The sequence below is a fragment of the Paenarthrobacter aromaticivorans genome, assembly GCF_019038615.1.
GTDB classification, from domain to species: Bacteria; Actinomycetota; Actinomycetes; order Actinomycetales; family Micrococcaceae; genus Arthrobacter; species Arthrobacter aromaticivorans.
Window position 1 is genome coordinate 56,681 of sequence record NZ_JAHOPC010000007.1, and the last position, 54,827, is coordinate 111,507.

The 54,827-nt window shown below is 62.3% G+C and carries 58 protein-coding genes (1 of these 58 cut by a window edge); 21 read left to right on the top strand and 37 right to left on the bottom strand.

Going from position 1 to position 54,827, the window contains the following annotated elements; all coding sequences use genetic code 11:
• Nucleotides 1-6: 6 nt before the first annotated feature.
• The 3 genes from KSW38_RS12570 to KSW38_RS12580 all read right to left on the bottom strand — a co-directional run bounded on the left by KSW38_RS12570 (nucleotide 7) and on the right by KSW38_RS12580 (nucleotide 3,047).
• Nucleotides 7-1,698 (bottom strand): ribonuclease J, encoded by a 1,692-nt coding sequence (locus KSW38_RS12570; protein WP_216925264.1) that lies wholly within the window; start codon nucleotides 1,696-1,698, stop codon nucleotides 7-9.
• Between the two features lie 27 nt (nucleotides 1,699-1,725).
• Nucleotides 1,726-2,637, bottom strand: a complete 912-nt coding sequence (dapA, locus tag KSW38_RS12575; protein WP_216925265.1) for a 4-hydroxy-tetrahydrodipicolinate synthase — start codon at nucleotides 2,635-2,637, stop codon at nucleotides 1,726-1,728.
• Between the two features lie 74 nt (nucleotides 2,638-2,711).
• A complete protein-coding gene (locus KSW38_RS12580; protein ID WP_216925266.1) occupies nucleotides 2,712-3,047 on the bottom strand; it encodes a hypothetical protein in 336 nt (111 codons plus the stop codon).
• 75 nt (nucleotides 3,048-3,122) lie between these two features.
• Here KSW38_RS12580 and KSW38_RS12585 point away from each other — a divergent pair, with 75 nt between their 5' ends.
• Entirely contained in the window at nucleotides 3,123-3,671 is a 549-nt protein-coding gene (locus KSW38_RS12585; protein ID WP_216925267.1) for a TOPRIM nucleotidyl transferase/hydrolase domain-containing protein, read from the top strand.
• A 71-nt stretch (nucleotides 3,672-3,742) separates the two neighbouring features.
• A complete protein-coding gene (locus KSW38_RS12590; RefSeq protein ID WP_216925268.1) occupies nucleotides 3,743-4,978 on the top strand; it encodes a heparan-alpha-glucosaminide N-acetyltransferase domain-containing protein in 1,236 nt (411 codons plus the stop codon).
• Here the strand turns inward: KSW38_RS12590 and KSW38_RS12595 are convergent.
• From KSW38_RS12595 to KSW38_RS12635, 9 genes are all read right to left on the bottom strand, one after another.
• Complete coding sequence (locus KSW38_RS12595; RefSeq protein WP_216925269.1) at nucleotides 4,954-5,442, bottom strand: hypothetical protein; 489 nt, start codon at nucleotides 5,440-5,442, stop codon at nucleotides 4,954-4,956. The genes KSW38_RS12590 and KSW38_RS12595 overlap by 25 nt on opposite strands.
• A 4-nt stretch (nucleotides 5,443-5,446) precedes the next feature.
• Complete coding sequence (gene dapB, locus KSW38_RS12600) at nucleotides 5,447-6,205, bottom strand: 4-hydroxy-tetrahydrodipicolinate reductase (protein WP_216925270.1); 759 nt, start codon at nucleotides 6,203-6,205, stop codon at nucleotides 5,447-5,449.
• Nucleotides 6,206-6,280: 75 nt separating this feature from the next.
• Nucleotides 6,281-6,736, bottom strand: a complete 456-nt coding sequence (locus KSW38_RS12605) for a molybdenum cofactor biosynthesis protein MoaE (RefSeq protein WP_216925271.1) — start codon at nucleotides 6,734-6,736, stop codon at nucleotides 6,281-6,283.
• Complete coding sequence (locus KSW38_RS12610; RefSeq protein ID WP_216925272.1) at nucleotides 6,726-7,229, bottom strand: MogA/MoaB family molybdenum cofactor biosynthesis protein; 504 nt, start codon at nucleotides 7,227-7,229, stop codon at nucleotides 6,726-6,728. Before KSW38_RS12610 ends, KSW38_RS12605 begins: the two co-directional genes overlap by 11 nt.
• Complete coding sequence (gene moaC / locus KSW38_RS12615; RefSeq protein WP_216925273.1) at nucleotides 7,226-7,780, bottom strand: cyclic pyranopterin monophosphate synthase MoaC; 555 nt, start codon at nucleotides 7,778-7,780, stop codon at nucleotides 7,226-7,228. The genes KSW38_RS12610 and moaC overlap by 4 nt, the downstream gene beginning before the upstream one ends.
• Nucleotides 7,768-9,000, bottom strand: a complete 1,233-nt coding sequence (locus tag KSW38_RS12620; protein ID WP_216925274.1) for a molybdopterin molybdotransferase MoeA — start codon at nucleotides 8,998-9,000, stop codon at nucleotides 7,768-7,770. The genes moaC and KSW38_RS12620 overlap by 13 nt, the downstream gene beginning before the upstream one ends.
• Nucleotides 9,001-9,057: 57 nt before the next feature.
• The gene (locus tag KSW38_RS12625) at nucleotides 9,058-10,635 is read right to left on the bottom strand and encodes a molybdopterin-dependent oxidoreductase (RefSeq protein WP_216925275.1); all 1,578 of its coding nucleotides are present in this window, start codon (nucleotides 10,633-10,635) and stop codon (nucleotides 9,058-9,060) included.
• Nucleotides 10,632-11,831, bottom strand: a complete 1,200-nt coding sequence (locus KSW38_RS12630) for a sensor histidine kinase (protein ID WP_216925276.1) — start codon at nucleotides 11,829-11,831, stop codon at nucleotides 10,632-10,634. The genes KSW38_RS12625 and KSW38_RS12630 overlap by 4 nt, the downstream gene beginning before the upstream one ends.
• Complete coding sequence (locus KSW38_RS12635) at nucleotides 11,818-12,549, bottom strand: response regulator transcription factor (RefSeq protein ID WP_223949265.1); 732 nt, start codon at nucleotides 12,547-12,549, stop codon at nucleotides 11,818-11,820. The genes KSW38_RS12630 and KSW38_RS12635 overlap by 14 nt, the downstream gene beginning before the upstream one ends.
• A 204-nt stretch (nucleotides 12,550-12,753) precedes the next feature.
• Between KSW38_RS12635 and moaA the strand changes: the two genes are divergently transcribed.
• Nucleotides 12,754-13,878 carry a GTP 3',8-cyclase MoaA gene (gene moaA / locus KSW38_RS12640; RefSeq protein WP_216925278.1) on the top strand — a complete coding sequence of 375 codons (1,125 nt, stop codon included), beginning with the start codon at nucleotides 12,754-12,756 and terminating at the stop codon, nucleotides 13,876-13,878.
• Nucleotides 13,879-13,882: 4 nt separating this feature from the next.
• Nucleotides 13,883-14,149 (top strand): MoaD/ThiS family protein, encoded by a 267-nt coding sequence (locus KSW38_RS12645; protein ID WP_216925279.1) that lies wholly within the window; start codon nucleotides 13,883-13,885, stop codon nucleotides 14,147-14,149.
• A gap of 44 nt (nucleotides 14,150-14,193) precedes the next feature.
• Here KSW38_RS12645 and KSW38_RS12650 read toward each other — a convergent pair whose 3' ends face one another.
• From KSW38_RS12650 to KSW38_RS12660, 3 genes are all read right to left on the bottom strand, one after another.
• The gene (locus tag KSW38_RS12650; RefSeq protein ID WP_216925280.1) at nucleotides 14,194-14,655 is read right to left on the bottom strand and encodes a DUF1579 family protein; all 462 of its coding nucleotides are present in this window, start codon (nucleotides 14,653-14,655) and stop codon (nucleotides 14,194-14,196) included.
• 101 nt (nucleotides 14,656-14,756) lie between these two features.
• On the bottom strand, nucleotides 14,757-16,100 hold the full coding sequence (locus KSW38_RS12655; RefSeq protein WP_216925281.1) for a M16 family metallopeptidase: 1,344 nt from the start codon (nucleotides 16,098-16,100) through the stop codon (nucleotides 14,757-14,759).
• 75 nt (nucleotides 16,101-16,175) lie between these two features.
• Nucleotides 16,176-18,425, bottom strand: a complete 2,250-nt coding sequence (locus KSW38_RS12660; protein ID WP_216925282.1) for a polyribonucleotide nucleotidyltransferase — start codon at nucleotides 18,423-18,425, stop codon at nucleotides 16,176-16,178.
• Here KSW38_RS12660 and KSW38_RS12665 point away from each other — a divergent pair.
• Nucleotides 18,424-18,693 carry a hypothetical protein gene (locus tag KSW38_RS12665; RefSeq protein WP_216925283.1) on the top strand — a complete coding sequence of 90 codons (270 nt, stop codon included), beginning with the start codon at nucleotides 18,424-18,426 and terminating at the stop codon, nucleotides 18,691-18,693. The genes KSW38_RS12660 and KSW38_RS12665 overlap by 2 nt on opposite strands.
• On the opposite strand, the gene rpsO is transcribed toward KSW38_RS12665, so the two are convergent.
• From rpsO to truB, 5 genes are all read right to left on the bottom strand, one after another.
• Entirely contained in the window at nucleotides 18,665-18,934 is a 270-nt protein-coding gene (rpsO, locus tag KSW38_RS12670; protein WP_144652206.1) for a 30S ribosomal protein S15, read from the bottom strand. The two genes, KSW38_RS12665 and rpsO, sit on opposite strands and share 29 nt — an antisense overlap.
• A 158-nt stretch (nucleotides 18,935-19,092) precedes the next feature.
• Nucleotides 19,093-20,076, bottom strand: a complete 984-nt coding sequence (locus KSW38_RS12675) for a bifunctional riboflavin kinase/FAD synthetase (protein ID WP_216925284.1) — start codon at nucleotides 20,074-20,076, stop codon at nucleotides 19,093-19,095.
• Between the two features lie 67 nt (nucleotides 20,077-20,143).
• On the bottom strand, nucleotides 20,144-20,599 hold the full coding sequence (locus KSW38_RS12680; protein WP_223948546.1) for a hypothetical protein: 456 nt from the start codon (nucleotides 20,597-20,599) through the stop codon (nucleotides 20,144-20,146).
• Between the two features lie 20 nt (nucleotides 20,600-20,619).
• Complete coding sequence (locus tag KSW38_RS12685; RefSeq protein WP_216925286.1) at nucleotides 20,620-20,973, bottom strand: hypothetical protein; 354 nt, start codon at nucleotides 20,971-20,973, stop codon at nucleotides 20,620-20,622.
• A gap of 2 nt (nucleotides 20,974-20,975) precedes the next feature.
• On the bottom strand, nucleotides 20,976-21,908 hold the full coding sequence (truB, locus tag KSW38_RS12690) for a tRNA pseudouridine(55) synthase TruB (protein ID WP_216925287.1): 933 nt from the start codon (nucleotides 21,906-21,908) through the stop codon (nucleotides 20,976-20,978).
• 34 nt (nucleotides 21,909-21,942) lie between these two features.
• Here truB and KSW38_RS12695 point away from each other — a divergent pair, with 34 nt between their 5' ends.
• The gene (locus KSW38_RS12695) at nucleotides 21,943-23,097 is read left to right on the top strand and encodes a pyridoxal phosphate-dependent aminotransferase (protein ID WP_216925288.1); all 1,155 of its coding nucleotides are present in this window, start codon (nucleotides 21,943-21,945) and stop codon (nucleotides 23,095-23,097) included.
• Nucleotides 23,098-23,103: 6 nt separating this feature from the next.
• On the opposite strand, the gene KSW38_RS12700 is transcribed toward KSW38_RS12695, so the two are convergent.
• From KSW38_RS12700 to KSW38_RS12715, 4 genes are all read right to left on the bottom strand, one after another.
• On the bottom strand, nucleotides 23,104-23,604 hold the full coding sequence (locus tag KSW38_RS12700) for a nucleoside deaminase (protein WP_216925289.1): 501 nt from the start codon (nucleotides 23,602-23,604) through the stop codon (nucleotides 23,104-23,106).
• A 75-nt stretch (nucleotides 23,605-23,679) separates the two neighbouring features.
• Complete coding sequence (gene rbfA, locus KSW38_RS12705; protein WP_216925290.1) at nucleotides 23,680-24,183, bottom strand: 30S ribosome-binding factor RbfA; 504 nt, start codon at nucleotides 24,181-24,183, stop codon at nucleotides 23,680-23,682.
• Nucleotides 24,184-24,260: 77 nt separating this feature from the next.
• On the bottom strand, nucleotides 24,261-27,137 hold the full coding sequence (gene infB / locus KSW38_RS12710; RefSeq protein ID WP_216925291.1) for a translation initiation factor IF-2: 2,877 nt from the start codon (nucleotides 27,135-27,137) through the stop codon (nucleotides 24,261-24,263).
• Between the two features lie 152 nt (nucleotides 27,138-27,289).
• Complete coding sequence (locus KSW38_RS12715) at nucleotides 27,290-27,544, bottom strand: YlxR family protein (protein ID WP_308169369.1); 255 nt, start codon at nucleotides 27,542-27,544, stop codon at nucleotides 27,290-27,292.
• Between KSW38_RS12715 and KSW38_RS23715 the strand changes: the two genes are divergently transcribed.
• Nucleotides 27,464-27,667: a hypothetical protein gene (locus KSW38_RS23715; protein ID WP_308169371.1), complete on the top strand. Its 204-nt coding sequence runs from the start codon at nucleotides 27,464-27,466 to the stop codon at nucleotides 27,665-27,667. The two genes, KSW38_RS12715 and KSW38_RS23715, sit on opposite strands and share 81 nt — an antisense overlap.
• A gap of 157 nt (nucleotides 27,668-27,824) precedes the next feature.
• Here the strand turns inward: KSW38_RS23715 and nusA are convergent, their stop codons facing one another.
• On the bottom strand, nucleotides 27,825-28,805 hold the full coding sequence (gene nusA / locus KSW38_RS12720; protein WP_216925293.1) for a transcription termination factor NusA: 981 nt from the start codon (nucleotides 28,803-28,805) through the stop codon (nucleotides 27,825-27,827).
• Nucleotides 28,805-29,416 carry a ribosome maturation factor RimP gene (locus KSW38_RS12725; protein WP_216925294.1) on the bottom strand — a complete coding sequence of 204 codons (612 nt, stop codon included), beginning with the start codon at nucleotides 29,414-29,416 and terminating at the stop codon, nucleotides 28,805-28,807. Before KSW38_RS12725 ends, nusA begins: the two co-directional genes overlap by 1 nt.
• Before the next feature lie 115 nt (nucleotides 29,417-29,531).
• On the opposite strand from KSW38_RS12725, the gene KSW38_RS12730 reads away from it, so the two are divergent.
• From KSW38_RS12730 to KSW38_RS12740, 3 genes are all read left to right on the top strand, one after another.
• Nucleotides 29,532-30,623: a DUF4439 domain-containing protein gene (locus KSW38_RS12730; protein WP_308169362.1), complete on the top strand. Its 1,092-nt coding sequence runs from the start codon at nucleotides 29,532-29,534 to the stop codon at nucleotides 30,621-30,623.
• 70 nt (nucleotides 30,624-30,693) lie between these two features.
• A complete protein-coding gene (locus KSW38_RS12735; RefSeq protein ID WP_216925295.1) occupies nucleotides 30,694-31,422 on the top strand; it encodes a VIT1/CCC1 transporter family protein in 729 nt (242 codons plus the stop codon).
• Between the two features lie 49 nt (nucleotides 31,423-31,471).
• Nucleotides 31,472-32,470 carry an aminoglycoside phosphotransferase family protein gene (locus KSW38_RS12740; protein WP_216925422.1) on the top strand — a complete coding sequence of 333 codons (999 nt, stop codon included), beginning with the start codon at nucleotides 31,472-31,474 and terminating at the stop codon, nucleotides 32,468-32,470.
• On the opposite strand, the gene KSW38_RS12745 is transcribed toward KSW38_RS12740, so the two are convergent.
• Both KSW38_RS12745 and KSW38_RS12750 read right to left on the bottom strand, forming a co-directional pair.
• Nucleotides 32,463-33,257 (bottom strand): sulfite exporter TauE/SafE family protein, encoded by a 795-nt coding sequence (locus KSW38_RS12745; RefSeq protein WP_216925296.1) that lies wholly within the window; start codon nucleotides 33,255-33,257, stop codon nucleotides 32,463-32,465. The genes KSW38_RS12740 and KSW38_RS12745 overlap by 8 nt on opposite strands.
• On the bottom strand, nucleotides 33,254-35,065 hold the full coding sequence (locus KSW38_RS12750; RefSeq protein WP_216925297.1) for a proline--tRNA ligase: 1,812 nt from the start codon (nucleotides 35,063-35,065) through the stop codon (nucleotides 33,254-33,256). The genes KSW38_RS12745 and KSW38_RS12750 overlap by 4 nt, the downstream gene beginning before the upstream one ends.
• 473 nt (nucleotides 35,066-35,538) lie before the next feature.
• Between KSW38_RS12750 and KSW38_RS12755 the strand changes: the two genes are divergently transcribed.
• Genes KSW38_RS12755 through KSW38_RS12765 form a run of 3 tightly spaced genes read left to right on the top strand, consistent with a single transcriptional unit; the run spans nucleotide 35,539 to nucleotide 37,672 of the window.
• Nucleotides 35,539-36,300, top strand: coding sequence for an ABC transporter ATP-binding protein (locus tag KSW38_RS12755; RefSeq protein WP_216925298.1), 762 nt, complete (start codon nucleotides 35,539-35,541; stop codon nucleotides 36,298-36,300).
• 8 nt (nucleotides 36,301-36,308) lie between these two features.
• On the top strand, nucleotides 36,309-37,052 hold the full coding sequence (locus KSW38_RS12760) for an ABC transporter permease (protein WP_216925423.1): 744 nt from the start codon (nucleotides 36,309-36,311) through the stop codon (nucleotides 37,050-37,052).
• A complete protein-coding gene (locus tag KSW38_RS12765; RefSeq protein WP_216925299.1) occupies nucleotides 37,049-37,672 on the top strand; it encodes a TetR/AcrR family transcriptional regulator in 624 nt (207 codons plus the stop codon). The genes KSW38_RS12760 and KSW38_RS12765 overlap by 4 nt, the downstream gene beginning before the upstream one ends.
• On the opposite strand, the gene KSW38_RS12770 is transcribed toward KSW38_RS12765, so the two are convergent.
• The 5 genes from KSW38_RS12770 to dxr all read right to left on the bottom strand — a co-directional run bounded on the left by KSW38_RS12770 (nucleotide 37,669) and on the right by dxr (nucleotide 42,678).
• A complete protein-coding gene (locus tag KSW38_RS12770) occupies nucleotides 37,669-38,547 on the bottom strand; it encodes a GNAT family N-acetyltransferase (RefSeq protein WP_216925424.1) in 879 nt (292 codons plus the stop codon). The two genes, KSW38_RS12765 and KSW38_RS12770, sit on opposite strands and share 4 nt — an antisense overlap.
• The gene (gene ispG, locus KSW38_RS12775) at nucleotides 38,510-39,676 is read right to left on the bottom strand and encodes a flavodoxin-dependent (E)-4-hydroxy-3-methylbut-2-enyl-diphosphate synthase (RefSeq protein ID WP_216925300.1); all 1,167 of its coding nucleotides are present in this window, start codon (nucleotides 39,674-39,676) and stop codon (nucleotides 38,510-38,512) included. Before ispG ends, KSW38_RS12770 begins: the two co-directional genes overlap by 38 nt.
• Before the next feature lie 51 nt (nucleotides 39,677-39,727).
• Nucleotides 39,728-40,021: a YciI family protein gene (locus tag KSW38_RS12780; protein WP_216925301.1), complete on the bottom strand. Its 294-nt coding sequence runs from the start codon at nucleotides 40,019-40,021 to the stop codon at nucleotides 39,728-39,730.
• A 94-nt stretch (nucleotides 40,022-40,115) separates the two neighbouring features.
• A complete protein-coding gene (locus KSW38_RS12785) occupies nucleotides 40,116-41,447 on the bottom strand; it encodes a M50 family metallopeptidase (RefSeq protein ID WP_216925302.1) in 1,332 nt (443 codons plus the stop codon).
• A 46-nt stretch (nucleotides 41,448-41,493) separates the two neighbouring features.
• Complete coding sequence (gene dxr / locus KSW38_RS12790) at nucleotides 41,494-42,678, bottom strand: 1-deoxy-D-xylulose-5-phosphate reductoisomerase (protein WP_216925303.1); 1,185 nt, start codon at nucleotides 42,676-42,678, stop codon at nucleotides 41,494-41,496.
• Nucleotides 42,679-42,778: 100 nt separating this feature from the next.
• Here dxr and KSW38_RS12795 point away from each other — a divergent pair, with 100 nt between their 5' ends.
• Nucleotides 42,779-44,257 (top strand): lipase maturation factor family protein, encoded by a 1,479-nt coding sequence (locus KSW38_RS12795; RefSeq protein WP_428982384.1) that lies wholly within the window; start codon nucleotides 42,779-42,781, stop codon nucleotides 44,255-44,257.
• On the opposite strand, the gene KSW38_RS12800 is transcribed toward KSW38_RS12795, so the two are convergent.
• Complete coding sequence (locus KSW38_RS12800; RefSeq protein WP_216925304.1) at nucleotides 44,229-45,326, bottom strand: LacI family DNA-binding transcriptional regulator; 1,098 nt, start codon at nucleotides 45,324-45,326, stop codon at nucleotides 44,229-44,231. The genes KSW38_RS12795 and KSW38_RS12800 overlap by 29 nt on opposite strands.
• 251 nt (nucleotides 45,327-45,577) lie before the next feature.
• On the opposite strand from KSW38_RS12800, the gene KSW38_RS12805 reads away from it, so the two are divergent.
• The 7 genes from KSW38_RS12805 to KSW38_RS12835 are packed head-to-tail and all read left to right on the top strand — an operon-like array spanning nucleotide 45,578 to nucleotide 52,865.
• On the top strand, nucleotides 45,578-46,903 hold the full coding sequence (locus tag KSW38_RS12805) for an extracellular solute-binding protein (RefSeq protein ID WP_216925305.1): 1,326 nt from the start codon (nucleotides 45,578-45,580) through the stop codon (nucleotides 46,901-46,903).
• A complete protein-coding gene (locus tag KSW38_RS12810) occupies nucleotides 46,900-47,829 on the top strand; it encodes a carbohydrate ABC transporter permease (protein WP_216925306.1) in 930 nt (309 codons plus the stop codon). Before KSW38_RS12805 ends, KSW38_RS12810 begins: the two co-directional genes overlap by 4 nt.
• 1 nt (nucleotide 47,830) lies before the next feature.
• Entirely contained in the window at nucleotides 47,831-48,736 is a 906-nt protein-coding gene (locus KSW38_RS12815) for a carbohydrate ABC transporter permease (protein WP_216925307.1), read from the top strand.
• 45 nt (nucleotides 48,737-48,781) lie between these two features.
• The gene (locus KSW38_RS12820) at nucleotides 48,782-50,002 is read left to right on the top strand and encodes a Gfo/Idh/MocA family protein (protein WP_216925308.1); all 1,221 of its coding nucleotides are present in this window, start codon (nucleotides 48,782-48,784) and stop codon (nucleotides 50,000-50,002) included.
• A gap of 11 nt (nucleotides 50,003-50,013) precedes the next feature.
• Nucleotides 50,014-51,018, top strand: coding sequence for a sugar phosphate isomerase/epimerase family protein (locus tag KSW38_RS12825; RefSeq protein WP_216925309.1), 1,005 nt, complete (start codon nucleotides 50,014-50,016; stop codon nucleotides 51,016-51,018).
• A gap of 57 nt (nucleotides 51,019-51,075) precedes the next feature.
• Nucleotides 51,076-51,777 (top strand): ThuA domain-containing protein, encoded by a 702-nt coding sequence (locus tag KSW38_RS12830; RefSeq protein ID WP_216925310.1) that lies wholly within the window; start codon nucleotides 51,076-51,078, stop codon nucleotides 51,775-51,777.
• A complete protein-coding gene (locus KSW38_RS12835) occupies nucleotides 51,762-52,865 on the top strand; it encodes a Gfo/Idh/MocA family protein (RefSeq protein WP_216925311.1) in 1,104 nt (367 codons plus the stop codon). Before KSW38_RS12830 ends, KSW38_RS12835 begins: the two co-directional genes overlap by 16 nt.
• Before the next feature lie 104 nt (nucleotides 52,866-52,969).
• On the opposite strand, the gene KSW38_RS12840 is transcribed toward KSW38_RS12835, so the two are convergent.
• The 3 genes in view from KSW38_RS12840 to KSW38_RS12850 are tightly spaced (at most 45 nt apart) and all read right to left on the bottom strand, a layout consistent with a single transcriptional unit that may run on beyond the window.
• Nucleotides 52,970-53,839, bottom strand: a complete 870-nt coding sequence (locus KSW38_RS12840) for an HpcH/HpaI aldolase/citrate lyase family protein (protein ID WP_216925312.1) — start codon at nucleotides 53,837-53,839, stop codon at nucleotides 52,970-52,972.
• 45 nt (nucleotides 53,840-53,884) lie between these two features.
• A complete protein-coding gene (locus KSW38_RS12845; RefSeq protein WP_216925313.1) occupies nucleotides 53,885-54,370 on the bottom strand; it encodes a MaoC family dehydratase in 486 nt (161 codons plus the stop codon).
• Nucleotides 54,367-54,827, bottom strand: the 3' portion of a protein-coding gene (locus KSW38_RS12850) for a CoA transferase subunit B (protein WP_216925314.1). 292 nt of this gene lie beyond the right edge of the window; only the last 461 of its 753 coding nucleotides appear in the window; its start codon lies off the right edge, out of view; its stop codon occupies nucleotides 54,367-54,369. Before KSW38_RS12850 ends, KSW38_RS12845 begins: the two co-directional genes overlap by 4 nt.

Below are 54,827 nucleotides of genomic sequence, written 5' to 3' on the forward strand. Positions count from 1 at the left end.
GGTGGACTACGCTTCCAGGACCACCGGAATGATCATGGGACGGCGACGAAGCTTCCGGTTCACCCACGTTCCGATGATCCTGCGCACAACCTGCTGCAGCTGGTGGTTGGTGTGGTCTGCGTGGTTGAGCACAGCTTCTTCCAACGCGGCGTTGATCTTGGGGATGATTTCGTCGAAGACGGCGTCGTCCTCCGCCACACCGCGTGCATGGATTTCCGGTCCGGAGACAATCTTGCCGGTGGTCCGGTTAATGACGGTGATGATGGAGATGAAGCCTTCGTCGCCCAGGATACGGCGGTCCTTCAAATCCGCATCGGTGATTTCACCCACGCTGGAACCGTCCACATAAACGAAGCCGACTTCTACCTGGCCAACGATGTTGGCCTTGTGGTCCTTCAGGTCGATGACAGTGCCGTTGTCGCTGAGGATGATGCCTTCGGAGGGCACTCCGGATTCTTCGGCAATGTTTCCGTTGGCAATCAGGTGACGGGTCTCACCGTGAACAGGCATCGCATTGAGGGGCTCAAGGATGTTGTAGCAGTACAGCAATTCGCCGGCGGCTGCGTGGCCGGACACGTGAACCTTGGCCGTCCCCTTGTGGATGACATCGGCACCAAGCTTCAACAATCCGTTGATGATGCGGAACACGGCATTCTCGTTGCCTGGAATAAGGCTGGAGGCCAGGATCACGGTGTCGCCCTGGCCAACAACCACGCGGTGGTCCCCGTTGGCCATGCGTGAGAGTGCCGCCATGGGCTCACCCTGGGAGCCGGTGGACATGAGGACCACGCGGTTATCCGGGAGGTTGTCAATGTTCTTGATGTCCACCAGGATCCCGTTGGGCACATCAAGGTACCCCAGCTTGGCCGCGATGGCCATGTTCCGAACCATGGACCGGCCGACGAACGCAACGTTGCGGCCGTGCTTGGCTGCGGCGTCCAGAACCTGCTGGACGCGGTGAACGTGGGAAGAGAAGGAAGCCACGATGATGCGCTTCTTCGCCTGCCCGAACAACCGGTCAAGGGTGGGGCCGATTTCCTTCTCGGCGGTGGTGAACCCGGGAACGTCGGCATTCGTGGAGTCTGCCATGAAGAGGTCCACTCCTTCTTCGCCGAGGCGGGCGAAGTGACGGAGGTCCGTGATGCGGCCGTCCAAGGGCAGTTGGTCCATCTTGAAGTCGCCCGTGTGCAGGACGGTGCCGCCCTCGGTGCGGATGAAGACGGCCAAGGCGTCCGGGATCGAGTGGTTCACTGCGATGAATTCGCATTCGAACGGGCCGAACTGCTCCACCTGGCCCTCGGTAACGGTCAGCGTGTACGGCTTGATCCGATGCTCCTGCAGCTTCGCCTCTACCAGGGCCAGCGTCAACTGGGATCCGATCAGCGGGATGTCGGCCTTGAGGCGCAGCAGATAGGGAACAGCACCGATGTGGTCTTCGTGGCCATGCGTAAGCACCACACCAACAACATCCTGCAGCCGGTCCTCGATGTAAGAGAAGTCGGGAAGGATCAAATCAACGCCGGGCTGAGTTTCCTCGGGAAAAAGTACGCCGCAGTCAACGATCAGCAACTTGCCGTCGATTTCGAAGACCGCCATGTTGCGGCCTATCTCCCCCAGTCCACCTAGCGGAACAATCCGCAGTGTGCCTTGCGGCAGTTTCGGCGGAGTAACCAGTCCAGGAAGGGCTGTTTGGGTCATATTGTGCTTCTTTCCGGCGGAACCGGCCTAGACGTTGAAGTCCATTCCGGCTTCCGCCAAATCCCCGCGGATGGTTTGGATCTCGGCCTCGTCCGGCTCCACGAGGGGCAAACGGACAACCGAGTTGGGCAGGACTCCCTGCCACTTGAGAATCTGCTTGGCGGCTACAGCGCCTTGGACCCGCGTCATGGTTGCACGCACCACGGGTTCCAGTTCAAAGTTGATGGCCCGCGCCTTGGCAAGGTCATTGGCATTGACAGCGTCAATGAGTTCGCGGAATCTCCGGGTGGCCACGTGCGTGGTAACGCCCACGAGGCCTACTGCCCCCATGGCCATCCACTGCAGGGTGAGGCCGTCGTCGCCGGAGTAAAAGACCAAATCAGTCTCGGCCATGACGCGGGTGGCTGCGGCGAAGTCCGCCTTGGCGTCCTTGACGGCCACGATGTTTGGGTGCTTCGCAAGCCCGATCATGGTCTCCGGCGCGATGGCAATGGACGAGCGGCCCGGGATGTCATAGAGCATGACCGGCAGGTCCGTAGAGGACGCAATCGTCTCAAAGTGTGCCCGAACACCAGCCTGACTGGGCTTGTTGTAGTAAGGAGTGACGATCAGAAGGCCGTCGATGCCAATCTGGGCCGCGCGCTGGGACAGGTGCACCGAGTGCGCGGTGTCGTTGGTGCCGGTTCCGGCAATGATGGCAGCTTTGCCCCCCACGGCTTCCTTGACCGCACGGAACATGCCGAGGTTTTCTTCGTCAGTAAGGGTTGAGGTCTCTCCAGTGGTACCGGTGACCACGAGTCCGTCGCAACCGTCCTGGACCAGCTTCTCCGCCAATGCCGCAGCTTGGTCGTAGTCGACCTTGCCATCCTCGGTGAACGGGGTGACCATGGCGGTCAGCAGGGTACCAAGTGCGGGAATTTGGGCGCGGGAGTCAGACATAAGAAAAACGTTACCCTGTCACGGCCATGTTCCGGGAATAGGTTCCGCGTGATGGTCGTCATCGGCGCTGCTGACTATGCGGGCTTGGGCGTCCTCGCCGTGCCATCCGAGCAGTATTGCGCCACCGCTTTTTCCTTCAACTGTTCCGCCCAGGCAATCAAACGCTGGGAAGCGCGGACGTAGTCGAAGAGTTCCCTCGGGGTGAGGGCCTCAAGGTCTGTTTCAGCCAGGCGACGTGCAAGCTCAGCACCTGGCGCCTGCTCGGCCAGGACTGTTCCCTCGCGGCGCCATTGGACATCTTCCGGTGGTTCGCCTGCCACGAGTTGCCTGAAAAGGAAGTCGACAACGCCTGGACTCATCGCCCTCATGGGTCCGTGGAGGCCTTCCGGAGGCTTTGGAGCATCATTCATGAAGCCATGTTATTCGAACATATATTCGAAGACAAGGCCGTTGAGCCAGCCTCACACGTCCTACATACTGGTTCCATGCGGGAGACGACTGTGCTGGTCGAGGGCGAAAGTGACCGGCTCGCGGTGGAGACACTGGCTGTTCGCCTTGGCCATGACCTGATGGCTGAGGGCGTGTCTGTGGTGCCGATGGGAGGCGCGACCAACATCGTCCGTTTCCTTGACCGCTACGGCCCGAGTGGCACTGACCACCGCATACTCGGACTATGCGATGCAGGCGAAGCGCAAGGCATCGCCCGCGCGCTCAGCCGCGCAGGCCTAAATTCCGGCTCCTTGTCCGAGAACGGCTTCGAAGTTTGCCACGCGGATCTGGAGGACGAACTCATTCGCTGCCTTGGGGTTGATGCCGTGCTCAACGTCATTGCGGCCCAAGGAGAGCTCGCCTCATTCCGTCTGCTCCAACGCCAGCCCTCACAGCGCGGCAGACCGGCATCGGCGCAGCTGCGCAGGTTCTTCGGGGGACGCAGCGGCAACAAAATCCGATACGCGTCCCTGCTGGTCGACGCACTGCCGGCAGGACAGGCACCCCCACCACTCGCCCGCCTCGTGGGATCACTTCCGCAATGAGCCAGCTGCCGGGAAAATGCTTCCGGCCCTCTTCACAGCACGGCCACAGTCCCTTATGAGACGATCGCAGCATGACTTCGCAAGAGACGGCGCCAGCCCGGAAGGTGCCCAGGGGACGCAAAGTCTCCACCCGCCTTACGGGCATAGATGCCGCCCGCGGCCTGGCCTTGCTCGGAATGATGGCCACCCATCTGATGCCGACTTTCGGTCCCTCCCCCCAGTGGGAACCCACTTGGGTGGGACTGGTTTTCTCGGGCAGGTCCGCTGCCCTGTTCGCAGTCCTCGCCGGGATCGGGTTGGCACTCACCACCGGAAAGCAGGAGCCGCGCCAAGGCCTGGACCTCTGGGCGGCGAGAAGCGGTGTCGCGATGCGCGCGTTGGTGATTGCCGTCGTCGGGCTGACACTTGGGGGCCTGGACGTCAATATCGCAGTGATCCTGGTGCACTATGCCGTCCTGTTCCTGTGCATCCTGCCGTTTCTGGGATTGCGGCTGAAAGCCCTCTTGTTGTGGGCGCTCGGCTGGGTACTGGTGTCACCGGTGATCGCCTACCTCGTCCGGCCCTGGCTGCTCGACGCAAACCCTCCCTTGCAGTTGGGGCACAACCCAAACAGCGAGGACCTTGAGACGCCGGCACGCTTGGTCGCCGACTTGTTCTTCACGGGCTACTACCCCGTGTTCCAGTGGATCGCCTATTTGCTGATCGGACTGGCGATCGGCCGTTTGGCGCTCACGACGGCGAACGTCCAGTTGCTGCTGTTCACCTGCGGAATCGCCGTGGCCGCCTTGGCCAAAATCGTAGGAACCCTGGCGATGGAGGTATGGGGCGGCCGCGCCGCACTGGAAGCACTGCCCGGAACGCGGGGATACCCGCTGGAGAGCATGCTCCAAGTGAACCTGACCGGCTTGCAACAGGTGGATTCGTGGTGGTGGCTGGCAAGCGCGGCACCACATGCAGGCACCACCCTGGACCTGCTTCATACCGGTGGGGTAGCTGCCGCCGTCGTCGGGCTCTTCCTGATGCTTGGCACCCTTGCCGAACGCATCAAGGTCAACTTCCTCATACTCCTCAGCGGTCCGGGCGCCATGACCCTTACGCTGTATTCACTCCATGTGTGGGTGGTCTCAGGTTTCCACAACAAGCCACTGCCAGCGGGGTGGACTGCCGAAGGAATGTATTGGACGCAGGCGCTGGCCGCGGTAGGCATCGGCGTGTGCTTTGCCCTCTTCCGACGCCGCGGACCACTGGAGTGGCTGGCCCACCAGGCGTCGCGCCTGGGCAGTTACCGCCCGGCCGCAGTGGGCTGAGAGCGGAACAACTTTACGGCGTCGCGCATTGAAGCGCGGGCACGTTTGCGATCACCGGAAGCGTCGTAGGCGCAGCTCAGCCGGAACCAGGAACGCCAATCCCCGGGTGCTGACTCCGCCTCCGCACGGTACTTTTCGAACTCCGCGTCAGCGGCAGCACGCACAATCCGGCCACCGGGCGTGCGCGGCAGGGTGTCCACAGGCAGGCCACCCTCGGCCTCCAAGACCTTGGCCATCTGTTCGGTCCGCGCCCCGAACAACAGCTCCCGAATGAGCGCCCAAGCGCCAATCATAGGCAATACGAGGTAGGCAGCGCCGATGCCCTTTGCCACCAGATTGGGATCACCAAGCAACAGGATGGAACGCTGGAGGGACACCACCAGGTACAGCACCAACAGCAAGGTGATGGCACCAACCCAGATTTTGGTGCGGTTTTTCTTCACAGACTCCCAGAGAGTTCCCATGATCTTAAAGCCCCAGGTCCAAGTAGCCATCCAGGCCCACGGTCAGGCCCGGGTGGTCCGCAACTTTGCGCAGCCCGAGCAGGACACCGGGCATGAACGAGGCACGCTCGAAGGAGTCATGGCGCAGCGTCAGCTGTTCGCCAGGCCCCCCGAAGAGCACCTCCTGGTGCGCCACCAGCCCGCGGAGCCGCACGCTGTGGACACGGACACCCTCCACGTCGCATCCCCGGGCACCGTCCAAGGACGTTTCCGTGGCGTCAGGACTTGCCGGCACACCCGCTTCTTGCCTCGCCTGGGCAATCAGCTGTGCGGTACGCACGGCCGTACCTGAAGGAGCGTCTACCTTGTTGGGGTGATGCAGTTCAATGATCTCCACGGACTCGAAGTACTGCGAAGCTTTCGCCGCAAACGCCGAAGCCAGTACTGAACCCAAAGCAAAATTCGGGGCGATCAGGACGCCTGTTTCCGGTTTCTGTTCCAAGAGCGTCCGTAACGATCCAAGGCGCTGCCCATCCCAACCCGTGGTCCCAACCACTGCATGAATGCCGTGTTCGACCGCGAAACGCACATTTGCCTCGGTGGTGTCCGGAACAGTCAGGTCCACAACATACTTTGCACCTGCATCGAGCAGTGTCTGCAGGGAATCGCCGCGACCGAGAGCCGCTACCAGCTTCATATCGTCGGCTGCTTCAACAGCCTTCACGGCTTCAATTCCCATGCGCCCATGGGCGCCCAGCACTGCAACAGCAAGTTGTTCGGTCATGCCTTTAACCCTACCGCCGGGCCGGGGTGGGGCAGGAACCGTGACTCCCCGCTTACTCCCCCGAGCCGTCCCCGCTCACTCCCCGGCCCCGACCCATTCCACGGTGCCGTCGCTGAAGAACTGTTCCTTCCAAATGGGCACCTGTAATTTGACCCGGTCCACAAGTTCCGAACAAACGGCAAACGCCTGGCCTCGATGGGCGGCCGCCACGGCACACACCAGCGCGGGATCACCTATCTCCAGCATCCCGATCCTGTGTGCGGCCCAAATCCTGACGGGTTGCTCTGCTTCGCCGGAGTGCTCGGCCACCAACTGCGCGACCACGTCGGCCATGATCCTGTGCGCCGTGGGATGCGCGCTGTAGCTCAGGCGGTCCACAGGCTTACCGGAATCGTGGTTCCGCACGACGCCGCTGAAGCTGACTACTGCCCCGGCCGTTTCAGACTCCACCGCGGCAATTGCCTGGTCCACGGAGATGGGCTCGGCGCTCAGGACCGCGCTAACAACTTCAAAGTCTGTTTCAGTGCCCATGGCTTCCTTCCAATTGATCGCAGAGGTGCCCGATTACCGGATCCAGGACAGTCAAGCCGTCCATGACACCCTTCGGGGAACCGGGCAAGTTGATGATGAATGTCTTTCCTGCTGCTCCTGCGTGCCCACGGCTCAGCATTGCCATGGGCGTCTTTGCAGCGCCCGCCCGCCGGATACCTTCCATAATGCCCGGGATCTCACGATCCAGCAGCGGCAACGTTACTTCCGGCGTCCGGTCGTCCGGGCTCAGGCCCGTTCCGCCACTGGTGATGACGACAGCGGGCTTCTGCGTCAGAAGCGCTCTCAAAGCCGCGCCGACAGGCTCGCCGTCGGGCACCACCATGGTGGGGAAGGCATCAAAGCCATGCTCCTTGAGCCAGTCCAGGATGACGGGGCCGGTTTCGTCGGCGTAGATTCCCGCTGCCGCACGCGTGGACGCTATCACGACGCCGGCCTTCCGCGGCCCGTGGGCGTTTGGTTCGCACGCACTCATGCTTGGGCTCCTCCCGGGCCTGAGGTGCCCCGGCTCCAGTCACCGTGCTTCCAATCCCCACTTTTGCCACCACTTTTTGCCAGCACCTGAATGTCTGTCAGGACTGCGTGCTTATCCACGGCCTTGATCATGTCGTAGACGCTCAGGGCGGCCACGGAGGCAGCGGTGAGGGCTTCCATTTCGACGCCGGTGACACCGCGCGTCTTCACGGTAGCCAGTACATCGATCGAGTCAGCTCCCAACTCAAAATCGACGGTGACTTTGGAAATCGGCAACGGGTGGCACAGCGGGATCAGTTCGGGTGTCTTCTTAGCGGCCATAATCCCTGCCACGCGCGCCACTGCGAGCGCGTCGCCCTTGGGAAGTTCGCCAGCGCCGAGAAGGGCCAGTACTTCGCTGGTGCTGCGCACCGTGGCCGTGGCTGTGGCCTCACGGGTGGTGACTGCTTTCTCTGAGACATCCACCATCTGGGCAGTACCGTCTTGACGTAGATGGGTCAGGCCGCCGGTGTTGCCGGACGTGTTCGTGGGAGTTTCATTCACAGCATCCATACTTCCACTTCGCTTCCCTCCGCGAGTTCCGTGACGTCGCTGGGGATGTGCACCAAGGCGTTCGAGCGCGCCAAGGCGTGCACCAGGTGGCTTCCTGCGCCACCCTCCATTCGGACGGAGCCGTCAGGCAGCACCGTTCCGCGGCGGACTTGATGCTTGCCCTCGGGTGAATGCAGCGGTTCCACCAAGCGCGCCCGCTGTACCGGTCGCGGTGCGGGGACGCCGTGGATCTGCGAAAGGGCAGGGCGCAGGAACATTTCGTAGGAAACGAGGCAGCTGACAGGATTGCCGGGAAAACCGAGGAACGGAACCCCTTCAAAGCGGCCGATTCCTTGCGGGCCTCCTGGCTGCATGGCCACCGGAAGGAAGTCCACATGCTGGCCCGCCATGGCTTGCCGCACTACCTCATAGGCGCCTTTGCTCACCCCGCCGGTGGTTACGATGAGGTCTACCCGGTGCTGGCCGTCTTCGCTGGCCACATGACGATTAAGGACTGCGCGCAACCGTGCGGGGTCGTCGTCGGAGATACCGGTCCGTACCACGTCAAGCCCCGATTGACGCATGGATGCTTCCAGGAGCGTTCCGTTGGAGTCGTAGATCTTGCCAGGAGTCAAGCTCTGGCCCGGTTCGAGAACCTCATCGCCTGTGGTGACCAGCAGAACACGCATGGGCTTGCGGACTTCCGCGGAGGTTAGCCCGAGCGCGGCCAACAGGCCAAGCTGCGCTGGTCCTAAGAAGGTCCCCGCGGGTAGGGCCAGGTCTCCTTCGCCGATGTCACTGCCGATGTGTCGGACATAGGTGCCCGGAGTCGTCGCAGGCAGCAAAACGTCAACGTCCTCCGCCTCTGGGTTCGGGAACGTGCTGGGAAGTGCCCGCTCAATGGGAACCACGGCGTCGGCACCCTCCGGAATCATGGCACCGGTCATGATGGGCGCGGCAAAGCCTGGCTTCAACGGCTCAGGAGCCGCCCCCGCCGGAACAGGTGCCGCTACCCGCAGCTTCGCGCCGTCGTCGGGAATGTCGGCAGAGTTGACGGCAAAGCCGTCCATTTGAGAGTTGGCGAAGGGCGGCAGGGAAAGTGGCGCGTGGAGGTCCACGGCCAGCACCTTGCCCAGCGCCTCGAGCAACGGAAACTGTTCAGTTGCCGTGTTCGCGGCCGGACCGCTCAGTAGTTCCACCACGGCGTCGCGATGGGCAGCAACGGATCTGGGCAAGGACATCCTCCTGTGTGTCACGCTCGCGCCCGGAGATTATCCGGACGTACCCAGAGTAGGGCCTTAAGTGACCTTGACGTTGATGGTGTGGTAGCCGGTGGCACCGTCGGGAGCCACAGGGGTCCGGCCTTCGCTCTGCGGTTTGCCGGTAGAGTCAGTGGCTCGCACCTGGACTTCATAGGTGCCGGGTGTGAGATCAATGCCCAGCTGCCACTGGTACCAGGTATCGGTGGATATCCCTGGTGCGAGCGCCGCCTGCCGCCAAGGGCCGCGGTTCACGCGGAGTTCCACGTGGTCCACGCCGCGATGCTGGGCCCAGGCAACGCCGCCAAACTGCACTTTTCCGGCTTTGACCGTGCGACCACTACGGGGTACGTCAATGCGGGACTGCGTCTTGATGGGGCCGTGATCACTCCAGCCTCGGGGAGTCCAGTAAGCGATATCGTCAGCAAAACGGGTGACCTTGAGTTCGGTGAGCCATTTGGTTGCCGAGACGAAGCCATAGAGTCCCGGCACGATCATCCGCACTGGGAATCCATGTTCCAGGGGCAGTGGCTCACCATTCATGCCAACAGCAAGGAGGGCGTCGCGGTCGTCCGTGAGCGCTTCCAGGGGCGTACTTGCTGTCCAGCCATCGTTGCTGGTGGAAAGCACCATGTCTGCCCCTGGTTTGGGACCCGCCATGGCCAGGAGTTCCCGTACAGGCCAGCCAAGCCACAGGGCATTACCGATGAGGTCGCCGCCCACTTCATTGGACACGCACGCGATAGTGATGTGCCGCTCCGTCATGGGCTTGGTGAGGAGCGTCGCGAAGTCGAGTTCGACCTCGCGATCCACCATTCCGGTCACCTTCAATTTCCACTGTGGAGGGTCGATGGCCGGAACCGTCAATGCGGTGTCGATACGGTAGAAGTCAGGGTTCGGTGTCACCAACGGACTGATCCCTTCCAGCGGCAGCGATGCCCCTGCAGGGATAGCCTGCGGCGTCGTCGATGGAGCTGGCAGCGTCAAAGAGCCCCTGAAACCGGAAGCTACGGTTGTGGCCCGCGTAAGGATGCTGGTGACCACTCCCCCGACAGACGCCGCAAGAGATGTGGCCCCCAGGGCGTTCAGGAAGCTCCGCCGTGCCAGAGGCGCAGGTTGCGGGTGAGGTGAGGCACCGGCTGGAGCTGATGTCACCACGCCGGATGACGCTTCACGCGCCGGCGCCCAGGTGCCTAGCCGTCGAATCAGCGTGCGGAGCAGCAGCATGGTGACGACGGCGGCCACGATGGGAGCGAAAGCGGCCTGCGGTGTTGTTTGGGCCCGGGTCAGGACGGCGCTTAGGCCCGCCACGCCTGCCAAGGCCGCCAGAACTAGTCCGAGTCCGGTTCGACGCCGCTCCAGAATTCCGGCCAGGGCAGCCAGAACCACAGCCACGATCAGGATGGAAGCTACCAGCACGATCTTGTCCGCCGTGCCGAAGAGCTGTACGGCGAGATCCTTCACTCCGGGAGGAACGGAATCGATGACGGCACCGCCCAGTGCCGTCACTGGCGAAACGAGGGGGCTGAGGAACCCGGCGCTCAGTTCGCCTGCTGCAATGCCTGCTGCCCCGGCCGCCACCCCGGCAACCGCAGCCCAGAATCCAGGCTTTCTCATGCTGCGCCTCCTTGGCGATCCACGACAGATGCTGCCGGAAGGGAGCCCGCCGGAAGCGAGAGCGCAAACCGACAACCGCCGTCGACGTTTTCCACCTTCACAGCTCCCCCATGCGCCTTGACGATGCCGGCCACCATGCTCAATCCGATTCCTGCTCCGCTGTAGCTTCCCTGCGGTCCCGCCGGGCTCCCCCGTGAAGGGTCCTTCTGCCAGCCGGTTTCGAACAGGTGGGGAAGGTCCTCCTCAGGGATGCCCCCGCAGTGGTCCTGCACTGCGACCACGGCGTTTCCGTTGTCCCGCCCGACGCTGGTGTGTACGTCCGTGTCCGGCCTGCTGTAAATGATCGCGTTGAGCAGCACGTTCCGGATCGCCCTGGCCATGCTGGGTCCATCGGCTACGGCCATACACTCGCGGTCTCCCCCGCCGGTGAGCGTAATGCCACGTTGGGCGGCCAGCGGCGCGAGATCGGATAGAGCATCACTGACAAGGTCATAGAGGTCCAGTGACTCGGCGCGCAAGCGAAGGCTTCCAGCCTGGATCTTGGACAACTCCAGAAGATCGTTGACCATGGCAGTCATTTGTTCCGTCTGCCCGATGATCTTCCGGTAGTACTCCGGGATATCGGCCACCATGCCGTCCTCAAGGGCTTCGGTCATGGCGCGCATGCTGGCAAGTGGAGTACGGAGGTCATGTGAAATCCACGAGACGAGTTCGCGCCGCGCGGTTTCAATGGCGGCTTCCCGGGCACGCGATTCCGCAAGGTTACGGCTGCTGGCCTCCAGTTCCTGGGCCAGTTCAGCGAGTTCCGAGGTCATGGCAGGTTCGGCCCGCTTTCCGTTTTTACTGCTGTGGTCCAGGGTTTCGCCCCGGCCGAGTTTCCTGGCTGCCGCCACAAGGCGCGCCGCGTTCCGGGATACCCCGGCTCCCAGCACGAGCGATAAGGCCACCGCTACCGCCGAAGCCATGGCCAGGATGTACCACATGACCTCAAGGTCCCTGGCAGAAATGAACATGGCGTTGAATGCACTGACCATGCCTGCCACGAGGACAGCCACGGTGGCCACCACTACGAGGCAGATCTGGGCCAACACAGAGGCGCGGCGAAGGACGCGCAGCAGCACGAGCGTGATGGCACCGATGACCACTGCCCATAGGAGTACCCAGGCAAGGATGGTGGCAAGCTCAGTGCCCTCCATGGCCATCCCCCTTGGCGTCGAACCTGTAGCCAACGCCCCAAACGGTCTTTAGGAGCTCAGGTTTGGTGGGGTTGACTTCGATCTTCTCGCGGAGGCGCCGTACGTGGACGGTCACGGTGGAAAGATCGCCGAAGTCCCAGCCCCAGACTGCTTTGATGAGTTCTTCCCGGCTGAAGACCTGGTTGGGCCTGCGCAGCATGAAGGCCAGAAGATCGAATTCACGCACTGTCAACGTCAGCGGCGTTCCAAAATGAGTGACTGTCCGGGACGCGGGATCCAATTCAAAGCCTGCCAATTCGACAGGGGGTTCGGGGGAGAACTCCTTGACGCTGCGGCGAAGCACGGACTTGACGCGAAGGACAAGCTCCCGCGGCGAGAACGGCTTGGTGACGTAATCGTCCGCGCCCATCTCCAAGCCAAGGATGCGGTCATCTTCGGTTCCCAGGGCCGTAACCATGATGACCGGTACGCTCATGCTCTGACGGAGTCGACGACACACTTCCACACCGTCCAGTCCTGGCAACATGCGGTCCAGAATCACAAGGTCCGGCTGTCGGGTTGCAGCGAGCCTAAGCGCCGAGAACCCATCCCCGGCTACGTCAACCTGGAATCCGGCTTGCAGGAGATAGTCGCGGACGACATCAGCAATGGTCTGCTCGTCTTCGACGAGAAGGATGCGGCGATTACCAGGCTCTGCCGCCGATGATGCCGATTGCATGGTCACGCTTTCAGCATAGGTACGCCGGAGCTGCCCGGCACCGGATACGGGTCACTTCCGGGGGAATGTCCGCATTCCGTAAGAACTGGCTACGGCACGGGACATGACCGCTACCTTCCCAGGAACATCCGGACCACCGTCCGCTGAGTGAAACGAAATGTAGCCGGTATCACTGTTCAGGCCAGGGTGGCGTAGCCTGAATTCATGAGTGTTCAGCTAGGCATGCCTGTGCCTCCTTCGGGCAGCGCTGCAGGCGGCCCGGTTCCGCCGTCGCGTCCGGCTGGCACGCCCACCGGTTTGTGGGACCGCTACGGACGCCGGGCGACTGATATGCGCCTATCCCTGACAGACAAGTGCAATCTCCGCTGTACGTACTGCATGCCTGCTGAAGGGCTGGAATGGCTCTCCAAGCAGGCGGTGATGACCAAAGACGAGATCATTCGGATTGTGCGTGTAGGCGTTAACGCCCTGGGCGTGCGGGAACTGCGGCTTACCGGCGGTGAGCCCTTGGTCCGTGCGGATCTGGTTGACGTCATAGCAGGCATCCGGAACGAACACCCCGAACTTCCCATTTCGATGACCACCAATGGCGTGGGCCTGGACAAGAAAGCGGCCGCCCTCAAGGCTGCAGGACTCACCCGGATCAACGTCTCCCTGGATTCGCTCCACGAGGAAACCTTCACCAAGCTCACGCGCAGGCCTTTCCTGGACCGTGTCCTCGCTGGCGTGGACGCCGCGTGGGCCGCCGGTCTCGGCCCAGTCAAGTTGAATGCCGTGCTGATGCGGGGCATCAACGATGCCGAGTCACCGGACCTCCTCGCTTGGGCCTTGGGCCGTGGCTACGAACTTCGCTTCATCGAACAGATGCCGCTGGACGCGGACCATGGTTGGACCCGGCGCAACATGATCACTGCAGCTGAAATCCGCGAATTGATGTCAAAGGACTTTGTTCTCAGCCCGGATCCACGCGAACGGGACGGCGCCCCTGCCGAACGTTTTGAAGTACGACGCCGGGAGCAGGCAACGGGTGAAGCTACAGGGGCGGTCCTCGGTACAGTCGGGATCATCGCCTCGGTGACCGAACCGTTCTGTTCAGACTGCCGCCGCACCCGCATCACTGCTGAAGGCAAGATCATGAGCTGCCTGTTCTCCCGTGAGGAGTTCGATCTCCTCGGACTGCTTCGGGAGGGTGCGACGGATGACGAGCTTGCCCAACGTTGGCAGGACGCCATGTGGGTCAAACCCAAAGCCCACGGCATGGACCACACCGGTCTCGGCGCACCGGACTTCGTGCAGCCGGACCGCAGCATGAGCGCAATCGGAGGCTAAACCCTTGCTTGTACGTTACTTCGCTGCCGCACGCGCCGCTGCGGGTGTCGAGGAAGAGATCCATCCGCTGCCGGAAGGATCCAGCCTCGAGGCTCTGCTCGAAGCTGCCCTCGCCGTCGAACGTCCGATGCCTCCGGAGGGGACACCAACGCTTGCCCGCATCGTGGCCCGTAGCAGCTTCCTCAGGAACGAAGTAGCGGTTCGAGACGCTTCTGCTCCTCTAGGCGCCGAGGACGTTATCGACGTCCTTCCTCCATTCGCAGGCGGCTAAACAGCACAGTCAACAAACCCCGCGCGTCCTGCAGCGCTTGGCCGTCAGGTTTTCCGGAACACGCTCTTGAGCAAGGGACTGAACTCGGCCGTGCCCTCGAGCCGTAGTTCCGCGGTGTGCACCAAGACGCCATCTTCAACACGGAACGCGTGCCGGGCTACGCCCTCCGGCGTTCGCCGTTCCACTGTCAGCGTCCCCGCATGCCATGTACCTCGCACAGGGGCAGTTGGCGGCCGGCCCATGCTGTCCACGTAATACCAGAGCGTTTCCCCATGGGCAGGATCCACCGTGAACATCCCGTGCCCTTCGAAGTGCGTTCCATCCGGCTCACGGTGTCGGTAGCTCTGCACAACGGCGTAGCCCCCGGCCGCTTGCGTGAAAACGGCTTCGGCCTCCGCAGTCCGCGCCGCACCCCAAGGAGACTGTGCTATCTCCGTGATGCCCCGCCAATGTCCGATGAAGTCTTGCAGCAGTTCTGCGGCATGTCCCTTTGGCGGCAGATCCATCACGACTCCAATGTGAGCAGGGCAGCATGATCCTGTGATCATGCTGCCCTGTTTACAGTGCGGGAGTCCAGAGATGGTGGACCAGCTGAACGCGCTGCCTCCTAAAGACCGAAGGTCTCACTTTCTTCAAACGGCCCGACGACGGTGATGGTGCGGGGAGCTGCGGCCAGTTCCCGGGCGAGTTCCTGGACTTCGTCCACAGTGACTGCCTTGATCCGGGCCAATGTCTCGTCAATATCCTGGAACTCCCCGGATACGAGTTCCGCGCGGCCGAGTCTGGACATGCGCGAGCCCGTGTCCTCGAGGGCGAGGACGATGCCGCCGCTGAGTTGTCCCACGGCCTTCCGGAGCTCCTCCTCTGTGATGCCCTCCTTGGCGAGCTTGTCCAACTCAACACCAAGAAGATCAAGCACCTGGCGCACTTTTGACGGCGTGCAGCCTGCATACATGCCGAAATAGCCGGCATCGGCGTACGCGGCGGTGAAGGAATACGTGGAGTAGACCAGGCCGCGCTTCTCGCGGATCTCCTGGAAAAGCCTGGAGGACATTCCGCCTCCCAGCACGGCGTTGAGCACGCTCATGACGAATCGGCGATCGTCCGTTGCCACGATAGTGGGGCAACCCATGATGATGTTTGCCTGCTCCACGGGACGCTTGACCACCTGAAGGCCGGATGTGCCCGTGATCACGGCACGGTTGGTGGCCCTACGATCTACGGGAGCTGCATCCGGATCCAGCTGCCAGCCGGCTGCTTCCAACGCCTTCTGCACGAGATCGCAGACGACGTCATGGTCCAAACCGCCAGCCGCGGTAATAACCAGTTCTTCCGGACGGTAGTAGCGCTGGTAGTGCTCCCAGACCGAGTCCCTGGCTACTGCCTTGATAGCGTCCGGCGTTCCGCCAATAGGACGCGCGAGTGGGTGGCTGCCGAGTACGGCTGCAACAAATTTTTCGTGGGCTACGTCTGTTGGGTCATCGCTGTCCATGGCGATTTCTTCAAGAATGACGTCCCGTTCCTGTTCCAGCTCCGCCGGATCCAGGACAGCACCGGTGATCATGTCCGCTATGACGTCTATGGCCATCGGCAGATCCGAATCGAGCACGCGGGCGAAGTAACAGGTACTTTCTTTGGCAGTCGCAGCGTTGGACTCGCCACCCACCTCATCAAAGGCTGAAGCAATTTCCAAGGCGGTACGACGCTTGGTGCCCTTGAACAGGAGATGTTCCAGGAAGTGCGTAGAACCGTGCTGACCATCGGCCTCATCGCGGGAACCGACTGCCACCCAGAATCCGATGGTGGCCGAACGCTGTCCGGGCATTGCCTCGGTGAGGACGCGGACGCCGCCGGGCAGGACCGAACGCCGTACGACGGAACCGCCCTCGGCACCATGGATCAGGTCGCCGCCGGGAAGTGTCTGCTCCAAAGGCAAGGGTACGACAGTCATTAAGACCTTTCGGGTAAAGCCAGAGGGGCCCGTGGACCTTTCAGCCCACCGGCCCCTCCGGGTACTGCTTACAGACTACTCTGCGGAAACTTCGGCTTCTTCCGCAGCTTCCTCGGAGGCTGCGCCTTCTTCCTCGGCAACAACCGGGGAGAGGGAAAGCTTTCCGCGGTCGTCGATCTTGGTGATCTCGACCTGGACCTTCTGGCCAACCGAGACGACGTCATCAACGTTGTCCACGCGCTTGCCGTTGGCAAGCTTGCGGAGCTCGGAGATGTGCAGCAGGCCGTCCTTGCCCGGGGTAAGGGAAACGAAAGCGCCGAAGGTGGTGGTCTTGACGACCGTGCCCAGGTAGCGCTCACCGATTTCCGGTACCTGCGGGTTGGCGATGGCGTTGATGGCGGAACGTGCTGCGTCAGCAGACGGACCGTTGGTGGCGCCAATGTAGACCGTGCCGTCATCTTCGATGGAGATGTCCGCGCCAGTGTCTTCCTGGATCTGGTTGATCATCTTGCCCTTGGGGCCGATGACCTCGCCGATCTTGTCTACGGGGATCTTGACGGCGATGACGCGGGGGGCGAACTCGGAGAGCTCGTCCGGGGTGTCGATCGCTGCGTTGATGACCTCGAGGATGTGGAGGCGGGCTTCGCGGGCCTGCTTCAGCGCTGCGGCCAGCACGGAAGCGGGGATGCCGTCGAGCTTGGTGTCCAGCTGGATGGCCGTGACGAACTCGGACGTACCGGCAACCTTGAAGTCCATGTCGCCGAATGCGTCCTCGGCGCCGAGGATGTCGGTCAGGGCTGCGTAGCGGGTCTGGCCGTCAACCTGGTCGGAAACCAGGCCCATCGCGATACCGGCAACAGCTGCCTTCAGCGGGACACCTGCGTTGAGCATGGAGAGCGTCGAAGCACATACCGAACCCATGGACGTCGAACCGTTGGAACCGAGGGCTTCGGATACCTGGCGGATGGCGTACGGGAATTCCTCGCGGGAAGGCAGAACCGGCACGAGGGCGCGCTCTGCGAGGGCGCCGTGACCGATTTCGCGGCGCTTCGGGGAACCGACGCGGCCGGTCTCACCGGTGGAGTACGGGGGGAAGTTGTAGTTGTGCATGTAGCGCTTGCGCGTTACCGGCGACAACGAGTCGATCTGCTGTTCCATCTTGAGCATGTTCAGCGTGGTGACACCCATGATCTGGGTTTCGCCACGTTCGAAGATGGCAGAACCGTGAACGCGGGGCAGAACCTCTACCTCGGCGGTCAGCTGGCGGATGTCCGTGAGTCCACGGCCGTCGATGCGGACCTGGTCCTTGAGGATGCGCTGGCGGACAACGTGCTTGGTGACCGAGCGGAAAGCTGCGGACAGCTCCTTTTCACGGCCTTCGAAGTTGCCGGCGAGTGCACCGAGAACTTCGTCCTTGAGCTCGTCGGAAGCGTTGTCGCGCTCCTGCTTGTCGGCGATCTGGAAGACTGCAGCCAGCTTGTCGGCAGCAGCGGCTTCCACAGCTGCGTAGACGTCATCCTGGTAGTCCAGGAAGACGGGGAACTCGACGGTCGGCTTTGCTGCGCGGGCCGCAAGATCGGCCTGGGCTTCGCAGAGAGCCTTGATGAACGGCTTTGCGGCTTCGAGGCCCTCGGAAACAACTTCTTCGGTGGGAGCAGTTGCGCCCTGTTCCTTGATGAGGTTCCAGGAGTTGTCCGTTGCTTCGGCTTCAACCATCATGATGGCGACGTCGTCCCCGGCAATGCGGCCGGCAACAACCATGTTGAACACGGCGTTCTCAAGCTGCGAGTGCTTGGGGAAGGCAACCCACTGCGAACCCTGTTCGTCGGCGATGAGGGCAACGCGGACGCCACCGATCGGGCCGGAGAACGGGAGGCCGGAGAGCTGCGTGGACATGGAAGACGCGTTGATGGCTACGACGTCGTAGAGCTCGTCCGGGTTGATCGCCAGGACGGTGACGACGATCTGGACCTCGTTGCGCAGGCCCTTCACGAAGGCCGGGCGCAGCGGGCGGTCCATGAGGCGGCAAGCCAGGATGGCTTCCGTGGACGGGCGGCCTTCACGGCGGAAGAACGAACCCGGGATACGTCCGGCAGCGTACATGCGCTCTTCGACGTCAACCGTCAACGGGAAGAAGTCGAAGCCTTCGCGCGGCTGCTTGCCTGCGGTAGTTGCCGAGAGAAGTGCGGTGTCTTCGTCGATGTAGACCATCGAAGCGCCGGCAGCCTGCTTGGCAAGGCGGCCGGTTTCAAAGCGGATGACACGTTTGCCAAAACGGCCGTTGTCAATAATCGCTTCGGAGAACTGGATTTCGGGACCCTCCATGAGAGTCACCTCCGTTTCTGATTTAGCGGAAGTCCGCCGCATCAACCCAGGCCTCTTCTTTATTCCTGGCCTGTACGACACCCGGTCATCGATCGAGATCCACGGGCAAATCGTCGCCGATTTCTTCCCGGGAATCACTACCGAGGACCGCGAATGCGCGATGCGGTTGATTCCTTTTTTAGTTGTTTTTGAAGAAGGCGGCCCGTTCCGCGAGGGACCGGGCCGCCCCCAAAGGCAGACTAGCGGCGCAGGCCGAGGCGCTCGATAAGCGAACGGTAGCGGGCGATGTCAGTGTTCTTCAGGTAGGAAAGCATGCGCTTGCGACGACCAACCATGGCCAGCAGACCGCGCTGGGTGTGGAAGTCGTGCTTGTGCTCCTTCATGTGCTCAGTCAGATCCTTGATCCGCTGGGTCAGGACTGCAACCTGGACCTCGGGCGAACCGGTGTCGCCTTCAGAGGTTGCGTATTCCTTGATGATGGACTGCTTTACAGCGGCGTCAAGTGCCACGTGAACTCCTAGAGTTGTGCCGTGCCTCCCGATGCAGCGCCTCGCTGACGGGTTGCTTCCGATGCGTCTCCGCACACAAAAACAGGTCCAGCCGCCACGGACTGCAGCCGGATCCAGTAATAGTTTACCGGCAGGTCAGCATTGTTGTCGAAATACCGCTAGCCCTGGGTCAGCAGCTCGTGTGCCTGGGCTACATCCAGGCACATCTGCTCCACCAGGGCCTCGGGCCCGCGATATGCCACCATGCCGCGGAGGCGCTGGGTAAATTCGACCGCAACAGACTGGCCGTAGAGGTCAAAGTCCTCCACATTCTCCTCGGGACGGTCAATAACGTGGGCCTCCACTTGACGGCTCACACCGTCAAACGTGGGGTTGGAGCCGACGGAAATTGCAGCGGGCCACCGTGTTCCGGACTGGTCTATCAACCAGCCTGCATAGATACCGTCCGCTGGTACGTACCCTGTGGAATCATGCGAAAGGTTCGCGGTGGGGAAACCGAGGTTCCTCCCGCGGGCAGCTCCATGAACAACCTCGCCGCGCATGCGGTGGGGGCGTCCCAGAACGGCGGCAGCCGTTACGACGTCGCCTTCGGACAAGGCTTCCCGCACCCAGGTGGAGGAGCAACGGCGGTCGGAATCGCCGTCGTCGTGGACCGGGAAGCCACCTGCGCCATACTCATTGACGACCTGGACGCCAAAGCCCAACTGCTCGCCGAGTTCCTGCATGGTGACGACGTCACCCACATTCCCTGCGCCGAAACGGAGGTCATGGCCCACCACAACGTGCTCGGCATGAAGGGCATCGAGGAGGATTTGGCGGACAAACTCGATGGGTGTCATGGAGGCAAGGTCCAGCGTGTACTTCATGACCAGGACAGCGTCCACGCCCGTTTCGCCGAGGGCATCCAGCTTGTCCTGGAGGCCCATGATCAGCTCCGGCGCCGATTCCGGGCGGTGGACCTGGGCCGGGTGGGGATCAAAGGTCACGGCCACTGAAGGGATATGGTGCCGTTTGGCGGTGTTTGTCAGTTGCGCAAGAACATGCTGGTGGCCACGATGGACGCCGTCAAAGTTCCCGATGGTAACGACTGTTGGTCCGAAGTCCCCGGGGACTTCGGTGGGATCGTTCCAGATGTGGACCATCAACCTCGCCTTTTACTGCAGATATTCGTTCCGCCCGGCAACCTCCCGGCGCCGGAACATTCTAAGGTTACCCGCTGTGGCTGTTCGCCTTGGACGGCCGCCTCTTGTTCAACCACAGGAGTCCAAGGATGGGCAGCACAAGCGGGACGAAACCATAACCGCGCCCAAACAGCGACCACACAGTGTCATGCGGGAAGGCCACCGGATCGAACAGGCTTATGGCTCCGACTACCAGCACGCCGAGGAGTTCCACGAGAACCGCGGCCAACGACACTTTGAACCACGTGCGGCCCGGTTTTGCCAGTGAGATGGTCGCCACGACATAGACGACGGCGGCGAACGCGGAGAGGATATGCGCCAGCGGAGCTTCGGCAAACTTGGTGGCAATCTGATAGCCGGCGCGGGCAGTGGCCGAGAGTGCGAAGACCGCATAAACCGCGATCAGCAAGCGTCCCGGGCCGGTGTTCCGTGTGTCCTTTTGGGGTGTCCGGCCGGCATTGGCCTCAGTCTCGGTTCCAGTCATGTTTCGTTTTTCCTTCAAGGTCAGTACCAGATCTGATTCATGCGGGCGGCCATGACGAGCGCTGTGACGCCCACCGCCGCCAGGACGAAGTTGCTCCAACGGGTCCGTTCAAGGATGGCCCAGTACACGGCCCCCAGCGGAATCATCAACGCCGTGATCAGGTATCCCCAGAACTCCCAGGCTTCACCGGCCATCCGTTCACCCAGGGCAACCCTGACAATCGAGCCAACCAGGTAGACCAGCAGGGCCAGCTCTACGGCCAGCACGGAGAAGATTGTGACGTCGTTTGGGGCTTTCTTCATCAAACCTGCCACGACACACGCGATCGTGGAGACCAAACCAACAATAAGGATCGAGTAAAAATAGCCGTCCATGCCTACTTTTCCTCGCCTACTGTGGCGGTTCCCGTTCCGGGGGCAAAGACCAGTACAGGCTTCGCGAAACTCCCGGTATCGGCCAGCAGGGCCACCAGCTCCCCCGACGGCGCGAATGCTGCGGCAGGTTTCTCAGCGGTGGCAGCAGCGGACGTTCCGGCACCGGGGCCTGCGGCGATGCGCCTGCCAAAGGAGATCTCGGTGGTTTCTTCGTCGCTCAATTCCCGGTTGGGCATCAGGGAACGTGCGGCAACGGACATGTCGAGGACTTCGAGTTTCCCGGCGAGTTCTTCCAACGTCCGCGCTTGCTCGATCGTGTAAGGGCCCACCTGGGTTCGCCGCAAGGCAGTGAGATGTCCTCCGACGCCCAAAGCGATGCCAAGGTCACGGGCCAAGGCCCGGATGTAGGTGCCGGAAGAACACTCAACGGTGACCTCGACGTCGACTACCCGGCCGCCGTCGATCCTTGTGATGGAGTGGATATCGAAGCGGTGGATCGTGACAGGACGCGCCGCAAGCTTGACTTCTTCGCCGGAGCGAACACGGGCATAGGAGCGTTCACCGTTGACCTTGATAGCACTGACGCTGCTCGGTACCTGCTGAATGGGACCGGTGAGGGCTGCGACGCCCGCTGCAATGGCGTCCTCACTGACGTCCGCCGCGTTGCGCGCCTCCGTGACTTCGCCTTCGGCGTCATCGGTGATGGTGGTCTCGCCGAGCCTGATGGTAGCCGTGTACGTCTTGGACGTCCCCACAATGTAGGTCAGGAGCCGTGTGGCTTTGTTGATCCCCAGTACCAGCACGCCGGTAGCCATAGGATCGAGCGTGCCCGCATGCCCCACTTTCCGGGTGCCAGCCAGCCGCCGCATCCGGCCAACCACATCATGGCTGGTCCATCCCTGCGGTTTGTCAACGATTACCAGTCCAGAAAGCACGCTTACCAGTATATGGGTGGCTAGGATAGCTCCCATGCCTGAGCTAGCCGCACACGTCCGCGACGTCCCCGTGAACCAGATCCGTGAAATCACCGAGGCCGCCTGGACCACCCCAGGGGCGATCGTGCTCAGCATCGGCGAACCGGGCTTTGCACTCCCACGGCACGTCCTCGACGCCGGAATTGCATGCCTTGAACGGGACGAAACCAACTACACCCCGAACGCAGGAATCCCAGCGCTCCGCGAAGCCTTCGCCAAGAGGTTCCGTGAGCATCATCACGTGGATATCGGTGCCGAACGCGTCTACGTGGTGGACGGAGCCCAACAAGGCCTGCACTTCGCCATGAGCCTGTTGCTCTCCCCCGGCGATGAAATCCTCCTGCCCAACCCCGGCTACCCCACCTTCGCCATGACCAGCCGACTCCTGAACGCAGTCCCCGTTCCGTATCCCCTATACCCGCATAACGACTTCCAGCCGGACATCGAGGACATTGAATCCCTCATCACTCCGCAGACCCGGGTCCTCATGCTGAACTCGCCATCCAACCCCCTGGGCGCAGTGATCAGCGAGGACGCAACCCGGCAGCTTGTGGAACTCGCCGTCAGGCACGATCTCTGGATCCTCTCCGATGAGTGCTATGAGGCCTTCACCTTTGACGTCCCGCATGTCAGCCCTGCCCGGTTCGATAGCGACATCCCCGGTGAGGCGCGCGTCTTCACGTCCCTGACGCTGTCCAAGACTTACGGACTCACCGGCCTCCGGATCGGAGCCTTGATCTGCCCGCCGGGCTTGGAAAAGAAAATGAACAATGTCATGGAAGCGATCGTTTCCTGCGTTGCCTCACCATCGCAGTATGCCGCTTTGGCCGCGTTGACCGGCCCCCAGGACTACGTGAGCGAGGCGCGAAACCACTATAGGAACAACCGCGACGCCGCCTCCGCCGTCCTGGAAAGCAAGGGCATTCCGTTCCTTGGCGCGCAGGGGGCCTTCTACCTGTGGGCTGACGTTTCCCACGTCAGTGGCGGCGATGTCCGGGCCTGGGTCCATGCCTTTCTGGCCGATTCGGGAGTTGCCTTCGCGCCGGGCACTGCCTTTGGGTCGATCGGCGAGGATTGGATCCGGATTGCGCTGTGCGGCGATCAGCAGGGACTGCTCGACGGCGTCAGCCGGCTTCCTGCCCGGGCGTAAGAGCCGCTAGTAGTCGGTGCGTTCGGTGTTGTTGCGCCAGGCTTCAAAGGGCTCCTCGGAGGCGGCTACCGGCGCATGTTCTACGGGAAGCAACTCAGGCCGGGTCCCAGCGAAGTACTCGTAGAACACTGCATCATCGAAACCGGCCCTGGCGGCTCCGTGCCGGTCCGCGGCGAAATACACGCGGCCAATCCTGGCCCAGAGGGTTGCCGAGAGGCACAAGGGGCATGGCTCGCAACTGGCATAGAGCACCGAGCCGCTGAGGTCGAAGTTGCCCATGTCCGCTGCTGCCCGGCGAATTGCCACCACTTCGGCATGCGCCGTCGGATCGTTGTCCCGCGTTACCCGGTTCACGCCCTCATGGACGCTACCGTCCGGGGTGACGACAACAGCGCCAAACGGCCCACCGCCGTCGGAAACGTTCTGGACAGCAAGCCGGATGGCCCGGTTCAGGAATTCATCATGGTTCAGGAATTCATCATGCTGCGGTGCATTGTGCGCGGACATGCTCCGATACTAACGAGCATGGACGGCAGAAAGGCCGGTTCCTCAGGAGGAACCGGCCTTTCTGCAAGAAAACTTCTAGCGGTTGGCGTCTTCGTCGAGTTCGTCATCGTCCGTGAGGTCGATGTCTTCTTCGTCGAAGTCGTCTTCGTCGATTTCTTCGGAGCCCTCGCCCTTGTAGGGGTCAGCCTCGCCTGCGTGCTTTGCGCCGGCAGCCAAAGCGGCTACCTCGGCGTCGCGACGCTTTGCTTCACGGAGCAACTCCTCAAGGTTCGATGCGTTGACCGGAATCTGGTCGGCAACGAACTCAAGGGTGGGAGTCAGCCGGACGGTGATGTTGCGGCCAACTTCCTGTCGCAGCACACCCTTGGCCTTCTCCAATGCCCTGGCGGCGTCGGCGTGGGCTATCTCGTCACCAAAGACGGTGTAGTAGATGGTGGCGTGCTGAAGGTCGTTGGTGACGCGGGCGTCGGTGATCGTGATGGACTCGACGCGCGGGTCCTTGACCCTGCGGCCGAGGGCCTCGGCGACGACGACCTTTATCCGCTGCGCCAACTTGGCAGCGCGTGCCGGATCGGCCATGGCTTCCTCCTGGAAAGTAGAAACGGGTGCGGAACGGGTCCGCCGGGGCTACCCGACGGACCCGCTCCAAGCGGAACCTAGACGCGCGGCTTTTCGCGCATCTCGAAGGTCTCGATGATGTCGCCTTCGGAGATGTCGTTGAAGGAGCCAAGACCGATACCACACTCGAAGTCAGTACGGACTTCGGTTGCGTCATCCTTGAAGCGCTTGAGCGTCTCAACGGTGAGGTTGTCACCGATGACCTTGCCGTCGCGGCTAACGCGTGCCTTGGTGTTACGGCGGATGATGCCCGTGCGGACGATCGAACCGGCGATGTTTCCGAACTTGGAGGAACGGAAGACTTCGCGGACTTCGGCAGTACCGAGCTGGACTTCTTCGTACTCCGGCTTGAGCATGCCCTTGAGGGCCATCTCGATGTCATCGATTGCTGCGTAGATGACGGAGTAGAAGCGCATGTCCACGCCTTCACGGTCAGCCAGTTCAGCGACGCGCTCAGCGGGCTTGACGTTGAAGCCAATGATGATGGCGTTGTCCACCGTTGCCAGGTTGACGTCGTTCTGCGTGATGGCACCCACACCGCGGTGGATGACACGGAGCTGAACGTCGTCGTCTCCGACATCGATCTTGAGCAAGGCATCTTCGAGGGCTTCCACGGCACCGGAGACGTCACCCTTGAGGATGAGGTTGAGGGTGTCGATCTTGCCTTCAGCCACGGCTTGGTCGAAGTCTTCCAGGCTGATGCGCTTGCGACGCTTGGCCAGTGCGGCGTTGCGGTCTGCAGCTTCACGCTTCTCGGCGATCTGACGGGCCGTACGCTCGTCCGGGGTCACCAGGAAGGTGTCACCTGCACGCGGCACGTTGGACAGGCCGAGGACCTGGACCGGACGCGACGGCAGTGCGACATCGAGGGCCTCGCCGTTCTCGTCGAACATGGCACGGACGCGGCCGTGGGCCGTACCGGCCACGATCGTGTCACCCACGGCCAAGGTACCGGACTGCACCAGGACGGTGGCCACGGAACCGCGGCCCTTGTCCAGGTTCGCTTCGATGGCAATGCCTCGAGCGTCCTTGTCCGGGTTGGCGCGCAGATCCAGGGCGGCATCGGCCGTCAGCAGTACGGCGTCGATCAGTTCGTCGATGTTGAGGTTCTGGCGGGCAGAAACCTCAACGAACATGGTGTCGCCACCATATTCTTCGGGAACCAGGCCGTACTCGGTGAGCTGACCCTTGACCTTGTCAGGGTTGGCGCCTTCCTTGTCGATCTTGTTCACTGCGACGACGATCGGCACGTTGGCTGCCTGGGCGTGGTTGAGTGCTTCAACCGTCTGCGGCATAACGCCGTCGTCGGCTGCAACAACCAGGATCGCGATGTCGGTGACCTTGGCACCACGTGCACGCATGGCCGTGAAGGCCTCGTGACCGGGGGTGTCGATGAACGTGATGTCGCGGGCCGTGCCCTCGTGGATGTGGCTGATCTGGTAAGCACCGATGTGCTGGGTGATTCCACCGTGCTCGCCGGCCACAACATTGGAATTGCGGATGGCGTCAAGCAGGCGGGTCTTACCGTGGTCAACGTGTCCCATGACGGTGACAACCGGCGGGCGGGCCTCAAGGACATCGTCACCCTCGGCGTCAAGCTCGTCCTGGATGTTGATGTCGAACTGGTCAAGCAGCTCGCGCTCTTCGTCTTCCGGCGAAACAACCTGGAGCTTGTAGCCAAGTTCGGCACCAAGCAGTCCAAAGGTGTCTTCGTCGAGGGACTGCGTAGCCGTTGCCATCTCACCGAGGTGGAACAGAACGGTCACGAGCGACGCGGGGTTCGCATCGATCTTCTCTGCAAAGTCCGTGATGGAGGAACCACGGCGCAAACGGATGATGGTCTCGCCATCGCCGCGGGGTACGGACACGCCGCCCAGCGACGGAGCACTCATCTGCTCCAGTTCCTGGCGCTTTGCACGCTTCGACTTGCGCTGCTTGCCACGACCGGCGCCGCCCTTGCCGAAGGCACCCTGGGTACCACCGCGACCGCGGCCACCCTTGCCAAAGCCACCGCCGGCGGGAGCGCCGCCACCGGTACCTGCACCTGGTGCGCCACCGGGACGACCCGGTCCGCCACCCGGACGGCCTGCGCCACCGGGACGACCTGCGCCACCGGGAGCCGGACGCTCAGTGCGGTTGGGCATCATGCCCGGAGTAGGCCGGTTTCCACCGGGGCCACCAGCCGGACGCGGAGCACCACCGGGACGGGGTGCACCGGGACGCGGAGCACCCGGACGGGGACCACCGCTGCCTGCTGCGGGACGGGGACCACCGGCACCTGCTGCGGGACGGGGACCACCGGGGCGTTCGCCATCGTTGCGGCCACCTGCACGGGGCATGCCCTGCGAGGTCGCAAACGGGTTGTTGCCCGGACGCGGCGGACGTTCGCCGTCGCCACCACGGCCGCGGGGCATGCCCTGGGACGTGGCGAAGGGGTTGTTGCCCGGACGGGGACCGCCGGGACGCGGGGCCTGGCCACCTTGGCGGGACGGAGCCGGAGTCTCTGCCTTGGGAGCAGGCCGGGCACCGGGCTTTGCCGAGAACGGCGTGGATGCAGCTGGAGCCGAGGGCGCTGCCGGGGCAGGCGCCGCAGGAGCAGGTGCAGCGGGGGCAGGTGCCGCCGCGGCGGGTGCTGCCGGAGCCGGAGCCTTGGGTGCTGCGGGGCCCGGAGCCGGAGCGGCCGGACGGGATGTTGCGGGAGCAGCCGGAGCCTTGGGGGCGGCTGCAGGTGCGGGGGCAGCTGCCTTGGCAGCGCCTGCACCGGGGTAGGCGTCGCGAAGCTTCTTCACGACGGGGGCCTCAATGGTGGAAGAGGCGGAGCGAACGAATTCGCCCAATTCCTGCAGTTTTGTTACTGCATCTTTGGAAGTAATACCGAGCTCTTTGGCGAGCTCATGTACGCGGACCTTGGCCACATTTCTCCTGTCTCGGTCCGCACCGAGCCAGGCACGAACCGTCTACTTCTTACTGCGGGCCCCTGCCGCTAGCGCGACTGAAAGGCCCATTGCAGAGCGCAACAAAGTTGTCATCGTTACGCACTCATCGCTGGGAACTCATCGGGTTTCCATCAGTTTTCTGACCCGCTTTCAGGTTTGGACGGTTTTCCTGTGGCAGCCGGGGCCTCCACAAGTGGCGCGCCTGACATGAAGTAGCTTTCGACGGCGCCTGTTTCAGTAGCGCCCGCAAGGGCCCTTCCGAAAGCACGCCGCTTGATTGCCAATGCCAAGCACTTTTCGCTGGGATGCAGCCACGCACCCCTGCCGGCCATCCGGCGTCGAACATCGACAAGGACAGTGGACGAACCACCACCTTGGGCGACCAGCCGGACAAGCTCGGACCGGGAGCCTTGCCTCCGGCATCCGATGCACGTACGAACAGGGCCGTGGCCGGGTTCAAGCAGTTCAGCCACGACGTGTCCTTACCTGCCTCTGCAAACTTGCGCTGACGGCCGAGACTGCACATGCAGATAAGGCACGTCAAAGCGCGCGGATACCGGACGTAAGCCCGGTTCCATCTATTCTAGCCCCCCGGCCCCGGACAGCCGAAACCGGCCGCACCGCCAGCGCGGCGCGGCGCGGACGGCAAGGCCGCTGGAACGATCGCTAGTCGACCTTGGCCGGGGCGGCGTCGGACACGATATCAATCCGCCATCCGGTCAGCTTCGCAGCGAGGCGTGCGTTCTGGCCTTCCTTGCCAATGGCCAAGGAGAGCTGGTAGTCCGGCACTACTACCCGGGCCGAGCGCGTTGCCTCGTCCGTGATAGTGACCGAATTCACCCGGGACGGTGACAAGGAGTTGGCGATGAAGGTCGCAGGATCCTCGCTGAAGTCCACGATGTCGATCTTTTCGTCATTGAGCTCAGTCATGACTGCACGGACACGGGAGCCCATTTCGCCGATGCAGGCGCCCTTGGCGTTGACACCCGGGGTATTGGCTTTAACCGCAATCTTGGTGCGGTGGCCGGCTTCCCTGGCAAGTGCCACAATCTCGACTGAACGATCCGCGATTTCCGGAACTTCCATTTCGAACAACTTACGGACCAGGCCCGGGTGCGAACGCGACAACGTAATGGACGGGCCCTTCGCCCCACGGTGGACATCCACCACGAAGGCACGAAGCCTGCTGCCGTGGATGTACTTCTCGCCAGGGACCTGCTCCGGTGGCGGCAACAGGGCCTCCACCGATCCGAGGTTCACCTGGATCATGTGCGGGTTGTTGCCCTGCTGGATCATGCCGGCGACGAGTTCGCCCTCGCGACCCTTGAATTCGCCCAAGACGTTATCGTCCTCAACGTCACGAAGACGCTGCAGGATGATCTGGCGTGCCGTGCTCGCAGCGATGCGGCCGAAACCGGCCGGGGTGTCCTCGAACTCCCCGATGGCCTCGCCGTCGTCGTCGATCTCCGTTGCCCAGATGGTCACGTGGCCGCTCTTGCGGTCCAGTTCGGCGCGGGCCTTCTCGAAGGCACCGGGCGTCTTGTGGTAGGCCACCAGGAGCGCTTGCTCGATGGTGGGAATCAAGAGGTCCAGCGGGATTTCACGCTCACGCTCCAGGAGTCTCAGTGCGCTCATGTCAATATCCATTAGGCCTCCTCGGAAGGTCCATTGTGTTCGTCTGCCAGCCCGGCCTCGTGGAGGTGGCTGAATTCAATCTCGACTTTTCCGTGGCGGATCCTGTCGAAAGGAATAGTGATGGGGTCGCCCTGTTTGGGCTTCATGCCCTTCTTGACCTCGTGCTCCGGAATGAGCGTCACGCCGGCGTCATCTACTGACGCAATCCGGCCAAGGACGTCCTCACCCTGGATGACGTTGACCCTGACCATGCGGCCGCGGGCCCTGTGCCAGTGGCGTGGTTCCGTTAGCGGACGGCCTACTCCCGGCGAAGAAACTTCGAGGTCGTAGGGACGGCCGTCATCGTGGGGATCGTTGTCCAGAATATCGGACAACGCACGCGAGACATCTGCGATGGCGTCAAGGCTGACGCCTCCGGTCTCCTCCTGCGGAAGATCCACGACGACGTGGACCGTGCGGTGTGAACCGGCGACGTGGATGGAAACATCCTCGAGGTAGAGCCTGTTGGCAAGGACTGCCGGTTCGAGCAGCGCCTTTAGCCTGCGCTCTTCCGGGTTGTGGATGGTGGCCGTTGAATCCGACTCAGTACGGTCTGTTGAAGTCGTGGCTTCCGAGTCACTCACGTTGCCCGCCGCCTCCCGATAGATGTTGTTGTGACTACTAGCCTAACGATTTTCGGCAGCACATGGTGCACGGTCTTTCCCTTGTCTGCCCGTCCACATGACACCATGGTGTGTTGTGGACGAGCAGACAAGGGAAAAACGACAATCTCCAGCTTGGGGTCGGCTCCTTCTCATTTCCGTGGTTGCGCTGCTCGTTGCTGGCACGGGAATCGTACTTCTACCGCGGGATTCCGGGACTCCTCCTGAAGTTTCGTTCTCCGAATCTGCCCTCGCGGACGCTTTCGCCGATACCAAGAGCCTGCAGGAATCGGCTGCTGGATTGATGGCAGCCGCAGGATCCGGTTCCCAAACGGCCGCACTGGACAATGCTGTGACATTGCTGACAACACAGTCCAGGGCCCTCCTTCCACCTTCGGCCGCAGCCAGCGCCATGGTCGGTACTGCTGATCCGACTGGCTCCTCCGCAACCTCGACGGCAAGCGATAAAGATGGCACGGCCGCGAAAGCAACGCCTGCTTCGGTCGTGGCTGGCCTGACCGCCAGCGGCCGCCAACGACTGGACGACGCCCGCGAGGCCGACGGCGGGACCGCCCGGTTGCTCGCCGCCGTCGGATCCGCCCAACTTCTCCAGGGCGAAAAACTGGCTGCGGTGTGGCAGGTGCCGGTACCGTCGCCGACGTCGAGCGGTAACCCGGCCGCCACAACATCTGCTGTGCACCAGTGCCCTTCCGTCAGCCCCACCCCGGATGCAACCGCTGCCACTACTGATGCGGCTCTTGCGGCCACTGTCCGCTCCGAACAGGAAGCCGTCTACATCTATCAGGTTGCGCTGAAGCGCTTGGACGCTGGCGCAACTGCCCAAGCCGCCAAGGACCTTGCAGTGCACGAGCGTCTGCTTCAACAAGCCGAAGCCCTGACCCGCCGTAATTGTGGCGACGTCCCTACGCGGGAGGCCGGATACAGGCTGCCTGCGCAGTTCGCTGAAGACCCGGCTGCGGGCTTGGGGGCTCTGGAAACGGACTCTCTGGAGGGATTTGGCGACCTCATCGCGCTTTCGACAGGAGAGACCCGGGCCTGGGCCGCCAGTAGCCTGCTGGCCGCCGTCCGCAGGAGCTTGGATTGGGGTGCCACGCTTGCCGCCTTGCCGGGGTTGGAGCTCGACGTCGATGACTTGCCTCCCCTGCCGACGCCCACCCGCAGTGAGTAAAAAGGGGCGGATGGGATAGGCGAGCCTAGCCATGCTGGTCAAGGCGGCCCGCCAGTGCTTGGCTTGAAGCATGGCTTCCGCAGAAACTGCCACCACACACGAGAACGAACCGCACCGTGATGACCTTGCCCACCGGCTGAACTGGCTGCGCGCCGGAGTTCTGGGTGCGAACGACGGCATCGTCTCCGTCGCCGCAATCGTCGTCGGCGTGGCCGGTGCCACCACCAACACCGGCAGTATCCTTGCTGCCGGCACGGCTGGCCTGGTGGGCGGAGCCATTTCCATGGCGCTGGGCGAATATGTATCCGTCAGCAGCCAGAGCGACACGCAGAAGTCGCTCATCGAGAAGGAACGCCGGGAACTCGCCGAGCAGCCGAAGGAAGAACTCGAAGAGCTCGCCGCGATCTACCAGGCGAAGGGGCTCACCGCGCCTACCGCTCGGACAGTGGCGGAAGAACTGACGAAGCATGATGCCCTTGCCGCCCATCTGTCCGCCGAGCTCAATATCCACGAAGACGACATTGTCAGTCCTTGGAACGCCGCCCTTGCATCGGCAGTGGCGTTTACCCTGGGCGCCGTGCTTCCCATGCTGGCCATCCTGCTCCCTCCCCCCGCAATGCGCGTTCCAATGACGTTCGTTGCCGTCCTGCTGGCTCTCGCGATCACGGGAGCCGTGGGGGCTTGGATTGGCGGGGCGCCCAGGTTCCGCGCTGCAGCCCGGGTGGTGTTGGGCGGAGCCTTGGCGCTTGCAGCCACCTTCTCGATCGGAACCCTCTTGGGCGCCAGCGGCGTTTTCTGAGGGTAGTACCGCCGGGCAGAGCTAGGCTGATGGCGTGACCCTTCACGCCATGATTCCGATTCCGGGCGACCTGCACGCCCGATACAACCGCGATTCTGCGGGGCGGGACTGGCTGGCGAGCCTTCCGGGGCTTATCCGTGAGGCTTTGGACCGTTGGCAGTTGTCCGTGGACCTCCTGCCCGGTGAAGAGCCGTGGAACGGACACGGAGCCTTGGTTGTGCCCGTTCTCCAGCACGGCAGGCAGGCTGCGCTGAAGATCGCATATCCGCATGAGGAAGCACTTGTAGAGCGCCATGCTCTGGCCCTGTGGGGTGGCCGCGGAGCTGTCCGGCTCCTGGCTGCCGACGCCGCCAGTTGTTCCATGCTGCTGGAACGCCTTGACGCGTCCCGTTGGCTCCAGGATGCTCCCATGGATGAAGCCCGGCAGGTCTGGGGTGAGATCATGCGCGAGCTTTCAATTGCCCCGGATGATCGTCCCGAGTGGCGGGGATTCGACCACATCGCTGCCACGGCCGAGCGCTGGAGCGACGAAATGCCTTCGGAGTGGGAGCGGCAGGACCGCCCCTTCCCGCGATGGTTATTGGAGGCCGCGCTGGAAGTGTGCCAAACCCGCGGTGCTGTTGGCCGCCGATCCGGCAGGGACGTCCTGGTGCATACCGATCTCCACTTCATGAACATCCTCGCTGCCTTGGGCGCGGACCGCCGCAACTACCTGGCCATCGATCCCCAGCCGCAGATCGGTGAGGCCGAATTTGCGGTGGCACCTGTTCTGTGGAACCGGATCAAGGATTTGTCAGATCGCGATCCGGCGGCTGCCCTGCGGGAGCGATGCCGGGACTTCAGCCTCGCCGCCGGCCTTGATCCGGAGGTCGCGCGACAGTGGAGCATTGCCCGCGAAGTGAATAATGCCCTGTGGTCCGCGGGAAAGCGGGGACACGAAGGCGATCTGGCCCGTTCCCTGTGGGTGGCCAGCTCACTGGCGGGCAGGACGCTCGAAGGACTTCCAACAGCAAAGGATTTGCCGGAGCCCGGGGACGCAGTCAGCTGACGTTGTCGTTCCAGACGTCCACGCCGAGCTTGATGATCAGTGCAGCGACGACGATCAGGAACACGATCCGTACAAAGCTGCTCCCCCTGGCTACGGCTGTCCGGGCACCAAGGTACCCGCCCGCCATGTTCGCCAGCCCCAGCACCAGGCCCACTCCCCACAACAAGGAGCCGTGGGGGAGGAAGAAAATGAGGGCACCGGCGTTGGTGGCCATGTTGACGATCTTGGCCTTTGCACTGGCCTCAAGGAAGGCGTAGCCCATCGCCGAGACCAAGGCGATCACCAGGAATGATCCTGTACCGGGCCCGATCAGGCCATCGTAGAAACCGATCACGGCACCGATCAGGCAGGCCACCACATAGTGCTTGTGCCCATCGTGCCGAAGAGCCGTCAGCTCACCTGCGCTGGGGCGGAGTGCCGTGAAGATCGCGACGGCGATCAGCGCCAGGACGATGATGGGCTTGAAGACGCTGGCCGGCAGGGAGGCAGCGAGGATGGCACCGCCAAAGCTCCCCGCCAGCGCAATCACCGCCATGGGTATTGCCGTCTTGAGGTCCGGTCCCACTCGCCGGTAATAGGTTGTGGCACTGGTGGTGGTGCCGAAGATGGAACCCATCTTGTTCGTGGCCAGGGCCTGGACGGGCGTGATTCCAGGCACCAGCAGCAGTGCGGGGAGCTGGATCAGCCCCCCGCCTCCTACTACCGCGTCAACCCAGCCGGCTGCGAATCCAGCCACCACAATCAGGATGATGGTGGTGAGCTGGATTGTCTCGAAGCCGGAAATCACCGGTTACGAACTGCGTTGACCACGTAATCCACGGCCTTTTCCACCGAGATGTTCTCGGCTTCACCGCTGCGACGGTCCTTGATCTCCACAACGCCGTCCACGAGCCCACGGCCGACGGCCAGGATAGTGGGCACGCCGACGAGCTCGGCATCCCCAAACTTGACGCCGGGAGAAACCTTGGGCCGGTCATCAAAGATGACGTCGAGGCCTGCAGCCTCGAGTTCCGCCGATAGCTTCTCTGCAGCTTCGAAAATTTCGTCACCGCGGCCCACAGCCACAACGTGGACGTCGGCAGGGGCCACCGTCCGTGGCCACACGAGGCCGCGGTCGTCATGGTTGGCCTCGGCAAGGGCTGCGACGGCACGGGTGACACCAACGCCGTAGGAGCCCATGGTGACAACAACCTGCTTGCCGTTCTGGTCCAGTACCTTCAGGTCCAGCGCCTCGGCGTACTTGCGTCCGAGCTGGAAGATGTGGCCCATTTCGATGCCACGGGCAGTTTCAAGCGGTCCGGAGCCGTCGGGCGCCGGATCCCCTGCCCGGACGTCAGTGCATTCGATGACGCCATCCCAGGTGAAGTCGCGGCCCGCTACCAGCCCGAAGACGTGCTTGCCATCAATGTTGGCGCCCGTCACCCAGGTTGTGCCGGAGACGACGCGGGGATCCACGAGGAACAGCAGCTTGGAAGATCCTTCCAGGCCCAGCACGGCTTCCTCCAGGGACAAACCAGGCCCGATGTAGCCCTTGACCAACCATGGCAGCTTCTTGAGGTCTTCCTCGTTGGCTGCCTCCAGGCCGATCTCGCCGGCAATGGGAAGGAACGATCCAATGTTCGCTTCCACCCGTTTGAGATCCACGGCACGGTCACCCGGAACGCCGAGGACGACGATCTGGCGTTCGCCGGTGGGGAGAGTCACGGCGAGCACGACGTTCTTCAACGTGTCGGCGGCAGTCCAGGCGCCGCCGTCGGCCTCGCCGCGGGGTGCGAGCTGGTTGGCTGCGTCAACCAGAGTCTCGATGGTCGGTGTGTTCGGTGTGTCCAGAACCTGCGCTGCTGGTGCGTCCGTGAAATCAATATCCTCAGGGACAACCGTGGTGACGGCCTCGACGTTGGCGTAATAGCCGCCGGCCGAGCGCACAAAGGTGTCCTCCCCGATCTCCGTGGGGAAGAGGAATTCTTCGCTCTTGGAGCCGCCCATGGCGCCTGCGGTGGCAGCAACCGGAATGACTTCCAGGCCCAGGCGTTCGAAGATCTTCAGATAAGCAGCGCGGTGGGCGGCGTAGCTCGCGTCCAGGCCGGCGTCGTCAACGTCGAACGAGTAGGAGTCCTTCATAATGAACTCGCGGCCACGGAGGAGGCCTGCACGGGGGCGCGCTTCATCGCGGTACTTGTTCTGGATCTGGTACAGGCTCAACGGCAGGTCCTTGTACGAGGAGTACAGGTCCTTGACCAGGAGGGTAAACATTTCCTCATGCGTGGGAGCCAGGAGGTAATCGGCACCCTTGCGGTCCTGAAGCCTGAACAGGCCCTCTCCGTACTCGGTCCAGCGGTTGGTGGCCTCGTAGGGTTCCCGCGGCAGCAGGGCCGGGAAGTGGACTTCCTGTGCGCCGATGGCGGACATTTCCTGCCGGATGATTTCCTCCACCTTGCGCAGGACGCTGAGTCCCAGCGGCAGCCATGTGTAAATGCCAGGCGCGGCACGGCGGATGTAACCGGCCCGGACCAAGAGCTTGTGGCTGGCGACCTCGGCGTCGACGGGATCTTCGCGCAGGGTGCGAAGGAACAACTGGGAAAGGCGAAGGACCACGGGTACGTATCCGTTTCTATGGCAGGTGTGGCAAAAACAACTGTCTACTAATCTACCGGCTGCCAGCGGGCGGCTCCGCACAGAGAAGAGCCACGCCGTCGCGTCTGGAAGCCCCTGGCCAAAGATCGGCTGGTCATCCTGCGATGGCGTGGCTCAGCGGCCGGCCGGCCGCAGACTCTGTCCGGGGACTAGTCCCCCGTTCCCTCCAGCGGAACGGGATCGCCTGCGACTGGGAAGCATTGGTGACTGCCGAGCTCACGGATGGTGCGGCTGCCAAAGGCAGCCTTCAAGGTCTTTGCCATGATTCCCCCTGTAACCACCCGTGCCCCATCGACACGGCTTGGGAAAAACCTATGTGATAGCGGACACGTTTTCAAGGATTTCGATGGCAAAGGCCTATTGACCGCACCTTTGGCCAGACTTAGCGTTAATTCATCACTTGGTGAATTACTCGGGGGTTACCGGAGGCAGCCATGTCTGAAGCAGCAATAGAAGCCACGGGCCTGCACATCTCCCGGGGCAGGACAAGGATCCTGAGGGGCCTGGATTTCGCCGTGGCCAGCGGGCGCATCACGGGGCTTCTCGGCCCGTCAGGAAGCGGCAAGACAACACTCATGCGCGGCATAGTGGGGGTCCAGCGGATCACTCGTGGATCCATTAGCGTCCTCGGCCGTCAAGCAGGCAGCGCACCCTTAAGGCACGACGTCGGGTACGTCACCCAAGGTGCCAGCGTCTACTCGGACCTCAGCGTCGAAGCCAACGTCAAGTACTTCGGAGCCATGCACAAGGCATCGGCGACGGACGTGGCGGAGTCGATTGCCGCCGTCGGGCTCGAATCGTTTGCCAAGCAGAAAGCCGGGAACCTCTCGGGTGGGGAGTTCAGCCGCCTGTCCCTGGCATGCGCGCTGGTGGCACACCCTAAGCTGCTGGTCCTGGACGAACCGACAGTGGGTTTGGATCCGGTACTGCGTGCGGAGTTATGGGAGCGGTTCGTTGACATGGCCGCTGGCGGAACAACGCTCTTGGTTTCCAGTCATGTGATGGAAGAAGCGTCGCATTGTTCCTCGCTGCTGCTTCTGCGGGACGGTCTGCTGCTGGCACAGCTCACACCCGCCGAGCTCGCGGAGCGGGGACGCAGCAACGACCTTGAGCGGGCGTTCCTGAACATGATCAAAGACGCCGAACGCGGCCCGGACAGCGGACACCCAGCAAAGAAAAGCGAGGTGGCATCATGAATCTCCGGATGACCTTTGCCACCACCGCCCGGGTCCTGGATCAACTGCGGCACGATCACCGCAGTGTGGCGCTCATTATGGTGGTCCCGGCGCTGCTGCTCACCGCCGTCTATTATCTTTTCGAAAACGAAACACTGCCCCCGGGTTTTCCTCGCACTTTCGACCGCGTTGGCTTGATGATGCTGGCGATCTTCCCGTTCGTCGTAATGTTTCTGGTCACGTCCATCACCATGCTGCGGGAACGAACCTCCGGGACCTTGGAGCGGCTCCTCACCACACCCATCCATAAAGCGGACCTCTTGTTCGGCTACGCCATTGCCTTCTCCATCATGGCCGCGCTGCAGTCCCTGGTGGCGACGGCAGTTGCATATTGGATCTTCAATCTCGACATCAAGGGCAGTCCCGGGTTCGTCGTGATGATCGCGGTCATCAACGCTGTCCTTGGAGTGGCCCTGGGGCTGCTGTGTTCAGCCTTTGCACGCACCGAGTTTCAAGCCGTCCAGTTCATGCCGGTAGTGGTGGTGCCACAGATCCTGCTCTGCGGACTCTTCGTGGCCCGTGAGCAGATGAACGACGTCCTCGAGGCCATCTCCGGCGTCCTTCCCCTGACGTTTTCTGTTGATGCCCTTCAGGAGATCGCAGGAAACATCGATGCAACTGAAACCCTGTGGCAGGACACCCTGGTGATGGGCGGAATAGTGGTGGGAGTCCTTGTCCTTGCCTCCTTGACTCTGAGGCGGCAGACCTCATGAGCCTGGAACCGCTGCGCCGCGGCCGTCGAAGCGGGAGCGACCATTCGCGCGAAGCCATTCTGGTGGCGGCCCGGAAGTTGTTCGCGGAGCAAGGGTTCGATGGCACGAGCCTTCGGCAAGTGGCGCGGGAAGCCTCGGTGGATCCGGCCATGGTGCATCACTTCTTCAATGGCAAAGACGAATTGTTCGCCTCCAGCGTGGAGTTGCCTGCCGACCCTGACGAGGTCCTGGCAGGCGTTGAAACCCTGGAACCGGGGGCCAGGGCTGAAGCACTTGTCCGTGCCGTAGTCCGGCTGTGGGAGAGCCCGGCGCAACCCGGCTTGGTTGCGTTCGTCCGGGGAACCATCGGATCCAAGGCCAAAACAGCACTGCTGCGGGAGACCGTGAGCCGGACCATCCTGTCCCGGGTCATGGTGGGCGTGCAAGGTCCTGCTGAGGAAGTCCGCCTGCGTGGCAATCTGGTGGCGACACAAGTGGTGGGACTGATGCTGCTCCGCTATGTGATCCGACTCGAACCTCTGGCGAGTGCTGATCAGGAAGAAGTAGTGAGCTTGGTGGCACCCACCATCCAGCGGTATCTCACCGGGAACCTGGACTCCCCCCAAGTAAGTGCCTGCTAGAACAAAACCGTTGCGAACGTACCGACCTGCTCGAAGCCGACTCTTTCATAAGTGGCACGCGCTTTGGCGTTGTAGTCATTGACGTACAGGCTCGTTACGGGCGCAAAGGTGCGTGAGAGATTTACGACGGCGGCCATGTAGCCAGCACTCTGGTGGTGTCCACGCATCTCCGGATTCATCCATACGCCCTGGACCTGCGTGACGTCCTGGGTAACTGCACCCAACTCTGCCTTGAAAACAACGGTCCCGGAAGCGTCGATGTGGACCAGGGAATGACCTTGGCGGATGAGCCCCGCAACACGCCTGCTATAGAAGTCCTGGCCGCCCAGGAACGGCGAGTAGCCAACTTCTTCTTCGAACATTGCGGCGCATGCGGGCAGAATGCGTTCGAAGTCCGTCATCGTGCCGAAGGTCAGCAACGGATTGGCTTCGATGGCCGGACCACCGGAAATAGTCAAAAGGGGCTGCCTGGAACGGACTTCGTGCGCGAAGTGTCCCAACTGCTCAAAACGGGAGTAGAGCGCCAGCACTGTTTCGGCCGGTCCGAAGATGGAGGCGTACCGCCTGCCGGATTGGTGGGCCGCCGTAGCCACATATCCGGTGAGCCCTGGGTCCAGCTGCACCGGGACCAGATTGGCCCCCGCCCAACAGGCTCCAAGGAGGGTGTCGTCGTCGAACACGCCAAAGACGCTGGCGCCTCCGCTGGTGGGCGCTGCCGTTCCTACGCTGTCCAGATGCGCCAGGATGAAGACGTTGGCAACGGGATCTTCGCTGGCAAGCGCGCGAAGGGCCAAGGTGTCGGCACTGCCGAGCACCCTGACCCCCAGGCCTGTCTCGTTACGAGACGCTAACCACGGGGCTACCCTTGACAGCATCTTCGCCATCGGCCTCCCCCATCTCTTCAGCGATACGCATGGCCTCTTCGATCAGTGTCTCAACAATTTCGCTTTCAGGCACTGTCTTGATGACTTCGCCCTTCACGAAAATCTGGCCTTTGCCGTTTCCGGAGGCCACACCGAGGTCTGCTTCACGGGCTTCGCCCGGGCCGTTGACTACACAACCCATGACGGCCACGCGGAGGGGGATTTCCATCCCCTCAAGGCCAGCGGTCACTTGCTCAGCCAAGGTGTACACGTCCACCTGGGCACGCCCACAAGACGGGCAGGACACAATCTCAAGCTTGCGCGGGCGCAGGTTCAATGACTGCAGGATCTGGTTGCCAACCTTGATTTCCTCCACGGGCGGCGCCGAGAGGGAAACGCGGATAGTGTCACCGATGCCGCGGGACAGCAGTGCCCCGAAAGCAGTTGCGGACTTGATGGTCCCTTGGAAGGCCGGACCGGCCTCGGTCACGCCAAGGTGCAGGGGCCAGTCGCCCTTTTCGGCGAGCATCTCGTAGGCAGCCACCATGATGACGGGGTCGTTGTGCTTCACCGAGATCTTGAAGTCGTGGAAACCGTGCTCTTCGAAGAGCGAGGCCTCCCAGACAGCCGACTCCACCAGGGCTTCGGGGGTGGCCTTGCCGTACTTCTTCATGATCCCTGGCTCCAGGGAGCCAGCGTTGACGCCAATCCGGATGGACGTGCCGTGGTCCTTCGCTGCTGCCGCGATTTCTTTGACCTGGTCGTCGAACTTCCGGATATTGCCCGGGTTCACACGGACCGCTGCGCATCCGGCTTCAATGGCCGCGAAAACGTACTTCGGCTGGAAGTGGATATCTGCGATCACGGGGATCTGGGATTTGCGGGCAATGATCGGCAACGCCTCGGCGTCGTCGGCTGACGGACAGGCAACCCGGACGATGTCGCAGCCCGAAGCCGTCAATTCAGCGATCTGTTGAAGCGTGGCGTTGATATCCGTGGTGGGCGTGGTGGTCATGGACTGCACGCTGATGGGTGAATCGGAGCCAACGCCAACAGAGCCCACCTTGATCTGCCGCGTCTTACGGCGCGGGGCAAGGACGGGGGGTGGGGCGGCTGGCATTCCCAGGCTGACCGAGGTCACGTGGACTCCTTGGGTTTGGGGTGGATCGTTGTGTGGTGGAGGACGCCGGAGTTAGGACGCGTGGGCAGCCAGGACGCCGATGATGGGGTCCCATCCGGTGGTGCGGATGCCGGCTATGACTCCGGCTTCGGCAAACGGATCCTGCTTCAGGAGGTCATTGAGTTCGGCTTCATCTGCTGACTTGAAGATGAGCAGAGCGCCGGCACCGTCACCGTAGGGTCCACTCGCAAGCAGCGTGCCATCCTCTGCGAGGTCGCCCAGCCAGGCCCGATGCGCCGGGCGGGCTTCGTCGCGGAGGGCGCCGGATTCGGCGACGTATACATACTCAACAGCGAAAACAGTCATGAAGCTAGCCTATCCCGCCGCGTCCGATGATCCGCCATCCATTCCAGCTCACGCTGCCGGCTCCAGCCCACCCTGGGGGCCCGGTGTGGGAATCTCAGCCAAAGATATTCACCGGCTTGACGATGTCCGCGTAGATCAACAACGCGCCCATGGCCATCAGTAGCGCGGCCACCACATACGTGGCAGGAAGGAGCTTTGCGATATCAAAAGCACCCGGATCCGGCTTTCCCCTCAGCCTGGCCACTTGACGCCTGGCCCCCTCATACAGCGCACCTGCCACGTGGCCGCCGTCGAGAGGCAGCAGGGGTACCAGGTTAAAGATGGCCAGCGCGAAGTTCAGGCCAGCAAGCAGACCTACCAACGTTCCGATTCGTGCTTGGAGCGGTACCTCTTCCATCGCAGCGACTTCGCCGGCCACCCGACCGACGCCAACCACACTGATGGGGCCGTTCGGATCCCGGGGTTCCTCGCTGAAGGCGGCCTTCGCCACACCCACCACGCGGGCAGGCAGGTTAAGGATTACTCCCGAAATCTGCTTGATGTTCTCCCCCGCCATGGGAAGAACCGACGACGCCGGCTGGGGAACCAAGGCGCTCTGCGCGCCGATTCCCAGGAAACCAACCTCTTGGTACTTCAGCACGCCATTGGCGTCCTGCTCCTGGCGTCCATCGGCACCCACAACCGGCCGCGAGGACAAGACTGGGGTAACGGTGGTGGAAACTTCCGAGCCGTTGCGTTCAACGGTGATGGGTACCTCCCTGCCCGCCGAGGCCCGGATCCAGCCGGTGAGTTCATCCCAGCTGGTGACGGTTTTGCCGTCGAAAGTCTTGACGGTGTCGTTCGGCTGCAGCCCGGCAGCTGCCGCGGGCGTTGGCTTGCAGTCCGCTGAATCAGGATCCACCGTTTTCCCCGCAGCGACCTGGCACTTTGAGACGTCCGCGATGGTCGTGGTGGCCGTGGCAACGCCAAAACCCATGAGCAGGATGGCAAGGAGAACCAAACCGATCAGCATGTTCATGGCCGGACCGCCGAGCATGATGATGATCTTCTTCCAGACCGGCAGCTTATAAAAGACCCTGCCTTCGTCCCCGGGGCCTACTTCTTCGTGCGCGACGGAACGGGCCTCGCTGGCAAGTGTCTGGAACATACCCGTGCTGGAGGGACGTACCCCACCATCTTCTTTGTTGGGCGGGTACATGCCGATCATGGCCACGTAGCCACCCAACGGAAGGGCCTTGAAACCGTACTCCGTTTCGCCCTTCTTCCTGGACCACAAAGTGGGTCCAAAGCCAATCATGTACTTGGTCACGCGCACTTTGAAGAGCTTGGCGGGGACCAGGTGGCCAACCTCGTGCAAGGCGATGGACACTGCGACGCCAAGGGCGACGAAGACGACTCCGAGGATGAAAAGAAGGACGGGACTCATGCCGACGGGACTGCTTCCATAGGGTTTTCTTTGCTGGGTTTCTTTACTAAACGGCGCTGTTGGCTAAACGATCATGGGTGCGTGTGCGTGCCCAACTCTCAGCATCCAGCACGGACTCCACCGTAAGCTCCGAAGAACCTGAATGTTCGCTGAGGACGGACTCCACCGTGTCCACAATGTCCGTGAAACGGATGCGACCGGCGTGGAAAGCCTCCACGGCTTCCTCGTTGGCCGCGTTGAAGACGGCAGGATAGGTGCTGCCCTGCTTCGCGGCCTCTTTGGCGAGCTCCACTGCCGGAAAGGCAACCGAGTCCAGTGGTTCGAACGTCCAACTTGTGGCTTGGGTCCAGTCGCATGGCTGGGCAGCCTTGGGAACCCTCCCCGGCCAGCCCAGCCCCAGGGCGATGGGAAGCCGCATGTCAGGCGGCGACGCCTGGGCGATGATGGACCCATCCACAAACTGGACCATCGAGTGGACCACCGACTGTGGATGGACCACGACGTCGATCCTGTCCAGGGGTACGTCGAACAGCAGATGTGCCTCGATCACTTCAAGGCCCTTGTTAACGAGGCTCGCCGAGTTGGTGGTGACCATGAGGCCCATATCCCAGGTGGGATGCGCCAGAGCCTCGGCCGGTGTGACATCGTGAAGCTGCTGACGGCTGCGGCCCCGGAAAGGTCCGCCGGACGCCGTGAGAATCAACTTCTCCACCTCTTGCTCAGTGCCCGAACGCAGGCACTGGGCGATGGCCGAATGTTCGGAATCGACAGGCACAATCTGGCCGGGGCGGGCAGCTGCTTTCACCAGGGCACCACCGACAATCAGCGACTCTTTATTGGCGAGCGCCAAGGTGGCACCGGATGCCAGCGCGGCCAGGGTTGGCGCCAGGCCAATGGAGCCAGTGATGCCGTTGAGAACGACGTCGCATTCCACTTCGGCGATGCGGGTGGACGCATCCGGTCCAACGAAGATTTCCGGGGCAAAGTTGCGCAAGCCGCTTCGGGCCGCCGCGGCGTCAATCAGGTTCTGCAATGCTTCTGGATCGCCGTGGGCAATGCCTACGGCCAACGCCCGCGTGTGCACAGCTTGGTGGGCAAGCAATTCCAGGTTCCCGCCGCCGGCGCTCAGGGCCACCACTTCGAAAAGGTGCGGGGCGCCGTCGACGACGTCAATCGCCTGTGTGCCGATGGAACCGGTGGACCCGAGGATGACGATCTTGCGCGGCTGCATTGCTTAAGTATCCCAGCAGCCGCAGAAGGGTGCGAACGTAGCACCCAGGTAAGTGGATAACCCTGCTTGACCACTTCTTTCCCGCGCGTAACGTGGAATTGTGGAGTGGCTGGTCTGGTCTGGCGCGCAGGACTGGTTTGACGCGCGGAACTACGAATTCGCCCGGCAGGTATTGCAACGCGGTACTGCCGCCCTTTATCTGGTTGCGTTCCTCTCCACCATGAACCAGTTTCCTGCACTCCTTGGCGAGCACGGCCTGCTTCCCGTCCCGTCATTCCTTGACATGGCCCGCCGTCTCGCCCGGCCCACCCTCTTCCAGTGGCGGTACTCCGACGCCCTGCTGCGCGCCGTCTGTTGGGTGGGAATTGCCGTGTCCGCTTTGCTGGTGTTGGGCTTGCCGCAGCTGGGACCACCGTGGCTGCCGATGCTGGCGTTCCTCACCCTCTGGTTCCTGTACATGTCGATCGTGAATGTGGGTCAGACATTCTATGGCTTTGGCTGGGAGATACTGCTGCTGGAGGCCGGTTTCACCGTAGCTTTCCTCGGCTCGGACCAGGTTCCGCCGCCCACCACCATCCTGATCCTCATTGCGTGGCTGGTGTTCCGGCTTGAGTTCGGCGCGGGAATGATCAAAATCAGGGGCGGCCGTGAGTGGCGCGACCTTACGGCGATGTTCTATCACCACGAGACGCAGCCGATGCCCGGACCGCTGAGCCGGCAGGCCCACCTCCTCCCCCGTCCGTTGCACAAAGTGGAAGTGGTGGGAAACCACTTCGCGCAGTTGGTGGTTCCGTTCTTCCTGTTCGCGCCCCAACCGCTGGCAAGTATCGCGGCGGGAATCATCATCGTGACGCAGCTTTGGTTGGTGGGCAGCGGTAATTTTGCCTGGCTGAACTGGATGGCGATCGTTCTCGCCTTCGCGGCAGTGAGCGATCCGGTGGCGCATGCGGTTCTTCCCGTTATCCCGCTCGAGTGGCACACAGGTGCCGAAACTCCGGTGTGGTGGCTCGTCGTCGTACTTGCCGTGACGGTCCTTTTGCTGGTCCTCAGTTACCGCCCCCTCCTAAACCTCTTCTCACGCCAGCAACTAATGAATGCGAGCTTCAACCGCTGGCGCCTGGTCAATGCCTATGGTGCGTTCGGTACTGTGACGAAGCAGCGGATCGAGATCGTCGTTGAAGGCACTATGGCTGAAGAGCCAGATGCAGCTGACGAGCACTGGCTGGAGTATGGCTTCAAAGGCAAGCCCGGGGACGTGCGCCGCCTCCCGCGGCAGTGGGCTCCGTATCACCTCAGGCTTGACTGGCTCATGTGGTTCCTGCCGCTGCGGACCGTCCACGAGGGGTGGTTCTACGCCTTCCTGGAGAAGCTGTTGGAGGCAGACAGGCCCACTCTTGGGCTGCTTCGCCATGACCCGTTCGACGGCGAACGCCCGCGTTGGGTGCGTGCGCGCAGCTATCTTTACCGTTTCGCCAGCCGTGCGGAGTTCCGTGGCACGGGTGAGCGTTGGGTGCGGGTTTTACTGTACGACGCCATTCCGCCGGTCTCACTCACGCCTCGACGGCGGCGGCTCCTTTAGCGTTGCCTGACCTGGCCCCGGACGCCCGCACGCCCGGACCGGGCGGTGGCGCTGTGGATTCACGGACCACCAGATGCGTAGCCAGCTCCACCCGGCGGGAGTCGATGTCCTCGCCATGGACCTGGCGGAGGATGAACCGCAGGGCCGAACGGCCCATCTCCTGTAGTGGCTGTGACACGGACGTCAGGGGTGGAACGGATTCTTCCGCTTGGTGTGTGCCGTCAAAACCGACGAGGCTCATGTCCTCCGGAATCCGGATGTTCTGCCTTCGCGCTTCAGCCAGGACACCCAGCGCGATGCTGTCACTTCCAGCGAATATTGCCGTGGGCGGATCCTCAAGTGCCAGCAGGGCCTTCATGCCTCGCACACCGTTCTCGGGCCTGAACGCGCCGGAGGAAACATAGTCGTCGTCCACGGTGATGCCCTCTGCCATGAGGGCCGCCATATAGCCGTGGAGCCGCGCCTGGCTGCATTCCGCCGTGGCCGGTCCGCCTATATAGGCGATCCTGCGGTGTCCCAACCCGAGCAGGTGGGTAGCTGCGGCCTTACCTCCGGCCCAGTTGCTGGCGCCCACGCTGAAGACGTCTGCCGGTGGCGGGTTGAGGGGGTCCACCACCACGATCGGGATCCGGCGGCGTTGGAAGGCTTCCAACTGTGCGGAGCCAAAGGCGGAAGTGACCACAATCATTCCGCTGCGGCCTTCGTCTATGATGCGTTGAGCCCGCTCCTCGGGTCCCAAAGGTGACGCCGTTTGCCTGCTGGTTACCGAGAGGATGACCTCCATGTCCGAGACCGCCGCGTGCTCCATGACCCCGTTGAGGACTTCCACGGAGTAGGCCGAGTTCAGGGAGTCGAAAACCACTTCAACGGACTGCCGGGCCGGAAGGCTCTTGCGTTGGAGCGGCGACTTGTATCCGCTGCGCTGCAAGGCCGCCAGCACGCGTGCCCGGGTTTCCTCGGCCACGTCCTCCCTGCCGTTCACCACCTTGGAAACCGTCGGCGCTGAAACACCCACCTCTTTGGCCACGGCAGCCAGTGTGAGCTTGAGCGGACGTTGCTCGCGTTCCATAATCCCCCTGCTTTCGAAATATTTCGGCTTGCTTCGAGTATGGGGGACGGGGATGGAAAGCTCAAGATTGCTGCAGTTACAGGCCAACAAGAACGAACACAGCCCTTGACGTGTGATGGAATGCACTTTAGTTTAGACCGTGACCTAAACAGCATTCGCGAAATATTTCGGTATTTTTCGATACGTGGTCACTCCTTTTGGGAGATGGGCACCGCAAGGTGCCCAACGAGGCGACTACACATGGAGAAGCAATGAAGCAGTTCCAATCATCACGGCGTTCTTTTCTGGCTCTAGCGGCAGTTACACCCTTCGCAGTCATGGCAACCAGTGCCTGCGGTACGTCCGGACCGGGCAGCGCGAGCGGAGGAGGCGCCAGCATGTGGTTCCTCTCCGGTGAGCCGAACCAGACCACCATCCAGAAGGCCGTCGATGCTTTTGGTTCGTCGAATCCCGACAACAAGATTGCTGTCACGTACTTCCAGAACGATGCTTACAAGACGAAGATCAAAACCGCGATCGGCGCCGGCCAGGCCCCAACCATCGTTTATGGATGGGGTGGCGGGACGTTGAAGACCTACGCCGAGGCCAACCAGGTGGAGGACCTGACCAGCTGGTTCGAGGCCAACCCGGATCTAAAAAACAAGTTCTTCCCCGCTTCCTTCGGTGCAGCCACCGTCAACGGCAAGATCTACGCCCTCCCCAACCAGTACGTGGCGCCTATCGTCCTGTTCTACAACAAGGAGCTCTTTGAAAAGGCCGGGGTGCAGCCACCCAAGACCTGGGACGACATCATGTCGCTGGTAAAGACCTTCAACGATATGGGCGTTGCCCCGTTCTCCCTGGGCGGTCAATCCCGCTGGACCTCCATGATGTGGCTGGAATACCTGCTGGACCGCATCGGAGGGGCCGACGTATTCAAGGCGATTTTCGAAGGCAAACCCAATGCCTGGATGGATCCGGCCGTGATCGAAACGGGTACCAAGATCCAGGAACTGGTATCCGCCGATGGCTTCATCAAGGGCTTCTCCTCCATTACGGCGGATTCGAAAGCGGATCAAGCGTTGTTGTTCACGGGCAAAGCAGCAATGTTGCTTCAAGGCTCCTGGACGTACGGACCCATGAAGAAGGAAGGCCAAAACTTCGTCCAGGACGGAAAACTGGGCTTCGTCACCTTCCCGACGATCCCGGGAGGCAAGGGAGATCCGAAGAATGGCGTAGGCAATCCCGCCCAGTACATGTCGATTTCGGCCAAGGCCACCGACAAGGAAAAGGAAACGGCCAAGAAGTTCTTCAAGGACGGCATCATGACGGAAACGGTCATCGACGCCTACATCAACTCCGGTTCGGTCCCGATCGTCAACGGAATTGAAGACAAGCTCGCAACGTCCCCGGACAAGGACTTCCTGAACTTCGTCTACGACCTCGCCAAGAATGCCCCGAACTTCCAGCAGTCATGGGATCAAGCCCTGAGTCCCACTGCGGCCGAGGCCCTGCTTAACAACATCGACCAACTCTTCCTGAAGTCGATCACGCCACAGCAGTTCGCCGAGAACATGAATGCCACCCTGGGCAAATGAGCTCAACAACCACTCACAGGGCTGCCACTGCATCGCGGAAAATCGAGCAGACCGGGCAGCAAAAATCTGCCCTTGCATGGCTGACGGTGCCGGCTTTGATCTTCTTCGTGGTGTTCGCACTTGCGCCACTGGTAGGTGTCCTCGTTCTGAGCTTCGCCAACTGGGACGGCATCGGCGCCATCGGAGCAGCCGGTCTGGAGAACTGGTCCTCGGTTCTCAGCGATCCCGGACTGTACAACGCACTGGGCCTGACTTTCCTGATCATGATTGTCTCCTGGCTGGTTCAGACTCCCATCAGCCTTCTCCTGGGAGTCTTCACGGCCGGCACGCAGCGTTACAGGGCTGCCCTGGCGGTGTTGTACTTCCTACCGCTGCTCCTCTCCTCCGCGGCAGTTGCCATCGCGTATAAAGCACTGTTGGACCCTAACTTTGGCCTGGCGGTGGGGCTGGGTTTGCCCTTCCTGGCACAAGACTGGCTCGGCGTCCCACAGTTGGCATTGGGCTTGGTCATCTTTGTGATCGCCTGGCAGTTCGTGCCCTTCCATACGCTCATCTACCAAGGTGGTGTCCGGCAAATCCCCAAGTCCCTGTACGAGGCAGCACAGATCGATGGTGCGGGAATCATCAAGCAGTTCTTCCACATCACGCTTCCGCAGCTGAAATACACCATCATCACCTCGTCCACCCTGATGGTTGTCGGATCGCTGACGTACTTCGACCTCATCTTCGTCCTGACCGGCGGCGGGCCGGGTAACTCCACCCGAATCCTGGCGCTGGACATGTACTTGCGCGGCTTCCGGGCCAACCTGATGGGCCCGGCAAGTGTCATCGCGGTCATCCTCGTCGTCATCGGCCTTGTCCTTGCCCTGTTCCTCCAGCGCCTTGGAGGCAAGGACAAGCAGGGCAGCCAATTGGAAGGTTTGTAAGGTGAGCACTGTCCTTCAAAGCGATTCGAAAACCGCTCCGGCCACTCCCCCGGGCCATTCCATCAAGGCCAAGCAGAGCCTCGGTTCACGGGTGAAGCGGCTGAACATTCCCGGAGGCCTTGGCGGTTGGATATGGCTGGCCATCATCATTGTGCCGATCTACTACATCGTCATCACCAGCCTGAAGACGTCCGAAGGGTACTTTGGGCAGAATCCACTGGCCCTCCCGACGGCACCTACCTTGGAGAACTACCAACTGGTTCTCGAGGCCAACTTCGCTACGTACTTCATGAACAGCGTGATCGTCACGCTAGGCTCCGTGATCCCCACGGTATTGATCTCCTTCATGGCTGCCTTCGCGATTGTTCGTGGCCGCGGCCGTTACCTGAAGTTTGTGAATGGCATGTTCCTCATGGGCTTGGCGATTCCGCTCCAGGCAACCATCATTCCGATCTACCTGATGATCATCCGGCTGAACCTGTACGACAGCCTCCTTGCCATCATGCTTCCCTCCATAGCGTTCGCCATTCCTTTGACGGTCCTGATCCTCTCCAACTTCATCCGCGATGTCCCGAACGAATTGTTCGAGTCAATGCGCCTGGATGGCTGCAGTGATTGGCAAACGATGTGGAGGTTGGCGCTGCCCTTGACCCGTCCGGCGATCGTAACCGTGGCAATTTACAACGGCCTACATGTCTGGAACGGATTCCTGCTGCCCCTGGTACTCACCCAAAGCCCGGGACTGCGTGTCCTCCCGTTGGGACTGTGGACTTTCCAGGGCGAGTTCAGCGTCAACATCCCCGCCGTGCTTGCCTCCGTCGTCCTGAGCACCCTGCCAATCCTGGTGATTTACGTCCTCGGACGCCGTCAGTTGGTCAGTGGCCTTACCGCAGGCTTCAGCAAGTAGCCGGCCGCTAGCCGAGTGCCAAGTCAGACAAGAAAGGACTTTCACATGTCAGAACCGAAACGCCTCCGCGTGGGCATGGTGGGCTATGCCTTCATGGGCGCTGCCCACTCGCACGCCTGGCGGACGGCCCCGCGATTCTTCGACCTCCCCGTGGTACCTGAACTGACTGCCGTCGCCGGCCGCAACCCGGACGGCGTGCGTGCGGCTGCCACGAAGTACGGCTGGGATTCCGTGGAAACCGACTGGCGCCGCCTGATCGAGCGCGATGACATTGACCTCATCGATATCTGCACCCCCGGAAACACGCACGCCGAGATCGCCATCGCCGCCTTGGAAGCGGGCAAGCACGTGCTCTGCGAAAAGCCACTGGCCAATTCAGTGGAAGAGGCAGAGAAAATGACAGCGGTTGCCCAGGCGGCAGCCGAGCGCGGCGTACTCTCCATGTGCGGATTCAGTTACCGCCGCACTCCGGCTTTGGCCTTGGCTAAACGGATGGTGGAGGAAGGGCGCCTGGGCGACATCCGCCACGTCCGGGCGCAATACCTGCAGGACTGGCTCAGTGACGCGGATGCGCCGCTCACGTGGCGCCTGGACAAGTCCAAGTCCGGCTCCGGTTCACTGGGCGATATCGGCGCCCACAGCATCGACGCCGCACAGTGGATCACCGGCTCCACCATCACCGGCGTCTCGGCCCTGCTGGAAACCTTCGTGAAGGAACGCCCCGTGGGCGGTGACTTCGTGGGCCTCGGTGGGCGCGGCGGTTCGGACGCTCCCAAGGGCCCGGTCACAGTGGACGACGCCGCGCTGTTCACCGCTCGGTTTGCCGGAAAGCACGACGACGGTGCTGCCGCCGGCACTGATTCCGGCGCTGTTGCAGGGCCCATCGGCATCTTCGAAGCCACGCGTTTTGCCCTGGGCCGGAAGAACGCAATGCGCCTGGAGCTCAACGGGACCAAGGGCTCGCTGGCTTTCGACTTCGAGGACATGAACTCGCTTCAGTTCTACGATTCTGCGTTGGAACCTGATGCCGGATTCCGCAAGATCATTGTCACCGAACCGTCACACCCGTATACGGGCAATTGGTGGCCCACCGGGCACGGCCTTGGCTACGAGCACGGATTCACCCACCAGGTGGTGGACCTGGTGAATGCCATCGGCGCCGGGGAGCAGCCCTCGCCGTCGTTCGCTGATGCCTTGCAGGTTCAAAAGGTGCTGGCCGCCGTTGAGGCGAGCGCGGGCAACGCGAGCCGCTGGCAGAACGTCTGAGAGGAATCATCATGACCCGACCCATCACCCTTTTTACCGGCCAGTGGGCCGACCTGCCGTTTGAGGAAGTAGCGCGCCTGGCTGGCGAGTGGGGCTTTGACGGCCTGGAGATTGCCTGCTGGGGCGATCATCTGGATCCCCGGCGCATCGTCGAGGACGACTCGTATCTTCAAAGCAGGCTGGACATCCTGGAGAAGCACCATCTCTCGGTCCACGCGATCGCCAACCACCTCACCGGACAAGCCGTGTGCGATGACCCCATCGATGAACGTCACCGGGACATCCTTGCACCAGATGTGTGGGGCGACGGCGACCCTCAGGGCGTCCGTCAGCGTGCTGCCGAAGCGATGAAGACCACGGCACGTGCGGCGGCAAGGCTTGGCGTGAAAACCGTCACGGGGTTCACGGGCTCGTCCATCTGGAAGTGCGTTGCGATGTTCCCGCCGGCTTCAGATGGCATGATCGAGCGCGGCTACCAGGACTTCGCAGACCGTTGGAACCCCATTCTGGATGTCTTTGACGAGGTAGGGGTCCGGTTTGCCTTGGAAGTCCATCCTTCGGAGATCGCCTACGACTACTGGACGGCCAAACGCACACTGGACGCGATCGGGCACAGGGACAGTTTTGGCCTGAACTTTGACCCCTCCCACTTCATCTGGCAGGACCTGGACCCGGTGATGTTCCTCCAGGACTTCGCGGACAAGATCTTCCATGTCCATGTGAAGGAGTCCGTGCGCCAACTCAATGGACGCAACGGTCGCCTTGGATCCCACCTGCCCTGGGCGGATCCGCGCCGTGGCTGGGACTTCGTCACCGCAGGCCATGGCGACGTGAACTGGGAACCCATTTTCCGGACGCTCAACTCGATCGGGTATGCCGGACCCACCAGCATCGAATGGGAAGACGCGGGTATGGACCGGCTGGTCGGCGCTCCGGAAGCGTTGGACATGGTCCGCCGACTGGCTGCTATCCGGCCCCCGGCAGCAGCTTTCGATGCCGCCTTCGCCGCCCGCTGAACGCGCTTTCGAAGAACCACCAGACTCACCCGGACGTTTACGAATACGAAGGAAAACATGACAACCAAGAGTAAGACCGCACTTGTGGTTCGAGGGGGCTGGGACGGACACCAGCCGGTGGAAGCCACCGAATTGTTCCTCCCCTTCCTCAAAGAGAACGGCTTTGAGGTCAGGGTGGAGGAATCCCCCAAAATCTACGCGGACACTGAATACATGGCCGGAGTGGACCTCATCGTGCAGTGCATGACGATGTCCACCATCGAAAAGGACGAGTTCGAGGGGCTCCGCACGGCGGTCGAAAATGGCACTGGGCTTGCCGGATGGCATGGTGGGATCGCCGATTCCTACCGCAACACCTCGGACTACCTGCACTTGATCGGGGGCCAGTTCGCCTGCCACCCGGGCAAGCACGAGGACGAACGGATCGGCGAACAGTCGGATAACTATGTTCCCTACACGGTGAACATGCTCCCGGCCGCAGCAGAGCACCCCATTACGCAGGGAATCGCCGACTTCGACCTCGTCACCGAGCAGTATTGGGTTCTGGCCGATGACTACATCGATGTCTTGGCGACCACTACGCAGAAAGTCCGCGAATGGGACCCGTGGAACCGTGAGGTCACCTCCCCCGCCATTTGGACCAGGCAATGGGGCAAGGGAAGAATTTTCGTCTCCACTCCGGGCCACCGCGTGGAAATCCTCCAGGACAGCAACGTCCGCACGATCATCGAAAGGGGCATGCTGTGGGCAAGTCGCTAAATGTAGGAATCATTGGCTGCGGCGCCATCATCGCCCAATACCTGGCAAACTTCCGTCGGCTGGATTCCATCAACCTCGTGGCCGTCGCGGACCTCGATCCCGCCCGCGCCCAGGCAGTTGCCGACTCCTACGACGGCGTCCGTGCATTGTCCGTTGATGAGCTGCTTGAGGCGGACGACGTCGAACTTGTCCTCAACCTGACCATCCCGGCAGCGCATGCTGAGATCGCGCTCAAGGCCATCGCTGCGGGCAAGTCCGTTTATGGCGAGAAGCCGTTGGCTGCAACCACGGCCGAGGCCCGGCAAGTACTTGAGGCGGCAGATGCGGCGGGAGTGACTGTGGGATGCGCTCCGGATACTGTCCTCGGCACCGGTATCCAGACCGCCCGAAAAGCGATCGACGACGGCCTGATTGGCGCTCCTGTTTCGGCGACAGCCACGATGGCCACACCAGGGCATGAGCGCTGGCATCCGAATCCGGACTTCTATTACCAGCCCGGTGGCGGGCCGCTGCTGGACATGGGCCCCTACTACGTGTCCGCGCTGGTCACGTTGCTTGGGCCCGTCGTGTCGGTGGTGGGCGCAGCCAGCCATACGCGCAACGAACGCACCATCGGTTCCGGTCCCCGCCAAGGGCAAAAAGTACCGGTGGCTATCGATTCCCACGTTACCGGTGTACTGGTCCACGCTTCCGGAGCACTGTCAACGCTGTTCATGAGCTTCGACGCCGTCCAGACAAAGAGTCCCAACATCGAAATCCATGGGGAGAAGGGTTCGCTCGTTGTTCCGGACCCCAATCACTTCGACGGCGATGTGCAGCTGTTCGAGCTAGGCGCCGGGGACTGGAAAACGCTGCCCGTATCCGCAGGCTACGTGGACGCCGGCCGCGGCTTTGGCATCGCCGATCTGTCAGCCACTCCGGTGGGACAAGAGCCCCGCGCCGGCGGCAAACTCGCGTTCCATGCCCTTGAGGTCATGGAATCTGTGCTGGAATCCGCCAAGACAGGACAGGCGGTAGCTATCCAGAGCACCGTCAAGCGTCCGGACATGGTGGAACTGGCAGAACTTTCGACGTCGGTACGCGCCTAACGTTCCGGCCGCCGCCAAACATCCCGCCCGGCCACAAATCCGGCCCTTGTTCGCTCACCTCGCCGTTCTGCGGTGTGTTGGGCGAACGAGGGCCGGATTCGTCGTTAGTGACGAGCGCGGCGCAGTGTTGCCTCGGCGTGTTTGAGGATGGGGCCATCGATCATCTTGCCCTTGAACTGGAAGACGCCCGTTCCGGCCGCGGATGCTGCATCGAGAAGCTCGGCGGCCTCTGTCACGGCTTCCGGCGTGGGTGCGTAGGCTTCCCGCACGGTTGCCACCTGGCTGGGGTGGATGCACGCCTTTGCACCGAAGCCGCTGGCCACCGCGTCAAGGGATTCCACAGACAGGCCCTGGAGATCGGGGATGTTCACGTACACGGAATCGATGGCTTCCTTGCCAGCGGCTTTGGCTGCAAGCAGCACAGCGGACCGTGCGTGCAGGGCCACGGCCCGGTAGCCGCCGTCGTCGTTCCGGCTGGACAGACCGCCCAGGGAAGCCAGCAGGTCCTCGGCGCCCCACATCAAGGCAACCACGTTGGGTTCCGCGGCGATAGCTGAAGCATTGACGATGCCTGCCGCCGTTTCACAGAGTGCGATCACCCGGTAGCCCTCAAGTGCCCTGAGCTGCGCGGCACTCTCCGCCTTGGCGAGCATGACAGTGCGGTAGGGCGTGTGCGCCAGGCTGTGCAGGTCCTTTTCGAATTCCGCGGAGCCCACCGGATTGACGCGGATAATCGTCCGGCTCGGGTCCAGCTCAGCAGTGTCTCCTTCGGATCCGAGCTGCGCGAGGATCGCGCCCCGGGCCCGCTGCTTGTCCCCCGGAGCCACGGCATCTTCGAGGTCCAGGATCACGGCGTCCGAGCGCTCCGCCGCTTTGCCGAAGCGTTCCGGCCGATCAGCAGGGCAGAAGAGGAGTGCCGGCCCCATGATGAACGGTGTAACCGCACCGCGGAGGGAAGAGTCGGGAGAAGACATAGAGGGTTCCTTGCTGGTGGAATGCTGACAAATGCGGAAAACAGCCTAGGACTGTGCGGCGTGTGCTTCCTGGGTCCACATCAAGCAGGTCCGCGTGGCAAGTGCCACCACCACTCCGTCCTGGTTCCTGCCAGTATGTTGCATAGTCACCACACCCTGGCCAGGACGCGAGGACGATAACCGTTTGGCGGTGATCACCGTTTCCGTGTACAGGGTATCCCCGTGATAGAGGGGGTGGGGAAAGGTGACATCCGTCAGCCCCAGTTGGGCGATGATGGTGCCCTGCGTCAGCTGGGTCACCGACTGCCCCACCATCGTGGACAAGGTGAACATCGAATTCATCAACCGCTGCCCGAACGGTTGCTGTGAGCTCCAGGCTGCGTCCAAGTGCAGCGCCTGGGTGTTCATGGTCAAGGTAGTGAACAGGACATTGTCCGTCTCCGTCACGGTTCGTCCGGGCTTATGGGCGTAGATCACGCCCTCTTCAAGCTCATCGAAGTACAGTCCACGCTGCTCAACAACACGCGTCATACGGTGAGTTCCTGGTCCTCTTCGAAGAGTTCGGCCCCGGTGGCAGCCACGACGTCGTCCAAAGTGACGTTGGGGGCCAGCTCGCGAAGGACCAGGCGCGGCTCACCTTCGTCCTTGACGACGTCGATCACGGCGAGGTCGGTGATGATCCGGTCTACGCAGCCTTTGCCCGTGAGGGGCAGGGTGCAGTCCTTGACGATCTTGGGCCTGCCGTTGCGGTCCACATGCTCCATCATGACGATCACCTTCTTGGCACCGAACACGAGGTCCATGGCCCCACCCATGCCCTTGACCATCTTTCCGGGGATCATCCAATTGGCCAGATCGCCGTTGGCGGCCACTTCCATGGCACCCAGGACCGCCACATCCACGTGGCCGCCCCGGATCATGCCAAAGGACGAGGCCGAATCGAAGAAAGCCGCACCGGGTTTGATGGTGACAGTTTCTTTCCCAGCGT

Excerpts from the sequence above, each read along its gene's own strand:
- KSW38_RS12655 (WP_216925281.1), bottom strand. The coding sequence starts at position 16,100 with ATGACTGTCGTACCCTTGCCTTTGGAGCAGACACTTCCCGGCGGCGAC.
- KSW38_RS12635 (WP_223949265.1), bottom strand. The coding sequence starts at position 12,549 with ATGCAATCGGCATCATCGGCGGCAGAGCCTGGTAATCGCCGCATCCTT.
- KSW38_RS12740 (WP_216925422.1), top strand. The coding sequence starts at position 31,472 with ATGATTCCGATTCCGGGCGACCTGCACGCCCGATACAACCGCGATTCT.
- KSW38_RS12735 (WP_216925295.1), top strand. The coding sequence starts at position 30,694 with ATGGCTTCCGCAGAAACTGCCACCACACACGAGAACGAACCGCACCGT.
- KSW38_RS12755 (WP_216925298.1), top strand. The coding sequence starts at position 35,539 with ATGTCTGAAGCAGCAATAGAAGCCACGGGCCTGCACATCTCCCGGGGC.
- KSW38_RS12630 (WP_216925276.1), bottom strand. The coding sequence starts at position 11,831 with ATGGAGGGCACTGAGCTTGCCACCATCCTTGCCTGGGTACTCCTATGG.
- KSW38_RS12620 (WP_216925274.1), bottom strand. The coding sequence starts at position 9,000 with ATGTCCTTGCCCAGATCCGTTGCTGCCCATCGCGACGCCGTGGTGGAA.
- KSW38_RS12570 (WP_216925264.1), bottom strand. The coding sequence starts at position 1,698 with ATGACCCAAACAGCCCTTCCTGGACTGGTTACTCCGCCGAAACTGCCG.
- KSW38_RS12590 (WP_216925268.1), top strand. The coding sequence starts at position 3,743 with ATGACTTCGCAAGAGACGGCGCCAGCCCGGAAGGTGCCCAGGGGACGC.
- KSW38_RS12610 (WP_216925272.1), bottom strand. The coding sequence starts at position 7,229 with ATGAGTGCGTGCGAACCAAACGCCCACGGGCCGCGGAAGGCCGGCGTC.
- KSW38_RS12805 (WP_216925305.1), top strand. The coding sequence starts at position 45,578 with ATGAAGCAGTTCCAATCATCACGGCGTTCTTTTCTGGCTCTAGCGGCA.
- KSW38_RS12580 (WP_216925266.1), bottom strand. The coding sequence starts at position 3,047 with ATGAATGATGCTCCAAAGCCTCCGGAAGGCCTCCACGGACCCATGAGG.
- KSW38_RS23715 (WP_308169371.1), top strand. The coding sequence starts at position 27,464 with ATGCAGCCACGCACCCCTGCCGGCCATCCGGCGTCGAACATCGACAAG.
- KSW38_RS12780 (WP_216925301.1), bottom strand. The coding sequence starts at position 40,021 with ATGACTGTTTTCGCTGTTGAGTATGTATACGTCGCCGAATCCGGCGCC.
- KSW38_RS12650 (WP_216925280.1), bottom strand. The coding sequence starts at position 14,655 with ATGGATCTGCCGCCAAAGGGACATGCCGCAGAACTGCTGCAAGACTTC.
- KSW38_RS12695 (WP_216925288.1), top strand. The coding sequence starts at position 21,943 with ATGCCTGAGCTAGCCGCACACGTCCGCGACGTCCCCGTGAACCAGATC.
- KSW38_RS12595 (WP_216925269.1), bottom strand. The coding sequence starts at position 5,442 with ATGGGAACTCTCTGGGAGTCTGTGAAGAAAAACCGCACCAAAATCTGG.
- dapB (WP_216925270.1), bottom strand. The coding sequence starts at position 6,205 with ATGACCGAACAACTTGCTGTTGCAGTGCTGGGCGCCCATGGGCGCATG.
- KSW38_RS12830 (WP_216925310.1), top strand. The coding sequence starts at position 51,076 with ATGACAACCAAGAGTAAGACCGCACTTGTGGTTCGAGGGGGCTGGGAC.
- KSW38_RS12685 (WP_216925286.1), bottom strand. The coding sequence starts at position 20,973 with ATGGACGGCTATTTTTACTCGATCCTTATTGTTGGTTTGGTCTCCACG.
- KSW38_RS12800 (WP_216925304.1), bottom strand. The coding sequence starts at position 45,326 with ATGGAACGCGAGCAACGTCCGCTCAAGCTCACACTGGCTGCCGTGGCC.
- moaA (WP_216925278.1), top strand. The coding sequence starts at position 12,754 with ATGAGTGTTCAGCTAGGCATGCCTGTGCCTCCTTCGGGCAGCGCTGCA.
- KSW38_RS12825 (WP_216925309.1), top strand. The coding sequence starts at position 50,014 with ATGACCCGACCCATCACCCTTTTTACCGGCCAGTGGGCCGACCTGCCG.
- KSW38_RS12680 (WP_223948546.1), bottom strand. The coding sequence starts at position 20,599 with ATGACTGGAACCGAGACTGAGGCCAATGCCGGCCGGACACCCCAAAAG.
- dapA (WP_216925265.1), bottom strand. The coding sequence starts at position 2,637 with ATGTCTGACTCCCGCGCCCAAATTCCCGCACTTGGTACCCTGCTGACC.
- KSW38_RS12665 (WP_216925283.1), top strand. The coding sequence starts at position 18,424 with ATGAGAGTCACCTCCGTTTCTGATTTAGCGGAAGTCCGCCGCATCAAC.
- KSW38_RS12765 (WP_216925299.1), top strand. The coding sequence starts at position 37,049 with ATGAGCCTGGAACCGCTGCGCCGCGGCCGTCGAAGCGGGAGCGACCAT.
- KSW38_RS12700 (WP_216925289.1), bottom strand. The coding sequence starts at position 23,604 with ATGTCCGCGCACAATGCACCGCAGCATGATGAATTCCTGAACCATGAT.
- KSW38_RS12840 (WP_216925312.1), bottom strand. The coding sequence starts at position 53,839 with ATGTCTTCTCCCGACTCTTCCCTCCGCGGTGCGGTTACACCGTTCATC.
- KSW38_RS12785 (WP_216925302.1), bottom strand. The coding sequence starts at position 41,447 with ATGAGTCCCGTCCTTCTTTTCATCCTCGGAGTCGTCTTCGTCGCCCTT.
- KSW38_RS12770 (WP_216925424.1), bottom strand. The coding sequence starts at position 38,547 with ATGCTGTCAAGGGTAGCCCCGTGGTTAGCGTCTCGTAACGAGACAGGC.
- KSW38_RS12810 (WP_216925306.1), top strand. The coding sequence starts at position 46,900 with ATGAGCTCAACAACCACTCACAGGGCTGCCACTGCATCGCGGAAAATC.
- KSW38_RS12820 (WP_216925308.1), top strand. The coding sequence starts at position 48,782 with ATGTCAGAACCGAAACGCCTCCGCGTGGGCATGGTGGGCTATGCCTTC.
- KSW38_RS12660 (WP_216925282.1), bottom strand. The coding sequence starts at position 18,425 with ATGGAGGGTCCCGAAATCCAGTTCTCCGAAGCGATTATTGACAACGGC.
- moaC (WP_216925273.1), bottom strand. The coding sequence starts at position 7,780 with ATGGATGCTGTGAATGAAACTCCCACGAACACGTCCGGCAACACCGGC.
- rbfA (WP_216925290.1), bottom strand. The coding sequence starts at position 24,183 with ATGGCCGATCCGGCACGCGCTGCCAAGTTGGCGCAGCGGATAAAGGTC.
- KSW38_RS12585 (WP_216925267.1), top strand. The coding sequence starts at position 3,123 with ATGCGGGAGACGACTGTGCTGGTCGAGGGCGAAAGTGACCGGCTCGCG.
- KSW38_RS12675 (WP_216925284.1), bottom strand. The coding sequence starts at position 20,076 with ATGGTCCACATCTGGAACGATCCCACCGAAGTCCCCGGGGACTTCGGA.
- nusA (WP_216925293.1), bottom strand. The coding sequence starts at position 28,805 with ATGGATATTGACATGAGCGCACTGAGACTCCTGGAGCGTGAGCGTGAA.
- dxr (WP_216925303.1), bottom strand. The coding sequence starts at position 42,678 with ATGCAGCCGCGCAAGATCGTCATCCTCGGGTCCACCGGTTCCATCGGC.
- KSW38_RS12605 (WP_216925271.1), bottom strand. The coding sequence starts at position 6,736 with ATGGGCACTGAAACAGACTTTGAAGTTGTTAGCGCGGTCCTGAGCGCC.
- KSW38_RS12845 (WP_216925313.1), bottom strand. The coding sequence starts at position 54,370 with ATGACGCGTGTTGTTGAGCAGCGTGGACTGTACTTCGATGAGCTTGAA.
- KSW38_RS12625 (WP_216925275.1), bottom strand. The coding sequence starts at position 10,635 with ATGAGAAAGCCTGGATTCTGGGCTGCGGTTGCCGGGGTGGCGGCCGGG.
- KSW38_RS12760 (WP_216925423.1), top strand. The coding sequence starts at position 36,309 with ATGACCTTTGCCACCACCGCCCGGGTCCTGGATCAACTGCGGCACGAT.